This is a genomic window from Anaerocaecibacter muris (assembly GCF_943192945.1).
GTDB classification, from domain to species: Bacteria; Bacillota; Clostridia; order Christensenellales; family Pumilibacteraceae; genus Anaerocaecibacter; species Anaerocaecibacter muris.
On record NZ_CALPCE010000001.1, the window covers coordinates 115,343 to 173,013 of the forward strand.

Sequence of the window (57,671 nt, forward strand, 5' to 3'; positions counted from 1 at the left end):
TTTACGGCGCATGCGGAGGAACAAATGAACAGAATTATATCGTCGGAAAGCGTTACCGAAGGACACCCCGATAAAGTTTGCGATTACATTGCGGACGCTATTCTCGACGCCGCGCTCGAAAAGGACGAAAACAGCCGAATCGCTTGCGAGGTTTGCTGTGCGACGGGGCTTGCCGTCGTGCTCGGCGAGTTCGATACTCAAACCGATTTTATCGACGTACAAAAGATAGCGCGCGCGACCATTGCCGAGGTCGGCTATACCGACCCCGCGTTGGGCTTCGACGCGCGGACGTGCGCCGTGCTCAACTGCATTAACGGACAGTCGCCCGATATTTCGCGCGGGGTGTTGAGTTCGCTCGAATCGCGCAGCGGCGAAACGTCGAGCGAGTACGACCGCACGGGCGCGGGCGATCAGGGTATGATGTTCGGGTATGCCTGTTCGGAAACGGACGAGCTTATGCCCATGCCGATAACGCTGTCGCACGCGCTTACCAAACGGCTTGCCGAAGTGCGCAAGAGCGGGGAGCTTGATTTTTTGCGTCCCGACGGCAAAGCCATGGTGTCGCTCGCTTACGAGAACGGCGTGCCTGTCGGCGTTAAGACGGTTGTCGTGTCCGCGCAACACGCGCCCGACGCGACCGAAAAACAGATACGCGACGGCATTATCGACTGCGTCGTCAAGCGCGTTATTCCCGATAAACTTTTGCGCGGCGCGGATATACTTATCAACCCGACGGGCAGGTTTGTCGTCGGCGGTCCCGCGGGCGACACGGGCGTTACGGGGCGCAAGATAATAGTAGATACTTACGGCGGCGCAATCCCGCACGGCGGCGGCGCGTTTTCGGGCAAGGACGCGTCCAAGGTGGATAGATCGGCTTCGTACTATGCTCGGTACGTTTGCAAAAACGTCGTTGCGGCGGGGCTTGCGGATAAAGCGTTGTTGCAGGTCGGTTACGCAATCGGCAAGGCTCGACCGGTGTCGCTGTATATCGACACGTTCGGCACGGGCGACGATAAAAAAATACTCGATGCGGTGCAAAAGGTGTTTGACTTCCGACCTGCCGCCATATCGGACAAACTCGGACTTAAAAAACCTATATATAAGCGCACGACCAATTACGGGCATTTCGGCAAAGCCGACTTGCCGTGGGAACAGGTTGACAGTGCGGACAAACTAAAATCGGTGATGTGATTTGGAACGGCTTGTCGGCTCGGTAGAGGAAATCAAGTTCCGCAACGACGAAAACGGTTGGACCGCGCTTGTACTCGACAGCGACGGTGATCCCGTTACCGTTTGCGGCACGCTCCCGCCCGTCACACCGGGCGACTGTTTGGAGCTTGACGGTGAATTTATAATTCATCCGCGGTTCGGCGCGCAGTTTAAAGCGACGCGCGCGTCGGTCGCGCAACCGCATACCGTTTACGGCATAATAAGGTTTTTGGGATCGGGACTTATCGAGGGCGTGGGCGAAAAGACAGCCGCGCGCATAGTCGATAAGTTCGGCGACAAAGCGATAGAGATTATCGAGCGCGAGCCGGACAAACTCGCGCAGGTCAAGGGTATAAGCGTTGCGAAAGCGCGCAAGATTTCCGAACAGTTCGACGCGCTCCGCAATCAGCGCGAAGCGATAATGTTTTTGACGGGGTACGGCATTTCGGTCAATCTTGCGTTAAAGCTGTACAATGTGTACGGCGCGGCGACTGTTGCAACCGTCAAGACCAATCCTTATATCTTAATCGAGGACGTCGGCGGCGTGGGTTTTTTGACCGCCGATAAAATAGCGCAGTCCATGGGCATTGCCGCGTTGAGCGAGTTTCGCATGCGCGCGGGACTTTTGCACGCGCTTAAAACTTCGTGCGAAAAAGAGGGCAACACCTATCTCACGCGCGAACGACTGTTCGACGATGCGAAAAAACTGCTCTGCGAATACGACGACGATCTGCTTGACAAGGCGCTCGACGCGTTGCTTGTCGCGCGCAAGGTCGTTATTCCGTTCGAGAGCGCGGTCATGACCGAGGGCATTTATCGCACGGAAAAAGCGGTCGCGGTAAAGATGGTGCGGCGCGTGGACGGCGCGGGCGCGGTGCTTCCCGATGTGGGGGCGATAATAGACAGGTTTGAAAATTCCAACGCCATCACCTTGCACGAAGCGCAACGCGACGCGGTTATAAAAGCCGTTGCGAGCGGCGCGTCCGTCATTACGGGCGGACCGGGGACGGGCAAAACGACCATCATAAACTGCATACTTTTCGTGCTCGACGCGCTCAATCTTTCGGCGACGTTGCTCGCGCCTACGGGCAGAGCGGCAAAGCGCATAACGGAGGGGTGCGGCAGGGAGGCTTCCACTATCCACCGCGCCGTTTTGGGGCTGGACGAGGGCGCAAAGTTCGCTACAAACGCCGTCGTTGTGGACGAGTTCTCCATGGTCGATATTTTTCTGTTTAAAATGTTGCTCGACAAGATGGACGATTCCACCAAACTGATAGTCGTCGGCGACGCCGATCAGTTGCCGTCGGTGGGCGCGGGAAACGTCTTGCGCGACCTTATAGACAGCGGGCTTGTGCCCGTAACGCGATTGTCGTTTATTTACCGTCAAGCGGAGACCAGTCGCATTGCGGTGAGCGCGCACGAAATAAACGCGGGGCGCATGCCCGAACTCGGCGCGCGCGATGGCGACTTTTTTTTCTTCCGCATGCGCACGCCGCAGGAAATAGCCGACATGACGGTGGAGCTTGCTACCACGCGCGTGACGGGATTTTGCGGTATAGAGCCGAGCCGTATTCAGGTAATAGCCGCGCTCAAAAACGGAGTGTGCGGCGTGCACAGTCTTAATGCCCGACTTCAAGCCGCGCTTAACGGCAACGCGCAAAAAAAATCGGTTGTCGGCGATATTACGTTCGCAACGGGCGACAGGGTAATGCACACCGTAAACAATTACGACATAGAGTGGTCGCGCGGCGGCGTGACGGGCAACGGCGTGTTCAACGGCGATATAGGCATTGTGTCGCATATATTTGAAACGGGCGAAATCGAAGTGGAGTTCGAGGACGGTCGGCGCGTGACGTATGCGGGCGACACAAAACGACAGTTAATACTGTCCTATGCCGTAACGGTGCACAAAAGCCAAGGTTGCGAGTTCGATTGCATTGTAATGCCCATTGTCGCGGGGTCGCCCGTAATTATGACGCGCAATCTTTTGTATACGGCAATCACTCGCGCCAAAAAGATGGCGGTGCTTGTGGGCGACGAGTACAACGTAAAACGCATGGTGGACAACAATTACGTTGCGGAAAGGTTTTCCGCGCTTAAAATATTTATCGACGACGCCAAGTCGGGCATGCTCAAACTTTACGGCGACGATTAAAGTCGGCGACGGGTTGCGGTTTGCTTGCAAAGCGCGGTTGCCGCGCGACGCATTATAAAAAATAACGCTCTTATCGGCGAGGAATTATGACTAACGAACAACAGCATTACGACAGGAAAAAACTTATAATACTGCGCGCGGCGCTTATAGCGATCGGCGCGGCACTGGGCGGCACTGCGCTCTGGCAGTATTTTGTTTACTATCCCGACGTGGTCAAGCGCGAATTTCGGATAGTTATAACCGTCGTGTCGTCGGCGGTGCTTGCGCTTATACTCGGACTGTCGGCAAAGCCGTTTTACAGACTGGGCGCGAGCGTTGCGGACAGCGTGCGCGCATTGCTGTCCGAGCTCGGCGCGAAGGGCGTTGCGGCCGTCGTTTTGGGGCTTATCGCGGCGGGCGCGGCGGCATACCTGACCGACGTTATTATACGCGACTTTTTGGATATTTGGGCGGTGCGTCTGCTCGCGGACGTGCTTGTGTATTTGCTTTTTGCCGCGCTCGGCTGTTACGGATTTACGCGCTGGCTCGTAGCCGATGAGGACGAAGCCGTGCCGCCGCCGCCCGATGCGGGCTATCTTTTGGCTGCGGACTGCTTCGGCGACGACAGAGTATTGACCGCGGCGGACGCGCTGATAAACGTCAAGGTGTGCGAGGGCGCGTATAAGGCAACTTGTTTGTTCGGCGATTCGGACGCCGTCAAACGGCTCGACAGCGTTGTAAGAAGCGGGTCGGCAAAGGTGTTGCGTTTCGGCAAGGATTTTGCGGATAGAGCGGAGTTCGTCGCGCTCGAAAAGCGGCTCGCGCAATCGAAGCGGCTTAAATACGTTTCGACCGAAAGCGACGCGGACGTCAAGTTGGACGCGTTCGCATTGCCCGTCGTGTCGGCGGCGGGATATGATAAAGCCCAAACCGCAGGCGAGGGCGGCGCGGACGATGAGTTAGGCTGCGAATAATTTGCATAAATTTCGGCGCGCGGCGCGATTGACGGCGCAGGCGGGCGAATTATAATTGACAAATTACTCGGATTGCTATATAATTTCGGTATACTGACTAATGCGGAGCGAGGCTTGGGTATAAGAGGCAAATACGAAAGCAAACTGCACAACATTGCGCTGTCGTGCGACGCGTTTACGACGGGCTATCTTGTCATGTGCCTGTTGTTTTTCGCGCCCTATGCCGCAACGTTCGGCGGTAAGCTCGTTATGTGGTTTTTGCCGATAGCCGCGCTTGTTCCGTTTGTAATAATGCCGCTTGTCTATATGCTTGTTCACCGCGCGGACTTTTTACTGTTCGGGCGGTATCATCTTATTATGCCGACCTCGGCGTTTATTTCCGCATTGTTTTTCGTCGTCGCGTTTTGCGCGCGGGGCAGGGGCGCGGCGGACGATTGTCTTATATTTTTCGGCGTGCTCGTTTTTGCCGCGTCGATATTGATTTATCGATATTGCGCGTTTTCGGTGCGCGCGCGGCTGGGCAACGGTTCGCTTGGATTTTCGCCGCTGTCCGCATGTTTTTCGGCGGCGGGATCGGTGTCGGCAATCGCCGCATATTACGGATTTTTGTATTACGACCCGTCTACGGCGTTTTTAAACACCGCATACGTGTTGAGCGCGGCGTGCGTTGTGCTTGCGCTCGCGCAATACCTTACGACATATTACGGCATACCGCGATTGGGCGGCAAGCGCGTGCAATCCGCTAAAAACGTGTTCCGCGCGCTGTTTTCGGGCTTGGACAAACGCGCGTATTTATCGGCGTTGTTCTTTCTCGCGGCGTTTGCTACAATCGCCGCGCTAACCGTTTATTTCGCGTCGGCGGTCATTTTTGACATGTACAAAGCGGCGACTTGCGCGACGGTATTTGTCGCGTGCTATGCCGTCGGCATGCTCGCTTGCGAGCGGTACGTAAAGCACCGCAGTAAGGGCTTGTCGATTGCGGAACTGCTTTGCGCAACAGTCGCGGCGGGCTTGCTTATAGCCGTCGCGTTTATCGATTTTTCGCGCGCGACCGAAGCGTGCGTCATGATTGCCGCGGGCGTAACGGGCATAGGCGGCGCAATGGCTGTACGACAGACCCGACTTCGGTTTATTACAATCAAACCGCGCATTACGAGCGGCGTTATATTCGTGCTGTACGGACTGACTGCGTTTGCGGCGGTTGCCGTCGCGTTTTTGGTTGCGGCGGTCGTGACCGAGATACTGTACGCCGCGCCGTCTGTTACGGCGTTCGTGTACGGATTTGCCGCGGCGGGCGTGTTCGCCGTAGTCGCGTTCGCGCTGGCGGGAAAAAAGCGAGTAAACGCAGCGGACGCGCAAGGTCTGTCTTACGAGTACAATGCCGCGGACGCATGCTCGACGGAGCAACGCGGCGACGCGGACTTTTCGGATTCCGCGCAATCAAATTTGTCAAACGGCGCAATCAGCGCATCGGATAAGGAGTAATTATGAAAACGGACATCGAAATCGCTTACGAAGCGCAACCCCTGCCCATCGAAGAGATCGCGGCAAAACTCGGTATCAAGGACATTTACCGTTACGGAAATCTTGTCGCAAAGGTCAATCCCGTCGATAAGCCCAAGGCGAAGATAATTCTTGTCACCGCGATTAACCCCACGCCCGCGGGCGAGGGCAAATCCACCGTGTCGATAGGACTTGCAGACGGGCTTAACAAGATAGGCAAAAAGACGGCGCTCGCACTGCGCGAACCGTCGCTCGGTCCCGTTTTCGGCATGAAAGGCGGCGCGACGGGCGGCGGCATGGCGCAAATCCTGCCCATGGACGACATCAACCTGCACTTTACGGGCGACCTGCACGCAATAACCGCCGCGAACAACCTGTTGTGCGCAATGATAGACAACAGCCTGTATTTCGGCAACCCGCTCAAAATCGCAAAGGTAACTTTTAACCGTTGCATGGACTGCAACGACAGAGCTTTGCGCAATATCGTCGTAAACGCCGGTTCGGGCGCGCGCGACGACGGGTTCAACATCACAGCCGCAAGCGAAGTCATGGCGACGCTTTGTCTTGCCGCCGACTTCGACGACCTCAAAGTGCGGCTCGGCAGAATTATTATCGGTTACGATTACGACGGCAAGCCCGTTACCGCGAGCGACCTCGAAGCTAACGAGGCGATGGCGGTATTGCTCAAAGACGCGGCGAAACCCAATCTTGTGCAAACGCTCGAAGGAACGCCCGCGTTCGTTCACGGCGGACCGTTCGCCAATATCGCGCACGGCTGTAACTCTGTTATTGCGACCAAGACGGCTGCGAGCTATGCCGATTACGTCGTTACCGAGGCGGGCTTCGGCGCTGACCTCGGCGCGGAAAAGTTTTACGATATTAAGTGCCGCACGTCGGGCATTGTTCCGTCGGCGACCGTGCTTGTCGCGACAATACGCGCGCTCAAATACGGCGGCGGAGGCGACCTCGCGAGCGGCATGGGTAACCTGTTAAAGCATATCGAAAACATCAAAAACGTGTTCGGACAAAGAACTGTCGTCGCCATAAACAGATTTACCGACGACACGGCGGAGGAAATAGAACAGGTCAAAGCGGCATGTGCGGCGTGCGGTGCGACGGCTGTTTTGTGCGAGTGCTGGGCAAAAGGCGGCGCGGGCGCGACCGACCTTGCCGAAGCGGTTGCAAAAGCCGCCGAGGGCAAAGCGACGCTCGGCTTTACTTACGACGATAAAGATACCGTCGTGGAAAAAGTGGAAAAGGTCGCTACCAAGATTTACGGCGCAAAGTCGGTCGTTTGGACAGCCAAAGCCAAAAAGAACCTCGAAAAAATGTTGCCGCTCGGCGTGGACAAACTGCCCGTGTGCGTTGCGAAAACACAGTACTCTTTATCCGACGATCCCAAAAAATTGGGCAGACCCGAAGGTTTTACGGTGACGGTGCGCGACGTGCAGTATCGCGCGGGCGCGGGCTTTGTCGTAGCCGTTGCGGGCGATATACTGCTCATGCCGGGGCTTCCCAAAAAACCGAACGCCGTCGGCATGCGGATTAAAGACGGAAAAATAAGCGGATTGTTTTAATTATTCGCAATGCGCAAAATCGGATTGGAATTATAATTTTCGGTAGGCAAAAACGCTATCGGCGAGTCCGAACGGCATTGCGGAAAAAGGAGTTGTCATGGACGATCTCGAAAGAAAAGCCCCCTCTAACTTCATAGAGGATATTATAGTAAACGACCTCGAAAGCGGCAAGGTGAAAAACGTGGTTATGCGTTTTCCGCCCGAGCCAAACGGCAGACTGCACATAGGTCACGCAAAAGCGGCGTGCTTCAACTTTTCCACCGCGGCAAAATACGGCGGGAAGTGCAATCTTCGGTTTGACGACACCAACCCCGTCAAAGAGGACGCGGACTTTTGCGATCAGATTTTGTACGATATAAACTGGCTCGGCTTTACGCCCGCGGGTGTGTTTTACGCGTCCGATTACTTCGAGTATATGCGCGACTGCGCCGTTACTCTGATTAAAAAGGGTTTGGCGTATGTGGACGAAAGCACGCCCGACGAAATTCGCGCAATGCGCGGCACGCTCACGGAAGCGGGGAAAAACTCGCCGTTCCGCAATCGCTCGGTCAAAGAGAATTTGTTGCTGTTCGACAAAATGCAGAGCGGCGGCGTGCCCGACGGCGGTATGGTGCTTCGCGCCAAAATAGATATGGCTTCGCCCAATATGAACATGCGCGACCCCGTCGTTTACAGGGTGTTGCACACGCCGCACCACCGCACGGGCGACAAGTGGTGCGTGTATCCTATGTACGACTTTGCGCATCCGCTCGAAGACGCGTTGGAAGGCATTACGCACTCTTGCTGTTCGTTGGAATTCGAGGATCACCGTCCGCTTTACGACTGGTTCGTCGATAACTGCGACACCGAACACAAGCCGCGCCAAATCGAGTTCGCGCGGTTGAACATTACCGATACGGTAATGAGTAAAAGATATTTGAAACAGCTTGTGGACATCGGCGCGGTGGACGGCTGGGACGACCCGCGCATGCCCACGTTGTCGGGACTTCGCCGTCGCGGCGTGCCCGCGCACGCAATAGTCGCGTTCTGCAACGAAGTGGGGCTGGCAAAGGCTGTCGGTACCGTGGACGCGGCGCAGCTTTACGACTGTATACGCGACGAGCTTAACGCGCGCGCCAAGCGGTACATGGTTACGCCCGATCCCGTCGAGCTCGATATAGTCAATCTTCCCGCCGATTATTCGGAGGAAATAGAAGTCACGGAGGGCGGGGAATACAACGTTCCGCACCCCACGCCCATAGACCCGCCGACCAAGACGTCGCCCGTCGTCACGCGCAAAGTGCGCCTGTCGCCGCGGCTTTACGTCAATCGCGACGACTTTATGGTCGAACCGCCCAAGGGCTATCACAGGCTTGTGCCTAACGGTTTGGCGCGGCTTAAAAATTCGTTTATCGTGCGTTGCGTGGGTTATGAAACGGACGACAGCGGCAAGGTTACGAAAATACTTTGCGAAAAGACGGACGAGGTCAAGGCGAAAGGCGTTATTCAGTGGGTGGACAGGGATACAGCCGCGGATATTAAGATACGCTATCTTACGCCCGTTGTTCCCGACGGCGACGGCTCTATCGAGGAGCGCATTGACAAAAATTCGCTGTCCGTCGGCACCGCGAAAGCGGAAGCGGCGGTCAAGGATTTGCCTGTCGGCGAGGGCGTGCAGTTTTTCCGTATAGGGTATTTTGCGCGCGACGCAAAGTTCCCCGACGAATTCAATCGCGTCGTCGAGTTAAAGAGCAGTTACAAAGCATAGCTTGAAACACGGGCATTAAAGGAGAAGCGGAATGATGAAAATACTTGTTACGGGCGGAAGCGGATTTATAGGCAAAGCGTTTATCAAGCGTTGTCGCAAGCAGTTCGACATTGTCGCGCCCACGCACGAACAAATGGACTTAACCGACGCGCGGTCGGTTCAAAGGCAGTTCGCGGCGCAAAAATTCGACGCGGTCTTGCATCTCGCGGGGCTGTCGGAACGCGGTAAGCACGAAACGCTCGAAGCGGACAACCTAATAATGTTCAAAAATATCCAGTACATGGCTATCGCTCACGGCGTTAAAAAACTGATAACCGTGGGCGAGGGCGTCGAGTTCGACCGCAGTCGTCCGATAATCGATTATACGGAGAGCATGTTCGGCAAGTACATACCGACCGACGGTTACGGGCTGGGCAGATACCTTATCAACCTGCTCGCGAGCAAGGACAAAATAACTACCGTCCTGCGCATTTTCAACGTGTACGGCGCGGGCGGCGGACTGACCCGTCCCATAAACAAAATAGTCGCGGCGGGCGCGCGCGGCAAAAAGCAAATCACCATCGATCGCGACAAAGTAGTCAGCGGAATTTCGGTGGACGACGCGGTTAAAGTCATTGCCGAATTTTTGCGCGGCGACTATCCGCGCGGCGATTACAATCTTGTCGCGCCCGATAAAATGAGCTATGTGGAAATAGCCAAGGTAGTGCGGCGGCTTGTGCGCAAGGACGGCGGAAATATCGATATAATCGTAAAAAATACGACGCAGGACAACGAATACAGCGCGAGCAATCAAAAGTTGGCAAACACTTTGCCCGTGCGCATTACGTCCATGCAAAACGGCGTAAAAAAGCTGTACGAAGAACTTAAATAGTATAACGGTTTGCCGTGTCGCGCGCGTTGTCGCGCGGTTGTAAATAAAAAAACTGAAAGCGGCGCGCAGTAAGATGTAGCGCGGCGCGCATTGCATAAAGGAGTTTTATATGAAACTTACGAGCGACGAGCTTCGCAAAAAATGGATTAACTTTTTTAAAGAACGCGGACACACACCTATATCGTCCGCGTCGCTCATACCCGAAAACGATCCGACGGTGCTGTTTACGACGGCGGGCATGCACCCGCTTGTGCCGTATCTTTTGGGTCAGCCGCACCCCGCGGGCAAGCGGCTGTGCGACACGCAAAAGTGCGTGCGCACGGGCGACATTGACGAAGTGGGCGACGCGTCGCACTGCACGTTTTTTGAAATGCTCGGGAATTGGAGCTTGGGCGATTATTTCAAAGACGAAATGGTGCCTTGGAGCTACGAGTTTTTGACCGAGCAGTTGGGGCTTGACCCCGCGCGGCTTGCGGTCACGGTGTTCGAGGGCGACAGCGATTGTCCGCGCGACGAGCAGACTGCGGCGCTTTGGGAAAAGTGCGGCATTAAAAAAGAGAATATATTTTACCTCGGCAAAAAACACAACTGGTGGGGACCCGCGGGGCAGACCGGTCCGTGCGGATCGGACACGGAAATGTTTTACGACACCGGTAAGCCCAAATGCTGCGCCGAGTGTTCGCCCGCGTGCGATTGCGGCAAGTACGTCGAGATCTGGAACGACGTGTTTATGCAGTTCAATAAGAACGCCGACGGCAGTTTTTCGCCGCTCAAACAGAAGAACGTCGATACGGGCATGGGCTTGGAACGCGCGCTCATGAACGTGCAGGGCTTAAAATCCGTATACGATACGGACGTGTTTGTGCCCATAGTTAAAAAGATAGAGCAGCTCTCCGGCAAGTCCGTTACGGACGAAAACTCGGTGCGCGCTATACGCGTTGTCGCCGATCATATTCGCACATCCACATTTATCATAGGCGACGAGCGCGGCGTAACTCCGTCCAACGTCGATCAGGGTTATATACTGCGCAGGCTTCTTCGCAGAGCGATACGGTTCGGCGCGGGGTTGGGCTTAAAGAGCGGGGATTATTCCGCGATTGCCGGCGTGGTTGTCGATATTTACGCCGAAGCGTATCCCGAACTCGCCGCCGCGCGCGAAAAGATCATGCACGAAATCGACGAGGAGCAGGCGCGGTTCGAGCGCACTCTCGAAAACGGAATGAAAGAGTTTGACAAGCTGTGCAAATATTTGCAGACCGACATAATTGCGGGCAAATCGGCGTTCAGACTTTACGACACTTACGGTTTCCCTTTGGAAATGACGGTAGAGCTTGCCAAAGAGCGCGGGTTCAAGGTAGATGTAGACGGGTTTAACGCGCGGTTCGAGGAGCACCGCAATCTGTCGCACGCGGGCGCGGAACAGCGGTTTAAAGGCGGGCTTGCCGATACGGGCGAACTCACTGCGCGGCTACACACCGCAACTCACCTCATGCACAAGGCGTTAAAAGACGTGCTTAACGACCCGACAGTCAATCAGCGCGGATCGAATATTACGCCCGAGCGCCTGCGTTTCGATTTTTCGTTCGGCAGAGCAATGACGGCGGAGGAAGTAAAAGCGGTAGAGGACAAAGTCAACGCGGCGATTAAAGCGGACGTGCCCGTGACGTGCGAGGAAATGACGGTTGACGAGGCAAAAGCGCAAGGCGCGGTCGGATTGTTTGCAAGCAAGTACGGCGAAAAAGTCAAAGTCTACACTATGGGCGAATACAGCAAGGAAATTTGCGGCGGACCGCACGCCAACCGCACGGGCGAACTGGGGCATTTTAAAATAGTAAAAGAACAGTCGAGCAGTGCGGGCGTGCGCAGAATTAAAGCGGTTTTGGAATAAGCAAAAAACAATAAACGGTTTGGCATAACGCATACGCGATTGAATTTTATAATCCTATAAACACAGGTGTTTTATGAACCACAACGAAATAGAAAGCAAATGGCAGGGCGTGTGGAACGCCGACGGTATAAATACGTTCAATCCCGAAGCGGACGGCGAAAAGCGGTACGTTTTGGAAATGTTGCCTTATCCGTCGGGTGCAAAGTTGCACATGGGGCATTGGTACAATTACGGCGTTGCCGATTCGTATGCGCGGTATTTGCGCATGAACGGGTATAACGTGTTTCAGCCGATGGGGTTCGACGCGTTCGGTCTGCCCGCGGAAAATTACGCGATAAAGACGGGCGTTCACCCCAAAGCCTCCACCGACGCTAATATCGCCACTATGGAACGTCAGTTGCGCGACATGGGCACTATGGTAGATTGGTCGCACGAGTTCCGCACCTGCGCGCCCGATTATTACAAGTGGACGCAATGGTTGTTTTTACAGCTTTATAAAAACGGACTCGCTTACCAAAAGAAAGCGCCCGTCAATTTCTGTCCGTCCTGTCAGACCGTAATAGCCAACGAGCAGGTCGTGGACGGCAAGTGCGAGCGGTGCAAGACCGAAGTCGTGCGCAAGGAAATGACGCAGTGGTTCTTTAAAATAACCGATTACGCCGAAAAATTATTGCAAGGCATAGATGCGTTGGACTGGCCCGAAAAGACCAAAATCATGCAACGCAACTGGATAGGTAAGTCGGTCGGCGGCGAGGTTGTGTTTGACCTTTGCGTGCCCAAGGGCGATATTAAAAGCGTTACGGTATTCACGACGCGCGCCGACACGCTGTTCGGCGTGAGTTACGTTGTGCTCGCGCCCGAACACCCATACGTGTCCGAACTTGTTTCGCCCGAACAAAAAGCCGCGGTGCAAGCGTATGTCGCGGCGGCGGCTAAACAGAGCGAGATAGAACGCACGTCCACGTCCAAGGACAAGACGGGCGTGTTTTTGGGTTGCTATTGCTTAAACCCGGTAAACGGCGAAAAAGTGCCGCTGTACGTTGCCGATTACTGCCTATCCACTTACGGCACGGGCGCGGTTATGGGCGTTGCGGCGCACGATACGCGCGATTATGCGTTTGCCGTTAAAAACGGTATGCCCGTCAAGCGCGTTATAAAAGGCGAAAACGGTAACGACGATTTGCCGTTTACCGATTACGGGATTATGATTAACAGCGGTAAATTCGACGGCATGTCGAGCGCGCAAGGCAAACTCGCCGTACTCGACGCGCTTGCCGAAACCGGTCACGGCGGGCGGAAAATAAATTACCGCATGCGTGATTGGTCTGTGTCGCGCCAACGTTACTGGGGCGCGCCCATACCTATTATATACTGCGAACATTGCGGCGCGGTGCCCGTTCCCGAAAAAGACTTGCCCGTAACGCTCCCGCAGGACGTCAACTTCACGCCCGACGGCAAGTCGCCGCTTACAAAGTGCAAAGAATTTATCGAAACGGTTTGCCCGATTTGCGGCAAGCCCGCGCGCAGGGAATCGGACACACTCGACACGTTTGTATGTTCGTCATGGTACTATTTGCGTTATCCCGACGCGCATAACGACAAGGCGGCGTTCGATAAAAATACGGTCAATAAAATGTTGCCCGTCGATTGTTATGTCGGCGGCGCGGAACACGCATGCACGCACTTGCTGTATTCGCGGTTTATTACAAAGGTCTTGCACGACCTCGGCTATCTCGATTTCGACGAGCCGTTTACGCGGCTTGTGCATCAGGGCGTAATTCTCGGTCCGGACGGCTATCGCATGAGCAAGACGCGCGGCAACGTTATTTCCGCCGACCCGTTAATCGAAAAGTACGGATCGGACGCGCTTCGACTGTATCTTATGTTCGGGTTCGATTACGTCGAGGGCGGACCGTGGTCGGACGGCGGTATAGCGTCGTGCGCCAAGTTCATGGACAGGATAGAACGGCTTGTCGTGGAGGTCAAGGACGAAAATGTCGACCCCGCGCCCGCCGCGCTCGATTACGAGCTTAACTATTGCATTAAGCAGGTCGCGGAGGATTTGCCCGCGTTCCGCTTTAACACCGCGGTCGCGCGGCTTATGGAACTTGTAAACGCAATGTACAAATACCGTGCGGACGGCGACTATAAACCCGCGTATTTAAAACATGCGCTTATCGCGCTTGTCAAACTTATGGCGCCGCTCGCGCCGCATTTTTGCGAGGAGTTAAACCAACTGCTTGGCGGCACGCGGTCGGTGTTCCTCGAAAAATATCCCGTTTGCGACGAGAGCAAACTTGTGCGCGCGACAACCGAATACGCCGTGCAGGTCAACTCCAAAATCAGATGCAAGATTGTATTGCCGCAAGGCTTGGAACGCGACAGGGCGGCGGAACTCGCGCTCGGCAACGCCGACGTTACGGCGGCGCTCGGCGGCGCGACGCCCAAAAAAGTTATAGTTATTCCCGAACGGCTGATCAACATACTGATTTAGCGCGCCGCGTAAAGTTGCGGCGGTTCGCGTCCGCAGTGTCTTTATATTATCGACAGTAACATATTTTGCTCGGTTTGTGTCAAATTTGTGTTAAACTACTTGACATTAGGGGGGTGGGGGTATATTATAATATAGACGGTGCGGACAAGGGAGTAGATATGGCAGTTTGGATTGTGGCGTTAATAGCGATAGCGGCGGCGTTTGTGACGTTGTCGGGTTTCGTGTTGCCGCGACTGCTGTTTTACACCAAGTACGACGTAAACGGGTCGAGCGACCGAGGTATCAAAAAAGTGGACGACGAAGGAAGCGTCGTTTTCGAGCCGTCGCCCGAAGTGAAAAAGTTTATAAGCGGGTACGCGCTGTCCGTGCGCGACGGCAAGCGCGTGCTTGTTTGCAAGCTCGCCCAAAAATTAGCGTACATAGATTACGACGTTATCGTTTTCGATAAAGACGATAAAGTTTTGCGCGTGTTCAATATTAAAGAGAACGTTACGGACGGCGAGTATACGCGGGTCGTGGAACTGCCCGACGTTACCGAATACGTTTCGCTTATGATAAACGAAGCGGACGGGCAAACGTTTAAGCATAAAGTCGTAAAAAACGTTTCGGCGGGACGGGTGTGCGCGTTTATCGCATGCACGGCGGCGTTGATAGCGGCGGCGGTTTTCGGCATTAAAATTTGTTGTGCGTACCTGTTTGCGGGTTTGTTCCGCGAAAGTTTTATCGTGCTCGGCAAAAGCAATACGGTCACTGCGATAATCGCGGCGATAGCTGTTGTAATAGATATTATATTTACGGTAATTGCGTTTGCCGTCAGGCGCGCGACGACAAAGGGCGGGAAGTATGGCGGACGTTAAGGTTTTACATAAAAAATCGTGTTCTGTTCCGTCGTCGGACAAACTTGTATACGTCAAGCAGTTTATGATTGTCGAGGAGGACGGGCGCAAGTATCTTGTGCCGAGGTTTGTCAATTCCCGTGCGGAACAAGTCACTGCGGTGCGCGTGTGCATTACGCAGTACGCCGCTGACGGTGCGGAATTGTCACGTTCCGAAACGAGGTTGCGCGCTAACGGCGCGGCGGGCAAACCGTTTGTAGCCGACGGAAAAATACCGTTGTCCGACGACGCGGAAGATTGCAAAATAAAAGTGCTTGCCGCGGAGTACGGCAAGTATATGTACAAGCCCGACGGCAACACCGTCGCAATCGATTACAACGCGCATGCGGACGAACTTGACGATACGGACGGCGCGACGCGCGCGGCGTTAGCCGCAAAAGCGGGCAAGTCGGGCATAACGATAACGCGCCGCACGGCTAAAATGCCCGTGCTTGTTATTTTTGCGCTTATCGTCGCGCTTGCGCTCGCGGCGGGCGCGGTGTTTGCGCACCTTAAATATTTTGTAGCGCACGAAAAAACGTTTTTGTATTCGGGCGTAGAGTATGCGTTCGAGGACGACGACAAATCGAACGGCAGTAATATTTACGTCGTAGGTTTTCACGGCGGCAGATCACGCATTGTTATTCCGGACGCGATAGAGGGGCACAAGGTTATTGCGATTGCCGATAGCGCGTTTGCGGGCAACAAGAGTCTTACGAGCATAGGCTTTAAGTCGGAAATTCCCGTCGGCGCGAGCGCGTTTGAAAACTGTGTCAACCTGCGCGAAGTCGAGTTCGACAAGATTACGAGCATAGGCGCGGGCGCGTTCAAAAACTGCGTAAAGCTGGAAAACGTCGTAATAAACAATAATATTTCGCTCGTTCCGAAGGACGCGTTTAACGGCTGTGCCGCGCTTACTACCGTCATCGTTACCGACGGCGAAACCGACATAGAAATCGGGTCGCGCGCATTTGCAAACTGCAAGAGTTTGAAAAACGTTGAGTTTTTGCGCAATATCGATTATTCGTATAATCGCGGACAGCGCGATTGGTTTACGGGATCGACGGTGCAACGACTACGCATAAACAATTACGAACTCAATCCTTACGGAATCAACGCTATATCTTTGATGTTCGGTAAGAGCGGCGCAAACACGCTGTCGGACGTCTTGCTAAAAGAGCTTGTTATAGACAACCTCGATCGCATACCTGTCGAATTTTGCGCTAATTTGCCGCTCACGGCGTTTGAAGTAAAGAACATAAACTCTACCGAGATAAACAGCCGCGCGTTTTTAAACTGCAAATATTTGAGCAAATTCGCATTTCCCAAAGCTATTACAGCCGTTTACGACAGCGCGTTTTACAACACCGCAATCACCGCGTTTAACGGCAGCGCGCTAACCGCGATAGGAAACGACGCGTTCGGTAGATGCGTCGACCTTAAAACTTTTACGACTGCGGGCAACACTCTTTTACAGGAAGTGGGCGAGCGGGCGTTTGCGGGGTGCGAGTCGCTTGTTTCGTTTACAGTGCCGAGCGGAGTAACCGAGTTTTCGTTGTTAATGTTTGAAAACTGCACGTCGCTCGCGGAAATCAAATACGCGCGCGGAACGTCAATCGGCAAGATTCACAACGGCGCGTTTTACGGTTGCACGGCGTTGGAAAAATTCGATCTTCCCGACGGCGGTCTTACGACAATCGGCGATCAAGCGTTTGCAAACTGTTCCGCGCTCCAACGCTTTGACGTTACCGAGGCGGTGGCGTATATCGGCGATTTTGCGTTTAGCGGTTGCAAGTCGTTTACTTCGTTTACCGTGCCGGACAGCGTTTATTCGTTCGGCAACGGCGCGCTTCGCGGTTGCGACTCGCTTACCGAATTGACCGTGCCGTTTTTGGGCAATTCGCGCGGATACGAGTCGTATATCGCTTATACGTTCGGCGCGACAAACAGATTTTCGGACGGTAAGAATTACTTGCCGTCGTCGCTCGCTACCGTAAACGTTACGGGCGGAAACGTTATAGACAGCTATGCTTTTAACGGCTGTTCGGATATAATCGAAATCAATCTGCCGCAAACAATCGATACAATAGGCGCAAATGCGTTTGCCGCGTGCGCGTCGCTTAAAGAATCGAATATTCCGGTCGGCGTTACAACAATAGGCGAGCGCGCGTTTAACGGTTGTTCGGCATTGACCGAACTTATAGTGCCGCGCGGCGTTACGAGCATTGGCTTGGATGCGTTCGGCGGGTGTACCGCGCTTAAAAAGTTGATCGTGCCGTTTGTCGGCGGAACTGCCGACGCGTATAGCTATTTGGAATACGTGTTCGGCAAGCAGGATATCTGGACGGACGGAAACGTTTACGTTCCGTCGTCGCTCGAAAGCGTCGAGGTTACAGCCGCGACGAGGTTGGGCAGTTATGCGTTTGCGAACTGCGCGGGCGTTCGCGAAATCAGCTTGCCCGACAGTCTTTTGAATATAGGTTCGCATGCGTTTGCCGACTGTGACGCCTTGATTTCGCTAACGGTTCCGAACAGCGTTACTCAATTAGACAGAGGCGCGTTTTACGGCACGTCGTTTGAGGAGTTGACGTTGCCGTTTGTCGGTCGGGCGCGCGCAGAGTACGCCGACGACGGCGACGAGACAAAGAGATTATCGTATTTGTTTAACGGCGACAATTATTTTATTCCGCAACGGCTTAAAAAGATAACTCTGACCGACACCGAATATATCGCAGACAATGCTTTTTCGGGTTTTGGATATATCGAACAAATAGCGCTCGATTGTGCCGTCGAGCATATTTCCGCAAATGCGTTTAACGATTGTTACAGACTGTTCGAGGTGTTTAATTACGGCAGTCGGCTTAATATTGTAAAAGGATCGGATGATAACGGCGGTATTGCGCGTTACGCGTTGAAAGTACATACGGACAGAACGGAAGAACCGTTGCCGCAGTACAAGTCCGACCATTACAGATTTGTCCGCGACGACGACGGTAATACGTACATGCTCGATTGCGATAGAGAAGAAAATTTGGTGTTGCCGAGCGTTGTTAACATTGACGGCATAACGATTAACAGCTATTCGGTGTGGCAATACCTGTTCTATCTTGATTGCGTTATACGGAGCGTTTTTATTCCGGCGAGCGTTACGTATTTGGGCGAATCCGCATTTAATAATTGTTATAATTTGGAATCGGTCGAGTTCGAGGCATCGTCGCCGATTACCGAAATAAAAGAAAATACTTTTATGTACTGTCGATTCTTGCACGAACTTATTTTGCCGCAACGTCTTAACAAGATAGGCGCGTGGGCGTTCGGTTCATGTTCTCGGCTCAAAAAAGTGACGGTGCCGCGCACTGTCGGGGTTATAGACGATAACGCGTTCTTCGACTGTAAACGACTTTTCGAGGTGTACAACCGCAGTTCGCTCAATATCGTTGCGGGAAGTGCGACGCACGGCGGAATAGCGGCTAACGCTTACGCTGTGTATCGCGACGAGTCGCAGAGTATAGAAAGCGTTACGATAAACGGCGTTCAGTACATGAAGTTGTGCGACGGCGGTATAGATTGGTGGGCGGTCGATTATTACGGCACGGACGGCGTATTGGAAATTGTGCCGTTCACGCACGACGGCACGACGGTAGGGCGCATTGGCATTTACGAAAGCGCGTTTGTCGAATATTATAACGTGGAAAAAGTTACGGTAAGCAATGCGGTCGCGCGCATAAATAACGAGTTTTCCGCTTGCTTTAATTTGCGCGAATTCAAACTGACGGGAGGCGGCGCGAACGCAAAAGTCGAGATTGCCGACGAAGCGTTTGCTTACTTATCGCTCAATGTGTTTACAGCCGACGCGCCGGTTTCGTCTATCGGCAGACATGCGTTCAGAACGGACAATATGTCGCGCGCAAACTTTGCGGCGCGAGTGGACAGAGTGTGCGCGGAAGCGTTTTTCAGCGAAACCGATTCGGGTAGCATGTCTGCTCAATTTGCGGAAGTAGGCATTTTCGAGTCCAACGCCTTTACTTCTGCAAACATCGAATCGCTTAACGTTGCGGGCAGTACGGAAACAATAAACCAAAACGCATTTAACGGTCTGGACTTGAAAACAGCCGCGTTTAACGACGTGGGAACAATCGGCACGTATGCTTTTTCCGATTGTTACAATCTCGAAACCGTTACGTTCGGCAATGTGAATACGATAGACGAATACGCGTTTAAAAATTCGAGAATGAAAAGCGCGAATTTCGGAACGGTCGGAACGATCGGCGCAAACGCGTTTGCGCGGTGCGGCGCGCTAAATACCGTTTCTTTGGCGCAAGGCGACAATCTTGTTATCGGCAATAATGCGTTTGACACGAGCGGACTATCTTCGTTTGTTTACGGCGGAAGGATAAGTTCCATAGGCGATTATGCGTTTAATAGATGTTCGAATCTGACCAAAGTCGAGTTAGGCGCAGTAAGCGTTATAGGCGCAAACGCTTTTACGGACTGTTCGTCGCTCATGTCCGTCGCATTTACGGGAAACGTCGATGATATAGGCGAGAGCGCGTTTGCAAACACGCCCGTTAATACGCTCGATTTCGGCGGAAATATAGGGCGTATTCGATCGTATGCTTTTAACCGTACAAGCGTTCAATCATTGGTCTTTGCAAACGACGTCGGCACGATAGACGGTTATGCTTTTCAATATTGCGTTGCGCTTAAACGCGTGGAGTTTAAAGGCGCGCTCGCGTCGCTCGGCGACGGAGTTTTTTCCGGCTGCAATGGGTTAAATTCCGTTGTTTTGCCGCGCGGACTGCGCGTGATTGCGCCGCATACGTTTGACGGTTGCTCGTCGATCGAAGAGATTATCGTGCCGCAAGACGTTGTCGAGATCGGCAACTTGGCGTTCGCCAACTGTTATAATTTGCACAGAGTGGAATTGCCCGCGTCTTTAAGTCGCGTCGTTTCGGGTGCGTTTAGCGGTAGCGATTATATATTCGCGGTGTACAATCAAAGCGCGCTTGAATTGTCTGGCGATATGTTCGGCGACGTGCTTGTCGTTTCTTCTGACAGAAGTAAAACGCTTTTGACGTATCATACCGAAAACGAATTTGCTTTTGTCAAGGCGGACGGAACGTGGTACTTGTACAACGTAATGTACACCTCCGATGTTACGACGATATTGCCCGATTATTTTATTGCGGACGGCGAAAGAATAGAGCGTTACAAAGTGCGCGGCGGCGCGACCGGATTGGCAGGAAGAAACTTGCTCGTTAGCAAGAGCGTAACGGGCTTGCGCCGCAACGCCTTGCGCGAGAACATATCGATAGTGTACTATGACGGAACGGCGCAACAGTGGCGCAATCTCGACGGGTCGAGTTACGTTACGGCGTCCGTGCTGTTCAGATCGGACTGTATACACGAGGGGAGCGCAGACGGGCTGTGGCGGTATAGCGACTATAACACCCCGACAACCGCATATACGACTTTTGCGGATAGCGCGTGGACGGTCGTAAAACAATCGACGTGCAAAGAGAACGGCTTGCGCGAAGCCGATTGTCCGCATTGTAAAAAGAAGATAACGGAAACCATCGCAAAATCGGCGCACGTTTTCGATAAAGACGGGAAGTGCACCGTGTGCGGTAAGATGCGCACCGTAGTAACTTCGGACAACGTTTCGAGTATCGGCGCGATTAAAAACGACAGCGGAAATCCGTTTGAGGTTTCCGCCGACGGCGTTATAAAATCCACTAACAAAAATGACGGTTCATCCTCGACGTTTACTTTGACGGCGGACGGCGCAATGGATGTGGCGTTTGATATTCGCGTGTCGTCGGAGGATTCATACGATAAATTCAAGGTTGCGTTAAACGGCAGGGAGTTGTACTCGATTTCGGGCAACAACGCGCAAACAGGCATAACGCTGTCGCTTAAAGTAGGCGACAAGATTACGTTTACTTATTCAAAAGACGGTAGCGGCAGTAGCGGCGACGATTGCGGCTATATTATTAACCTTGCCCTCATCTACGCGGAGGATTAACGGCACGATGATTAACAACGCTCAAATTATACGGAATATGACGGAAGACCAAAAGATCGCGCTTGTGGCGGACTTCAACGCCGCGGCGGGCGAGGCTTATACCGCGCTCGGACTTCCAAAGACGGAAAGCGCGACCGCGGACGACATTAACCGCGTTTACGGCGGCGCGACCGCTTATCCCGATTTATCGCGCCTTGCCGAATCGTGGAACGTAAAGCTCGCCGAAAACGTCGTAACCGATTTGTTAAAGCGCAACGGCACGGAAAAATTTTCGTTGGTGCGCACGCCGAGCGTTGCCGTAAAACTCAATCCGTATTCTTCGGGCTTGTCCGAAGACCCGTATTTAAACTCCAAGTTTGCGGGCGCGTTTGCGACCGCGATAGAAAACTGCGGAGGCGCGGCGTGCGTCGGCGGACTGGGTTTGAATAATATCGACGTCGAATATCTTGACCGAGCGCCTAACGCCGCGCTGTTGAGCAATGTTGTTGCTCGCCCGTTTTTTTCGGTTGTTAATAACCGCGCGCCGAGCGCGTTGAGTATATCTTATTCGCGCGTAAAGGGCGAATATAAGGACGTGAATACCGCTGTCGCCGCGCGCATGCTCAATATGAACGCGCTCAAATATGCGATTGCCGAAAACGTTTACGAGGAAGCTATGCGGTCGGGGCTATCCCAATCCAAACTGCTGTTTGCGGGCGCGTCGGCTTCCGCTATCCGCGCGGCTTTAAAAAACTACTCGCGAATGAAAGAGGACGTTGAGCGCGGCTCGGTCACTCTCGGCGAGCTTGAAAAAGCCGTTGCCGCAGGCACGGCGATAAGCGACGAAATGCTGTACATGGCTGTCGATAAGGTTATCGATTTTATCGGCGCGATCGTGCGCGTCCGCGACGTTTACGGAAATTCCGCGGCGGACGGTGACGGCGAGGGAGAAAACGCGCCCGCGCCCCGTCCGGAGGACAGCGGCAAACAGTTTTCGCTATTGGCTTCGCAGGAATCCATCGTGCTGTTGAAAAACGACGGCGCGCTTCCCGTGACTAATGCGGTAAAGGTTGCGACGTTCGGGCAAATCGCGCGCGAATATGCCGATTTCGACGGCGCGGTTGCAAGGCTGTGCAATCAGCGCGGCTGTTCGTATTCGGGGCATGCCGACGGCTATGCGCTTGACGCGGACAGAAGCGACGAGCTGTTGGAAAACGTCGCGGCGCTTGCGCGCTCTGCGGACGTGGTTGTGGCGTTTGTCGGGTTGGGCGCGCGGCGCGAAGCGCGGTTGGCGGAAACAAAAAGCGTAAAGCTCCCCGCAAACCAGCGCGCGTTGATTGCCGAGCTTGAAAAGTCGGGCAAAACGCTTATCGTCGCGGCGGCGGGCGGCGTGCTTCCCGACGTTTCGACTTGCGGCGCGCCAAACGCGTTATTGTACGCTCCGCTCGGCGGTTGCCGCGGCGCGGAAGCGTTGTTCAATATTATTTTCGGCGTGGTAAGCCCGTCGGGTAAACTCGCGTTTACCGCTTACGCCAATACCGACGAAACTTTTGCGCGGCAAAAATCGGAGGTCGCGGCGGGACGGTACAAAATAGGCGAGTTCGTCGGATACAGGCGGTACGCGACCGAGGGCACGAACGTAGGATATCCGTTCGGGCACGGGCTGTCGTATGCGGACTTTGCGTATTCCAATCTTAAAATAAACGACGGCAGCGTCGAAGTCACGGTGCGCAACAACAGCGCGCGCGCGGGCTTCGAGGTGGCGCAAATGTACGTGGGCAAACGCGATTCGGCTATAGTAAGGCCGTTGCGCGAGCTTAAAGGCTTTGCCAAAGTTATGATTGCGCCCAACGCCGCAGTGCAAATAACGTTCCCCATAAACGCCGCAATGCTCGAAACTTTTGACGTTGCGGACGGGACGCGCAAGACCGAGGGCGGGGTTTACGACGTTTATATAGGTTCGTCGTCCACAGATATTCGGCTCAAAGGCGAAATAACCATCGCGGGTGCGACGTTGCAATCGCGCGGCGACATGCTGTCCGACTATCTGCCCGCGATTTCAAATATAGCTTCGGGCGAGTATAAACTCAATACGGTGGCAAAATCCGCGCCCGAAAACGGCGGCGGGTTTAAGTCCGCAAGAGCGGGCGACAGCTTTTCTTACGAGCGGTTGTTCGAGGACGAGTTCGGCACGGACGAGGACGAAGAAGTTTATTCGGACGGCGACGGGGACGACGATATATCGGTCTACCTCGACGACGGCGTTACGATTAAAACGATTGCGGACGGGCTTATTTCGTTCGCATCGAGCAAGGGTTGTAAAATCGACGCGGACAGCGCGCGCGAGCTTATAGGCGCAATGACCGCGACGCGCGCTGTGCTTTTGGACTGCGACGAAAATACGTTCGAGCGCGTTGCGGAAGTCGTTTGCGGGTACTTCGGTTGCCCCGTGTTTAAGGACGATATTTCGGACTGCGAGGACGGCGACGCGCTATTCCGCGGCGGCGCGGAAGTCGGCGTTGTCGCGGCGGCTAAATATGCGGCGGGTCGGCGCGAAGCGGCGACGTTTGTCGCGTTGGACGGGGTCGTTCCGTCGCGGCTGGGAACGGTGTTCGCGCCGTTTATACGCTATTCCACCGCGCCCGACAGTACGGCCGTAACGTTCGGCGCGGCGCGGCGAACGCTCGACGTTCCGCCCAACATGTGGTTTTTGATGCGGCTTGCCGACGGCAGAAAACAATTCCCGGCATACGTAGCGGACATGGCGAGCGTGATTTCGCCCAAGGCGGAAACAGTGCGGGCGACAGAAGATAGCGACGCAGTTGCGCCTAATTACTATCAGTTTATCGCGGCGGCGGAAAGCGCGGAGCGCGAGTACGAAATAGACGAGGCGTTGTGGAAAAAAGCAGACAAGCTCGAAAATTACGTCGCGGCGCGCGCGCAGTTTGCGATAGGCAATAAGCTGTGCGTGCAAATGGAAAAGATAATAGCCTCGGCTATGGCTTGCGGCGCGGAGCCGACGGACGCGCTCGATTGCGCGGTCGCGGTCAAACTTATTCCGCTTTGCATTTCCGTACTCGACGGCGTGTTGACTGCGGACGACGATGATTTTGCGGTCACTGTCGATAACATTTTCGGCGAGGACGTTATGCCGCGTTGCAAGTTCGCCGTAAAACGGACAAAGGCGTAATGGAGGGAGTTATGGCGAGCGGCTTCGGTTGCGCAACTGAATACTTAAACAGCATGGGCGACGTGTGGGATTATCTATCGTCGGGCTACGCCTTGCTCATTTACGCCCTGATTATTATCGTGTTGGTGGGGCTTTTGATCGCCTCGGTGCTGATAGCCGACAACAAGTCCAAAATAATAATCGACAAAAACCCCAACGCGCCGCAAGAGCGCGACGCGCTTGACGGCAAGGATAAGCCCGACGATTCGGACAAAAAATCAAAAGACGAGCGTGCGGCAAAACTTAAAAAAAGCAAAAATTCCGCGCCCGAAAAAGCAAATAACGGGGAGCGGTTTCCGACGCTAATAAAGATAGACCGCGAAAAAGAGAAGTACGAACGAAGCGACTACGACGAAAGTATAACGCTTAAAACTCTGTGCGAAAACTTGCGGAACTACGCGGCGAACCAAAAACTGTATTACGACATAGAGGATATACGACGGTTTATAGCGGGATTGAGCGTGTCGCATATCATGATACTGCAAGGCATGTCCGGCACTGGAAAAACGTCGCTGGCGTATGTGTTCGGGAAGTATTTGGATAACCCGTCAACAGTAATACCGGTACAGCCGATGTGGAAAGAACGCACGGACTTACTGGGCTATTACAACGAGTTTACCAAACAGTTCAACGAAACGCCGTTGCTTGAAAAGATGTACGAAGCTAACTACGGGAAGGATATATACGTAACGGTGTTGGACGAAATGAATATAGCGCGAGTGGAGTATTACTTCGCGGAGTTTCTGTCAATGCTGGAAATACCGGACGCGGAAAAGCGGTATTTGACGGTAGTGTCGAGCCAATGGGAGAAAGACCCGAAACTGTTGAAAGAGGGCATGATAAAACTACCGGACAACATGTGGTTCATAGGTACGGCAAACAACGACGACAGCACGTTTGCAATATCCGACAAAGTGTATGACCGAGCAATGGTAATGAACTTGGACAACAAAGCGGAGCCGTTTATAGCGGCGAAAGAACGGACGGTGCATATAACAGCGGAACGGTTTAACGCAATGGCGACAGCGGCGCGAAAAGAATACCGCATGACAAAGCGAAACGAACGGCGACTGGAAATGCTGGATAAGTACATGATAGAGCATTTTCACGTGACGTTCGGCAACCGAATAATGACGCAGATACGAAAATATATTCCCGTGTATGTAGCGTGCGGCGGGGATGAATTGAACGCGCTTGACGACATACTGTCAAAAAAGGTGTTGAGGAAGATAGAAACGCAAAACCCGATATATGTAAAGAACGCGGCGGAAGGTTTTTGCCGCTACCTCGACGACCTGTTCGGCGACGACAAAATGCCGCTGTGCAAACAGCTTATGCGCAGGTTTGAAAAAAATATTTAACAGTCATTTGCCGATACCCGTTTATTTCGTCGGGTTACCGCAAAAGACAGTAGCCGTATTACAAAAGGAGATTCGTTTAATTCATGAGCTATCTTGACACACTCTATCGCGCGTTTGCGGATTTTCGCAGGAATACTGCGGACGACCGCGAATGTGCCGCGCACCGCCGCGACGTTGCCAAGATCGACGCAGAAAAAGACTGCGTCGAGGTTACGCGCGTAGTTTGCGATATAGAGAACGACTGGATAGACGCGATAGAGGACGGGCTTGCTTTTGTGGAAAAGGCGCTCGCCGAGGAGCGACAGTTCATACGCGCCGACGGCGAAATAGTGCCGATAGAAAAGGTCAAGCGCGTGTCGCGCGATTCGGTGGAGCACCTATCGCGGCACAGCAATCTTATAACAAAAAAGAGCACAGGCGACAATCTTATCCCCGAACAGCTTTACACGGTCGAACGGCTTAACGACTATGCGGTGTACGAAAACAGGTTTTTGTACATGCTTTTGACCTATCTTAACGAGTTTATCGGCATGCGGTATATGCGCATACTCGACTTGACAAATACTTATCAAGGCAGTTTGGATCTTGAAAAAACAGTGGAAACGCGGCACAAGCAAATCAAGTACAAATTGAGCCTTGACGAAAAGTTGCGCGACGATCCGATCATGCGCGAACTTAATCCAAATAAGGACGTGATCGAGCGCATAGGCATGTTGCTTAAAACGGTTAATCATTACATGTCCACGCCGCTCATGGAAGAAGTATCCAAAGCCGCGCTGTTAAAACCGCCCATAACCAAGACCAACGTCCTTAAAATGGACAAAAACTTTAAGGGCGCTGTCGCGCTTTACGAATATATTTCGTCGTATGACAAAGACGGGTACACCGTCGAAACGGTCAAAAAGAAGATGCGGTTTTCCGAGCTTGTCGCGGACGAGTTTGCCGAGGCTTACGCGCTGTCCGCGTTCTTGACGTATCAGTACGGCATGGGCATTAAAGACATGCTCAAATCGCGATACGACGAGGAGGAAATGCGGCGCAAGGCGATTGCCGAGCAGGAACACCTTGACAAACTGCGCAAACTTCGCCGCAGGATAGTCGAGTCGGGCGAAAGTCCCGAGGAATATATGCTGTTGCTCGAAAAGCAGTTGCGCGTGTTCGAGGGCATACATCAAAAACTGTCCGACGCGCTCGACGAGGTCGATAGGCTCAACGGCGAAATAGAAAACCTGCACGGCGAAATAACCGCGCTTACGCAAAAGACGGACGAGCTTAACGCGGAAATCGCGCGGTTGGAACGCAAGTACATAGACGATATGGCGGAACTTCGCGCCGAGCATGAGCGCGAGCTGTCGGAACTTAACGACAGCCACCGCGAACAAGTGCAAGCGTTGTTGCAGTCGCACGCGGAAGAAATTGCCGAGCTTAACGACAACTGGCAAGCGCAAATCGACTACATAGCGCAACAGCACAAAAACGAGCTTGACGAACTGCGCGAAAAATACGAACGCGAGGCGACCGAGCTTAAAGCGGCGCACGCGGCGGAGCTGGAAAATATCGAGGCGGAGCATGCCGCGCAAATACAACAAAAGACCGAGGCAATAGCCGAGCTTACCGCGCGGAACGCACGGCAAGCCAAAACGCACGCCGAGGAGCTTGCCGCGCTCGACGGCAGATATAAACGCGAGATGGAAACGCTTAACGCGGAAATGGAAAAAAAGGAGCAAGCCGTTCTCGACGTAAAAGCGGAAAACAGGTTGCTCTCCGACCTCAAAACTTTGTCGGACGGACGGCTTAACGCGTTGCGCCACGAATACGGCTTGACGGACGAGGCGGATGACTTTACGACCGAAGCCGCGTTTAACGAGCTCGAACATCAATATAATTCGTTCAGGCGGTTTTTCAAAGGCGAGTGGAAAAAAACCAAAAAGAAAATTCGCGCCGAGCTATTGCACGCTTATAGCATTGCGGACGGGGTGCTCGGCGAGGACGGCGCGACCGCGAATAACGTTTCGGGCGTGTACTCTATTGTCAACGTCAAAAAGTCGGAAGCGACCGACGCGGGCGCAGATTTTTCGAGTATAAAAGATAAAGTCGGCAATAATGCGGACAGCGTCGAGAACGTCGGCGAGGATAGCGCGCAAGGCGCGACCGAGCGGCAAAACGCGACGGAAGAACGTGTCGGCGACAAAAAGCCGAGCGCGCAAAAAAACGCGCAACGCAAATCGACTGCTTCTGCGCGCACTGTAAAACGTCCCGCGCAGGCGGAAAAACAGGTCGAGCAAGACGGTAAGACAGCGTATAGCGAAGTGCCTATACGCGCTACGGTTGCGGAGAATTCTATGCCCGACGCGAACGGCAAGGAGGACGGCGGTACGGACAATGCGTAAAGCAAAGCGAATAAAATACGCCGTCTGTATTACGACGTTCGTCATAGTGAGCGCGCTATTGTTAGCGGCGCTCGGCACGTACATAGGCGGAGAGCGCGCGTTCGATTTTGCGCTTGTGCGCTCCGAAACGATGTACGTGTGCGTTACGCTCGCGGTTATTTTGCCGCTTTTGATAGTCGCGTTTATTTTTGTCAACCTGCGGCGCAAAACGCACATAACGCGTATTAGCGACACGTCCGCGCCCGAAGTTCAAGCGGGCGACGTATCGGACGAGCCTACGCCCGAAAAAGCAAATAACGGGGAGCGGTTTCCGACGCTAATAAAGATAGACCGCGAAAAAGAGAAGTACGAACGAAGCGACTACGACGAAAGTATAACGCTTAAAACCCTGTGCGAAAACTTGCGGAACTACGCGGCGAACCAAAAACTGTATTACGACATAGAGGATATACGACGGTTCATAGCGGGATTGAGCGTGTCGCATATCATGATACTGCAAGGCATGTCCGGCACGGGAAAAACGTCGCTGGCGTATGTGTTCGGGAAGTATTTGGATAACCCGTCAACAGTAATACCGGTACAGCCGATGTGGAAAGAACGGACGGACTTACTGGGCTATTACAACGAGTTTACCAAACAGTTCAACGAAACGCCGTTGCTTGAAAAGATGTACGAAGCAAACTACGGGAAGGATATATACGTAACGGTGTTGGACGAAATGAATATAGCGCGAGTGGAGTATTACTTCGCGGAGTTTCTGTCAATGCTGGAAATACCGGACGCGGAAAAGCGGTATTTGACGGTAGTGTCGAGCCAATGGGAGAAAGACCCGAAACTGTTGAAAGAGGGCATGATAAAACTGCCGGACAACATGTGGTTCATAGGTACGGCAAACAACGACGACAGCACGTTTGCAATATCCGACAAAGTGTACGACCGAGCAATGGTAATGAACTTGGACAACAAAGCGGAGCCGTTTATAGCGGCGAAAGAACGGACGGTGCATATAACAGCGGAACGGTTTAACGCAATGGCGACAGCGGCGCGAAAAGAATACCGCATGACAAAGCGGAACGAACGGCGACTGGAAATGCTGGATAAGTACATGATAGAGCATTTTCACGTGACGTTCGGCAACCGAATAATGACGCAGATACGAAAATATATCCCCGTGTATGTCGCGTGCGGCGGGGAGGAACTTAACGCATTGGACGACATACTGTCAAAAAAGGTGTTGAGGAAGATAGAAACGCAAAACCCGATATATGTAAAGAACGCGGCGGAAGGTTTTTGCCGCTACCTCGACGACCTGTTCGGCGACGACAAAATGCCGCTGTGCAAACAGCTTATGCGCAGGTTTGAAAAAAATATTTAACAGAATTGCCGCAGTGCGGCGAGTAAACCGCAACGCTTTGCAAACGAAATTCGCAAACAAAAACCTTAAAAGGAGGTAACCGTGAATAAAAGCAAAACAGTAAAAAAATCGAAATCGGTATATATTATCGGATCGATAACTATCGGCATTATCGCGCTTCTCGCGGTGTACCTCATACTCATAGCGACTGGCGTAATATCCGCCGAGCCCATACGCATAACCGTGTCGACAGAATCCGCCGTATCGGAATACGACGGCGAAAAATTGACCGCCGACGGTTGGGAACTTTCGGACGGCAAACTCAAAGACGGGCACACGCTTAAAGTGACGGTCACGGGCGGGCAAACGGAAGCGGGCGCAAGCAAAAACACCGCCGTCGCAACCGTGCTCGACGAAAAGGGTTACGACGTTACGGACAGCTATAAAATCACTTTCGATGCGGGCACGCTCGAAGTCACACCGCGCATGATTGTCGTGCGGTCGGCAAGCGCGGAAAAAATATACGACGGCACGCCGCTCACTGCGGACAGCTGTTCGCTTGCGGAAGGCGAATTGCTTGCGGGGCACGAAATTAAATACACCGTAAACGGCACGCTGACGGGATCGGGAAAAACAAACAACACTTTTGTCGCGACGGTGACGGACGGCGCTCGCGACGTGTCGCACAACTACAATATAAATTACCTGTACGGCACGCTGTACGTGCACGGCGAAAAGCTGGAAATTTTGACGCACACGGCGCAAAAGACTTACGACGGCGCCGCGCTCACTTGCGATAAATGGACGCTGTCGAGCGGCGTTTTGCGCAACGGCGATAAGTTATCCGTTACTGTGCTCGGCAGTCAGACCGAAGTCGGCACATCGCAAAACATAGCTTCGTGCGTGGTTACAAACGCGTCGGGCGAAAACGTGACCGACTATTACGAGCCTGTGTTCACTTACGGCACGCTCACCGTCGAGCCTATAATCATACTTATAGAAACTCGACCCGCGTACAAAGTTTACGACGGCACGCCGCTCGCGAGTGACGGCTGGCGTGTAGTAACCGACGATACGCTCGCTACCGACGATTGGAACGCGTCGGGCGACAGCGTTACGGTCGGCGAATACACGGTTACGGCAAACGTCGTCGGCAGTCGCACGGACGTCGGAATATCGGACAACAATGTTTCGGGCGTGTCGGTCATGTCGAACGGGCAGGTTGCCGACTGGGTGGAAGTGCGCTACAAGTTGGGCTTGCTCAACGTTACGGCGCGCAATCTTACAGTCAAGTCGGGCACGGCGAGCAAACCGTTTGACGGCACGCCGCTCACTTGCGACGAATACGAAGTGGTGTCAATGACAAAAGTTGCGGACGGTCAAACTCTGACTGTTATAATTTCGGGCACTGCTACTTTTGTCGGAACGGTTGCCAACACCATTGCGGAAGTGATTATAAAAGACCAAAACGGCGAGGACGTTACGCGTAACTACAACATTAAATTGCAAGAGGGGCAACTTGCTATACTCGGCGATGACGGAGGCACAGGCGGTAACGAGGGCGGCGACGGTTCGGGTGATTTAGGCGACGACGGGAGTTTGGGCGGCGACGAACAGGACGAGCCGAAGCTCGCGCTTAAACTGCGTTCCGATCGCGACGGCGAGGTCTATTTGCGGTACAAGAGTTTCGGTGCGTACAACGGCGGCGGGTTTGACGAAGCCGCGGAGTACGGCGGTACGGGGTTAGGCGACGGACTGGGTATGAACTATTTGACGGGCGCGGCGCTCGCTGTGGCGGGGTACGAATACTATCGCGCAGAGCTCGAACTTGTAAACACGTCGCAATATTTCTTGCCGTACTATTTGAGCGTCGAACAGCTTGGCAGTACGCCGCAGGCGAGCGACGTTGTGTATACGGGCAATCAGTCCGTATATGCGGCATACTATTATGCGTATAACTACATAGCGGACGGGGGCGCGGCGACGGAGGGCGTTGCGCTCGGATCGTTGTCGGCGGCGGAACTTGCTTACCGCGCGTTTGCGTATGCCGAGTATTGCGGGCTGCCCGATTTTACGCGCGAATACGTCGATAAACTGATTGCCGATAACGGTTTTGCGGATTTGCCGCTTGCCCAAAAAATTTCCGCGGTGGCGAACTATGTGCGCAATGCGGCGAAGTACAATAAAAAATACGACGTTGCACTCGACGCCGAAGCGGACGTAGCGGTCGCGTTTTTGGATAGATATAAAGAGGGCGTTTGTCGGCATTACGCGGCGGCGGCGACGGTTATATTTCGCGCGCTCGGTATTCCGTCGCGGTATGTCATAGGCTACACGGCGCAAGCCAAAAACGGCGAGTGGGTGGAAGTCACTACGGACAAAGCGCACGCGTGGACGGAAGTGTATATCGACGGTGCGGGCTGGGTGTTTATAGAGGTCACGGGCGGCGGCGCGGGCTTCGACGGCACGGGCGGATCGGGTTCTACCGGAATAGGCAATCCCGACAGCGATAAAAAACTCAATATAAAACCGTTCGACGTGTATTTGAACGTCGCCGATTTCGACGGTTCGCCACTTACATATACGCTCGACAGATTGCAGGGCTTGTCCGATTTGGAAGCCGCGGGCTGTCGTTATGAGTTTGCGGTCGAGGGATCGCAAAGCAAGGTCGGCATAGGCGAGAGCAAAATAACCGAATTTAAACTGATTGACGGGTACGGCAACGACGTTACCGACGAATACAATATAACGCTGTCAACAGGCAAACTTCACATTTACGTGCAGGAGATCACGGTGCGCACGGAGTCGCTCGAAAAGGTTTACGACGGCGGTGCGTTGCGATCGGCGGAGGGCGAAGGCTATTCGTGCGCGGGCACTATGCTCGACGGGCACAGCATTGCTTCGGTCGTCATGACGGGTAGCCGTAAAAACGTCGGGCGCAGTTCCAACACGTTTGAAATAACCGTGATCGACGCGAGCGGCGCGGACGTGACGTATATGTACAAAGTTAATGCGGAGTTGGGCGTTTTGCGCGTTACTGCGCGCACTATAACCGTCACGGCGGATTCCGCAGTGGGATATTTTAACGAACTTAACGGCGCGGCGCTTGTTTGCGGCGAATATACCGTAACGGGCGAGGACGGCGGACTTGCCGACGGCGACGAAGCGACGGTCACTATCAGAGGCGAGCAAAGCGTTATAGGCAGGAGCGAGAACACCGTGGAAAAGGTGGTAATCAACAATGCCGACGGCGAGGACGTTACGTCCAATTACGTTATTAAATGCGTAAGCGGAACGCTTACCGTAGTGCCGCGCCGTCCCGCAAATACCGCGGAGGAGGTTGTAAACTATGCTGTACGCGGAATATAACAAAAAAATGAAAAAGGTCGCGGCGTTCGTAAACGTTTTGCGACGGTTCAAAATACTTATAATAGTAATCGTCGCGCTGTTGCTTGCAACCGTTGCGGCGTTGCTCGGCACGCGCGGCATTGTTTACGACAGCGTCAAATGTCCGCCGCAAATAGTGTACGGCGAATCCGTCGAGTATAAGGCGGGCGCGTTCCTCGGCAATGTCGTTTACGAATACCGCGAGGACGGTAGCGACGTTTGGACGCGCGAAATGCCTAGGCGCGCGGGTAAATACGTTGTTCGCGCCGTGTCCGAGCGCACGTTCGGCGCAATGAGTTACGGCAAAACTTACGCGTTTGAAATTCTGCCCAAGCCTTTGGACTTGAACGTCGCGGCGACGGTCGTGTACGGCGAAAAACCGCAGGTGACGGCGGAACTCGTTTACGGCGACAGCATAAGTATAGGACGGTTCGAGTACGCGGATATTTCGCAAACCTCGACGTTAGTCAACGTCGCCGCAGATTCCGTCGTCATTACCGACGAAAACGGCGAGGACGTGACAAGTTCGTATGCGCTAAACGCCGTAAAAAGCAATATAGCGTTTACCGCGCGCGCAATAGAAATTACGGTCGAGGGCGTAACTGAAGAGTACGACGGCAAACCGCTCACGTCGAGCGCGTGGGAGCTGACCGACGGCACGCTTGCTGACGGCGACAGCATTGTGCCTGTTTTTGACAAGTCGCAGACAGACATCGGCGAAACCGAAAACACGCCGCAAATCAACGTTACGCACAAGGTTTTAAACGGCGACGGCATAGACGTTTCCGCTAACTATGCTATTACCCAAAACATAGGCAAGCTCACCGTCAAAAAGCGCACGGTAGTAATTACGACCGCCGACGGCACGCACGAATACGACGGCGCAAAGTTTTCCGAATACGGCTACACGGTGTCCGACGAAACGCCGATTGCGGAGGGCGAGCGACTGGAAATAGCGCTCGCGGCGTCGCTTACCGACGTGGATAAAGCAGAGAATTTGATGGTGTTTAAGGCTTTTGCGGCGGACGGGCGCGAAGTTACCCACAACTATGCTTTTGTGGTCAGCGCAGGAACTATAGAGGTTACGCCGCGCATTATCAACGTGCGGGCGGCAAACGGAACGCATGTATACGACGGTAATAAGTACGTAAACAAGAATTACACCGTAACGGGGCAAACCACCGTACTCGGTCACAAACTCGTCGTTTCGTCCTGTTCGGAAATAACAAACGTCGGCACGGAAATCAACGTGCTCGGTTTTGACGTGGTTGCCGCCGACGGCAAAACAGACGTCGGGAAAAACTATAACGTCGTTTGCGAAAGCGGTACGCTCGAAGTTACGCCCAAAACCGTAACCGTTGTTACCGCTACCGACAACGGCATAATATACGACGGGAAAGATCATTTTAACGACAGCTTTACAAGCGACGGGCTTGTCGGCGATCACAGTCTTAAAGTAGTTTCGCACACCGTCGTGAACGACGTCGTTTTCGGCGACGACGGGAGCGTTATAGGCACGCCGAATTCGCTCGGGTTCGAGGTTGTCGGCACGCTCGAATCAAATTACAGTCTGGAAATAACGCGCGGCGTTCTTACCGTAAACAAGCGCGCCGTCACAATAGAAACTCCCTCGGAATCGCACGTTTATGACGGTACGGAAAAGCATACCGCCGATCCGTTTGTCGTACAAACGTCGCCCAATCCGATTGCCGACGGGCAGAGTATTTTTGTCGTAAAGCGCGCGGGACTGACTGACGTAAATTCGTGCGACAACGCAATTGAATTTGAAATAGTTGTAAACGCGGTGTGGGACAAGATACAACAAGGCATTTACACCTATGACGAATTAGTCGAGCTGTACAAAGAGTTTCAACAAGGAATAATCGAGTATGACAAAATCGACGAAATAATAAAGACAAAAAATTACGATATTACGATTGACGTCGGCACGCTCACCGTTACCAAGCGTCCCGTGACTTTTACTGCGGGCGACTGCGAAAAAGAGTACGACGGCGCGCCGCTTGTTAATACCGCTGCCGATAACTTTACCGCCGACAGAGGCGAGAACGTCGGTTTGGCGAACGGGCAAAAAGCGGACGCGACATTTGTCGGCAGTCTTACGGACGCGGGCGAACAGAAGATCAACGAAATATCTTCGGTCGTTATTTACAAGACGGACGACGCGACAAAAACGCCGCTTAACGACAATTATGATATTACGCTTGTCAAAGGCAGTTTAAAAGTAACGCCGCGAAAAGTTTACGTCACGACCGAATCGGACGAGTGGGTTTATGACGGCGGAGTACATTCCAACAAGGAATTTTCCGTTACGCGCCTGCTTACGGAACTCGGGCACAGTCTTAAAGTCAAAACGTTTACCGAGGTTTCGGAGGTCAAACGCGGCGCGAATAATGCGGTTTTGACCGAGCCGAACGAACTTACTTTCGACGTGGTCGGCACGCTTGCGAGCAATTACGAAATACTGTACGCCAAGGACGGCAAAGGCGCGCTTAAAATAAAGCCCCGACCGATTATCGTCAAGACCGCGACAAATACCAAGGTTTACGACGGCAAAGAGTTTATCGACAGGCGGTTCGATATTGTTTTGGGCACGCTTGTCGGCGGGCAAAGCGCGCGCGTGCTCAATTACAATACCGTTTTGATAAAAAACATCGGGTCGGTTATCAACGTCATGGACGTGATTATCGAAAACGCAACCAAACAAAACGTTACGCACAATTACGACATAACTTATCAAAACGGCACGCTTACCGTAACGGCGCGCGAAGTGACCGTCAAGACAAACGCCAACAGTTGGGTTTATAACGACGTCGAGCGTTTCGACAAAGGTTATACCGTGACGAGCGCGCTCGATTTTGTCGCTGGTCAGACCGTTACGGTCGCCGAATACGAAACGATTACCGACGTCGGCAAAAAAGAAAACGTGCTTAAACTCACCGTTGCCGACGAACAGGGAAAGAACGTAACAAGCAATTACAAACTGACTTACGTGTATCAAGACATAGAGGTAACGGCGCGTCCCGTCACCGTAAAAGCCAAGGACATAACGCGCGTGTACAACGGTAAAGTCGTTGCGGGCGACGTGTACGAACTTACGGCAGGGTCGCTTGCGGACGGACACAGCGGCGCGGCTACTCTCAATGCGGAATATATAAACGTCGGAAAGTACAGTTCCGTCACCGTTGTTAAGCTCGATATTTTCGACGGAAAGAAGACGGAAAAAACGTCTAACTACGCTATAACATACAGCGGCGTTGCGGCAACGCTCACCATTACGGCGCGCCCTATAACGCTCTCGTCGTTCGGCACGGAGGATGACGAACGCTTTTATTGCGACACGTACTGGTATTACGACGGCACGCCGAAGTCGTTTAAAGCGTTTGGATTTTTGTATGAGCGCGACGACGACGGCAATCCTCATCCGGACAAAGGTTTAATTTTTGAATACGACGCGGAAATAGGCGCATATACGGCGTTGCATAATTTGGTGGGCGACAGCGACAGCTGGTCTACTATAACGGACGCGGGCGAGTGCGAAAACAGGTTTACGGCGAAAATAACGGACAAAGCGGGCAAAGACGTTACGGCTAATTACCAAATAACGTATGAGTACGGCACGCTTATCGTTCTGCCTCGACCCGTTAAGATTGTAACCGCGTCGGAAGAATTTGTGTATAACGGCGATCCGCAGTACAACGAAACGTGGAGCGAAAAATCCGATTCGCTCGGCTTTGTGTTCGACCATACGTTAAAAGTAACTACGCATACGGAGATAACGAACGTAGCCGAAGGTACGGTCGATAATGTATTGACGTTCGATATAATTAACGCAGAGAACGGCGAAGTTAAAGCCAAATCGCAAAACTATGACATAACGGTCGAATACGGCGAGCTTGTTGTTTTGCCGCGTCAGCTCGACGTTGTTACAAACAGCAACGAATGGACTTACGACGGCAATGCGCATCACGACGACGGTTGGGATTACGCCGAAAATTCGTTAAAGCCCGTCAAGGATCATCGATTGATTGTAGCGGGATATATCGAAGTCAAGGACGTTATGCGCGACGAACTCGGCAACGTCGTAGGCAAAGAGAACGTATTGCAGTTTGAGATTACGGGCGCGGACGCGAGCAATTATCAAATAAACGCCGTTAACGGCACGCTTACGATACTTCCCGTCGATATTGTCGTCAGGACGGAAGATCTTGAAAAGATTTACGACGATACGCCGCTTAACGGCGGCGCGGCGGAGGTAAGCGGCTTTTTATTCGGGCATAGAGTGCTGTTAAAAAACCTCGAAGTTGCGATAACCGACGTTGCGCAAAGCGGCACTGTCAACCTTGCGGAAGTGGATTGCATTAAAGACGCGCAAGACAACGACGTGACCGACAATTACGATATTACGTATATTCTCGGAAAACTCACAATTCAGCCGCGCTACATCAAGATACTGACCGCAACCGACGAATGGATATACGACGGCGAGGAACACTACAACGACGGGTGCGAAGTAACGGACGGTTCGTTGGTTGACGGGCATAACTTGATTGTTACCCAACATACCGTCATTAAGAACGTCGGAAAAAAGGATAACGAGCTTGTCGTATCCGTGCGCAAAGGCGAGTTTGTAAAAACGCCCAATTACGCTATCGAATTCGAGAAAGGCACTTTGACCGTCGTTAAAAAAAGCGGCGGCGGATCGGGCGACGGTGACGGCGACGGTGACGGACCTATAATCAGGCTTTATTCGGAAACAGACGGGGCGGTGTACTTGCGGCAAATGAGTTACGGCGACTATACGGGCAAGGTAGGCGCAAATAGATTCGATGAATATAACTGGGGCGACGCGCCCGTTTACAGCGGTCAAAAAATCAACTATAACGGAAAAGATTACGGCTTAAACTACCTAACGAGCATAGCGTTGCAAAACAGCGGGCTGACCGCGGATAGCATCGAAATAGAACTGCTTGTTGACTATACGTATTCGCTTCCGTATTACCTCGCTCTTGCCGATTTGGAGCGGCAGACGAGCGACGGCGAATATTCGTCGAGCGTTACGCGGTACAGCGCGCAATTCTATCGTTACGACTATTTGTCGGACGGCGGGGCGATATTGTCGTCGTCAAATATAGGGATTTACGACCGCGTCGAAGCCGATTACCGCAAGTTTGTTTACGAGCATTATACGTCTGTGCCGCAAGCTACGCTCGATTATATGCTGGGCGTTATCCAAAAACAGCGGTTCAGAAAGGACGATCCCGACGTTATAACAAAGGTGTCGAAGTACGTGCGCACCGCCGCGAGGTACGATTTGGATTACGACGTCGCGCTCGACGCGGAAGACGACGTTGCTGTCGCGTTCCTCGAAAAGTACAAAACGGGCGTGTGTAGGCATTACGCAACCGCGGCGACCGTGCTGTATCGCGCTCTCGGTTTCCCCGCGCGTTACACCGTCGGGTTTAAAGGCGCGACAAAGGCGGGGCAGTGGACGGAAATATCCGACGGGCACGGCTGGACGGAGGTGTATATCGACGGAATCGGCTGGGTTGCTGTGGAAGTCACGGGCAGCGGTCAAGGCGGTTCGGGCGGCGACGGCGACGGCGACGGCGACGGCGACGGTAACGGCGGAGGCGGTGAAGGCGGCGATTCGGATAAAGAAAAACTATCGATTCGTCCAGTCGAAGTCAGCAGGGAATATAACGGGCTTGCGTTGCTTGCCAAAAACGAGGTAGAGGACGCAGGCGTCGATTATGCGTTTAAAAAACTGATCGAACTCGGTTACACCTATATAGTCGAGGTAGAGGGTAGCCGCGTCGAAGTGGGGCGTTCGGAGAGCGTCATAAAAGCGTTTAGACTGTTCGACCCGTCGGGCGAGGACGTAACGGGCAAGTATAATATAGTTTTCGAAAAAGGCGTTATTTGGGTCACCCAAAAGCCCGTGCACGTCAACTTGCCCGTCCTTAACAGGGCATACGACGGCACGCCGCTTCGGTTCGAGGAGCTGTTGCCCGATATTTACGGTTATTACTGGGACGAGTTGCCGCAGGGCGTTGCCGACGTTGTTATCGACATGGGCGAGTACGAGGGCTTTACGGACGTCGGCAAGATAACGGCGGGCGAGCTGTCGCGGCTGTTTGAGGACATGGGTTGGTGCCATGTTTACGCCGCCGACGGTACGGACGTGACGCAGTCGTATACGGTCGTGTTCGATTCGGGCGGACTGGAAATTACGCAGCGCGAAATAAATATAGTGACCGGTAGCGCCGACAAGATTTTCGACGGCACGCCGCTGACCTGCCACGAAATACTTATGCCGATAGGCGGCGCGGGGCTTGTGGACGGTCACGAAATACAAATAGAGTTTACGGGCGCGATTACCGATATTGGCGTTGCCAACAACAGCGTTAAAAGCGTTAAGATAACAAACGGCGACGGAATTGCCGTGACCGCAAACTATAAAATTTCAGTAACTTACGGCAAGCTGGAAATAAAGCCGTAAGCGGTTTACAAACAACTACCCGTTGCGCTCGGCGGTAATGTCGCGGCGCGGCGGGTTTTGTTTTGCTTTGTATTATAGTTGCGGGCGCGGCGTGACTGTATAAATACGTTAAAACATAAGATGCCGTACGGCGGCGCGACTCGATTTATTGTCGAAAACGGCATATAAATCCGACAATGTTTTGCATATCGCAATATATTGCGACATATCATTAAACGATACCAATTAAGGAGTGTGATATGCGAAAAAAGATAACGGCTTTACTGATTGCGGCGGCGATGGCTCTGTCGCTTTGCGCGTGCTCCGCGCCCGAAAAGGAGCAGAGGACAAAATACGATATTAAAGCGACTTTGTCCGACGATTACGTGTTGACGGCTTCCGTGACGTGCGAATACGTCAACAACACCGACGTGCCGCTCGGCGAGCTTTGGTTCCACTTATATCCCAACGCCTACCGTGCGGGCGCGAAGTTTGCGCCCGTTCCGCAAAATCGCGTGACCGAAGCGTACCCCGACGGGCGCAGTTACAGCAAGCTCGATATTACGAGCGTGTCCGTTAAAGGCAATCCCGTCGAAATTACAATCACGGGCGAGGACGAAAATATCCTGTCGGTTGCGCTCGGCTCCAAGCTCGACCCGACCGAAAAGACTTCGGTCAATATCGAATACACCGTTAAACTGCCCAAGGTGCGCCACCGCTTCGGCTATACCGACAAGTCGGTAAACCTTGCAAACTTCTATCCGATAGCGTGCATGTACCGCGGCGGTTCGTTTGTCGCCGATCCGTACTACTCGACGGGCGATCCGTTTTTCAGCGATTGCGCCGATTATTCGGTGACGCTCACCGTTCCGAGCAAGTACGAGTGCGCGTTCACGGGCGAGGTTAAGTCCAAGACCGACGGCGAGAACGGCACGGCGACTTACGAGGTGAAAGCCGATAACGTGCGCGATTTTGCGGCGGTGCTCGGCGGCTATCAAAAAATGAGCGGGGTTTCCGGCGAAACGATTGTAAACTACATGTATTACAACGACTCCGATCCCGAGCGCGCGCTCAACACCGCGATTGAAGCGGTCAAGATTTTCGGCAATATGTTCGGCGCGTATCCGTACAAGGAATACACCGTTGTGCAAACGGGATTCTTGCAGGGCGGTATGGAATATCCCTGCCTGTCCATGATTTCCGACGCGTACACGGGCGACGCCAAACTCGACATAATAGTGCACGAAACGGCGCACCAATGGTGGTACGGAGTGGTCGGCAACGACGAAGTCAAAAACGCGTGGCTGGACGAAGGTCTTGCCGAATACTCGACGATGATGTTTTACGAGCATGCCGAAGGCTACGCCTACACCTTTGACGGCAAGCGCGGCGACGCGTTGAGCGCATACGTGCTGTATTGCGAAACGTACAAAAACAACGGCTTGGGCGATACGTCTATGAACCGTCCCGTAAACGAATACGAGGGCGAAACCGAATATTCGTACATGACTTACGTCAAAGGCGCGCTCATGCTCGACGATATACGCAACACCGTCGGAACGACCGCGTTCTTATCCGGACTTAAACGTTATTACGCCGACAACAAGTATAAGATTGCCGAGCCGCAAAACCTTGTCGGCGCGATGGAACGCAGTTCTAAACGCAGTCTTAACGAGTTGTTCGATTCGTGGCTCAACGGCAACGTCAAGCTGTTTTCGTCCAACTGACAAATAAAAAATCGCCCCTCTCGGTCGTACATATAGGCGATCGAGAGGGCGCAATATACAAAGTTATGCACTTATGCACAAAGTTATGAACAATAGCTGTGCGTATAATTGTAGAAAAAGGTGGAAGTATGGCGTTTGTCACAATAAGAAAGAGGACTGTGGTCATAGTGCTGTCGGCGGTGCTCGCGCTTGTTACTGTTTTCGCGACGGCTGCGACGGTTATCGCCTCGACTCGCGCGACGGGGAACATTACGATAGTAATCGACGCAGGGCACGGCGGCGCGGACGGCGGAGTTACGGGAATAACCACGGGCACAAAAGAGAGCGACATAAACTTATCCATAGCCAAGTATCTGATGAAATATCTTCAAGACGGCGGGTATAACGTCGTAATGACGCGGTCGGATTCGGCGGCGGTGTGCGGCGGGATTAAGTACAACAAACGCGAGGATATGCGAGTGCGGAGGGATATAGTCAAAGCGGCTAAACCCGACCTCGTTATCAGCGTGCATTGCAATGCATATCCGGTGTCGTCTGTAAAGGGCGCGCAAGCGTTTTTTGCGGGCAATTCGGAGGGCGAGCGGTACGCTTTGACCGTGCAGAACTATTTTAACGACGTGCTCAACGACAAGCCGCGTAAAGCCGCGGTGGGCGATTACTATATACTTAATTGCAGCGAGTATCCTTCGGTGCTCTGCGAGTGCGGGTTTTTGTCAAACTCCAAAGAAGAAAACCTGCTAATCACGGCGAGCTATCAAGAGAAAGTGGCGTACACTATTTATTCGGCGGTCAATTCGGTATTCGGCGAAAAAACTTAATCGTACTTTAATGCTCGCTTAATTTAATTTTCACTAAAATACTTGCAATCGCGTCGCATATATGCTAAAATTGAAACAGCGGAGGAATTACATATATGCAATTTCTATCAATGTCAAACGGTTTAATAGCGGTATGCGCGGTTGTTCCGATAGTCGCGCTTGCGCTAATCTATTTTATTTGGTACTTTGTGACGAAGAACGGTCTTATATCGTTGGTCAACGACGTGGACGAATCGTTTTCCGCCATGGATATTCACATGAAAAAACGTTACGACCTGATTCCCAATCTTGTCGAAACGTGCAAGGGCTACACCAAGCACGAACACGAAACGCTTGCCCGCGTGACCGAAGCGCGCAACAATGCTATGCGCGCCGCGCCCGCCGACAAGCCCGAAGCGGAAAAGGAATTGACGTCGTCGCTTCGCGTGCTATTTAACAAAGTTCACGAAGCGTATCCCGAACTCAAAGCTAACGGACAATTCAACAATTTGTCCTCGCAGCTCGAACAAGCCGAGCACGAAATAGCGCAAAGCAGAAAATATTACAACGCGAAAATCAAACTACTCAACAACAGAATACAAAAATTCCCTTCGTGTTTTGTTGCAAAGCGCATGGGCTTGGAACGTAAACCGTTCTATGAACTTGACGATATTACGGAACGCCAAACGCCCAAAGTCAGTTTTTAATTTATGCAATCAAGTAAAAAATCCGCCGTCGCGGTATGCGTACTCGCCGCCGCGGCGGTAATATTTTTTCTATCGATAATAATCGTTGCTTCGATTGTTCCCGACGCGTCGCAAAACGATGTTGCGCCCGATTACGGCTTGCGTTACAACTATATGCAAGCGGACGTCGAGTGGAAAAACGACAGGTCGTGTCACGTGTCGCAAAAACTGGAAGCGGAGTTTTTGGACTACTCGCCCTCTCACGGCATTTTCATGGACATACCCGTCAACTCGGGCGAAAAAGTGCGCAACCTAAAAGTAAAAGCGACGAGCGCGTCGCGTCGCGGCGATATTCCATATTCGTTAAAACACGAAAGCGGGTTTTCGCTTGTAAGAATAGTAGTAGGCGACCCCGATAAAACGTTCAGCCGCGGCGATGCGTTGACATGCGCGATAGAATACGACTATATAACGCCCGTACACCCCGACGGCGCGGATATTCTGGATATAAATCCCATAGGTTACGGCTGGGCGAGTTCGATAGAGTCTGCGACCGTTACAGTGACGTTTCCCGTCGCGCCGCAGTCCGCAGGTAGCGAATACGGCGTGTGGGTGAGCGAAAACAAACTGCCCGCAGATAGAATTACGGTGAGTAACGACGGACGCACTTTTACCGTGGACGCGGGCGCGCTCGAACCGTTTAACGGCGTGCGCGTAAAATACCGCATGCCGAGCGGCACGCTTACAAACTATTCGGACAGCGAACCTATCTTGACCATTGTGTTGGGTTGCGCACTTGTTGCGATAGCGGTCTTGCTGATGCTTACGGTCGGACGCGATAAACCGTTGTCGCCGATTGTTGATTTTTATCCGCCGAGAATACAGTGTGCGGACGGACGGAAACGGAGCATGTTGCCCGTGCAAATGGGCAAAATCATTGACGGAAAATGCTCGAATAACGACGTTACGTCGTTGATATTTTATTGGGCAAACAACGGGTATCTTGCAATAGACGAACGCGACGACGATATATATTTGGAAAAACTGTGCGATGTCGACGCGGTTACGGCATACGAAAAAGCTATGTTCGACAAGATGTTTTCCCACGCGACGACGGACAAAGACGGCAAAAAGGTTGTTGCGATCGGCAGTCTGTCGGGCAAGTTCGCAGGTACTGTAAACGCGACTAAAACCGCCGTAAACAGCGAATACAAAGGCAAGCTGTACAAACGCGGATTTAATTTACTTTCCGCGACGTTTACGGCGCTGTGCTTAATTTACGGTTTGGGATTTGCCGTGTTTACTTCGTTGCGGATAGGCAGTTGCTTTTTTCACTGGTTGGGGCTGATAACGGTAATCCCCGCATTGATAGCGACGGGCTTGGGCGCGACGCTCAATTCGCAGTACGTCAAGCTGTCAGTCGCAAGGCGCAGAATACTGCTCGCAGTGCTGTTTGCGGCGACGTTGCTCGCTTCCGTCGGCGTCATGTTCCTCGTTCCGCCCGACGTAATGAGCGTGGCGGAACGGATTGTGTGCGCGTTGTGCCTCGGCGCGGGGTCGGCTGTTTCGCCGTTTTTGCGGGTGCGGACGCAGTTTTACAACAGTCAACTTAACGAAATTATCGGGTTCAGAAACTTTTTGCGCGACGCGGAAAAAGATAGGCTGGAAACAATGCTCAAAGACAACCCGCAGTATTATTACGACATTTTGCCTTACGCCAACGTTTTGGGCGTGTCCGAAATTTGGGCGGATAAGTTTAAAGATCTCACAATGGATCCGCCCGAGTATTACAGGGGCAGAGGTATTTCTATGTTCGATATTTTCCTGCTGTCGCGCATTTCAACTAACGTGGGCAGGTCGCTGACGTATGTGCCGAGCAAAAGTAGCGGCAGAAGTTTTTCGGGCAAGGGCTTTGGCGGCGGCGGAGGTTTCGGCGGATTCGGCGGCGGAGGCGGAGGACGCTGGTAGCGTACAAAGGACTGTTATGGCAATAAGATATGTAACGGCAGGCGAGTCGCACGGCGTTGCGCTCGTCGGAATATTGGAAAACGTGCCCGCGGGGTTAGACATCGACTTCGATTTTGTCAATGCGGAACTTAATCGGCGCATGGGCGGATACGGTCGAAGCTCGCGCATGGCGACGGAAAACGACCGCGCGATGTTTTTGTCGGGCGTGATTTCGGGGCGGACGATAGGCAGTCCTATCGCCGTGCAAATACAAAACGCCGACTGTCGGTTTGACTGCGAAAGCGCGTGCGGTTGCGAGGAAGTGACCGCGGTGCGACCCGGGCATGCGGATTTATCGGGCGCGGTCAAGTACGGATTTGACGGCGCGCGCAACGTGCTGGAACGCGCGTCGGCGCGTAGTACGGCAATGACGGTCGCGCTCGGCGCGGTTGCAAAGCTGTATTTGAAGCGGCTGGGTATACAAGTTTGCAGTCACACTCTTGCGATAGGCGGAGTGATAGCCAAAGTAACCGACTATTCGCATATTAACGCGCGAGCGGACAAAGACCGCGTGCGCTGTTTGAACAGCGTCGCGAGCGAAAAAATGATAGAAAAGATAGACGGCGCGCGCAATAGCGGCGATACGCTGGGCGGTGTTGCCGAAATAATCGTGCTCGGGTGCAAGTCGGGCATAGGCAGTTACGTTTCGGCGGACAAGCGGTTGGACGGACTTATTATGCGCGCGGTCGGGTGCGTTCCGTCCGTCAAGGCTGTGGAAATAGGCGACGGGATAGCGGGTAGCGCGCTGTTCGGATCTTTGTTTCACGACGAAATTTATACATCGGACAGCGGCGCGCCGTGCAGAAAAACCAACCGCGCGGGCGGCATAGAGGGCGGCATGACCAACGGCGAACCGATTGTCGTGCGCGCGTACTTTAAACCGATCCCCACGCTTCGCAACGGACTGAACACTGTGGATATTTCGAGCGGACTTGCCGCAAAGTCGGCGCGCGAACGAAGCGACGTTTGCGCCGTTCCGTCGGGCGGCGTGGTGTGCGAAGCGGCTGTCGCGCTTGCGCTCGCCGAAGCGATTTCTGACATGCTCGGCGGCGACAGTATGGAAGAAGTCGTTAAGCGGTACAACGACAAAGCGAGCGCGGTATGAGTAATATACATTACGGAAAAGACCTGTCAAGCGACATAATAAACGCGCTGTCGCTGTGCTCTGCGATAGTGACGGACGAAAACGTCGTGCGGCTGTATCCGCAGTTTACGCGCGACGCGATTGTCATTCCTGCGGGCGAAAGCTCCAAAACTCCCGAAACGGTTTTGAACATACTCTCCGAACTGTCGGCGCGCGGACTGTCGCGGCGCGACAGAATAGCCGCGGTAGGCGGCGGAGTCGTGGGCGACGTTGCGGGGCTTGCCGCGGCGTTGTACATGCGCGGCATAGAGTGGGTGAGCGTTCCCACGACGTTGCTTGCAATGGCGGACGCGGGGCTGGGCGGAAAGACCGCCGTAAACTTTTCGGGCATTAAAAATCTGATAGGCGCGTTTCATGCGCCGAGCGAAGTTATCGTGTCGTATGACTTTATCAAGACGCTGTCGGCGCGCGACAGGTTGTGCGGAATCGGTGAGGTTATTAAAACCTGTCTGCTCACAAAACGCGCTTATGCCGTGTTAAGAAGCAATATCGACGGGCTTGCGGAGTTTGACGGCGACGCGGTGTGTCCGCTTATCGAGCAGTGTATCGAAATCAAAAACGCCGTTGTGACAGCAGACCCCCGAGAGAAAGGCTTGCGCAAAATTCTTAACGTCGGACACACGGTCGGGCATGCGCTCGAAAGCGCGGACGGCTATAAATTGAGCCACGGCGAATATGTGTTAAAGGGTATGGCGGCGGAGTGCGCCATGTGTAAAGACTTGATAGACGGCGATTATTACGCGGAGCTTATCGCTGTTTTCAAGCGGTTCGTCACGCCGCCGCGCACGTCGGCGAACGCGGTTTTCGACCGCGCCGTTAAGGACAAAAAGAACGCCGACGGCAAAATAAATATCATGCTTCCCGTTGCAGCGGGAGAAGCGCTTGACGTGAGTATGGAACGCGCGGACTTTTCGGCACGGTACGACCGCGCATTAAAGGAGCTTAAAAGAGCATGGGCGGAGTAGTCGTTCCCAAACTAACCGAATACCGCAAAACCGTTGATTGCGCGCCCGATAAAAGCGTGTCGGTGCGGGCCGTCATATTCAACGGTTATGCGACTGGAAGCGCGACCGTCAAAAACATTTCACGGTGCGCCGACGTAATGTCCGCCGCACAGTGTATGCGCGAGCTCGGCGCGAGCGTCCGATTCGACGGCGACAGCGCGCACATTACGGGCGCGGCTTTTCGCGGAGCAAAGTTGAATTGCGGCAATTCCGCGACGACGGCGCGGCTGTTGATAGGGCTGTTGTCGGGGCTTAACGGCGTGTTCGAGTTGGACGGCGATACGTCGTTGCGCGCTCGCCCCATGCGCAGAGTGACGGATCCTTTGCGCGAAATGGGCGCGGAAATTACGGACACGGACGGACAGTTGCCGATAAAAATTATCGGCGCGCCTTTAAAAGGCGGCGAGTTCGATTTGACCGTGCCGTCCGCGCAGGTAAAAAGCGCGCTATTGCTTGCGGGGATTAATGCGAGCGGCACGGTGCGCGTCACCGAAAAAGCAAAGACGCGCGACCACACCGAAATAATGTTGCGCGAAATGAACGGGCGAATTTCCTCCGACGGCAATACCGTAACGGTTGCGCCGAGCGTGATTTACGCGCGCGATATGACGGTTGTCGGCGACGCGTCCGCCGCGGTTTATCTCGTTTGCCTCGCGCTCGGCATAAAGGGCGGCGCATGCACGGTTAAAAACGTCGGGCTCAATCCCACGCGAACGGCTGTTTTCGACGTTTTGCGAGCGAGCGGCGCAAATATAAAAACGGACAACGTGCGAGGCGGGGCAGAGCCTTGCGGCGATATTACGGCGGAATACGGCGGACTGCGCCCAATTACGGTAAGCGCGGACGTCGCGCCGTTGGTTATTGACGAAATCCCCGCGCTTTGCGCGCTCGCTTGCGCGATTGACGGAGTAAGCGAATTTGCGGGCGTGGGAGAATTGCGCGTCAAGGAAACGGACAGAATTAAAACTACGGTAGCAGCGCTTAAAAGTCTGGGCGCGGACATAAGCGCGACTGCGGATAAAATTACAGTGCGCGGCGGCAAGCGGCTGTTGTTCGGCGAAGTGGACACGCGGGGCGATCACAGGATAGCAATGGCGGCTTCGGTTGCGGGCGCAATCGGCGCGGGCGCGTATATTGCGGACGGCGAGTGCGTAGCCGTAAGCTATCCCGATTTTTTCAAAGAGGTGATAGGTGTTTAAACTTGCATTGCTCGGCAGAGATATAAGCTATACTCAATCCCCGTCGGTGCACTCGGCTATCGCGCTTGCGACGGGCGAACGAATACAGTTCGACATTGCCGACGTACAGTATGACATGCTCGGCGACGCGGTGCAAAAACTGCTCGACGGATACGACGGTTTTTTTGTGACCAAGCCGTACAAAACTGACGTTAAAAAGTATATCGCTTGCGACGCTTACGGTGCGATAAACGTCGTAAGGTGCATGGATCGCGCGACGTTCAACACCGACGGCGCGGGGTTTATACGCGCGCTCGATATAAACTTTTCCGAGTGGCGCGGCGACGTAAACGGCGCGCTTATACTCGGCGCGGGCGGCGCGGCGTATTCGGTTGCGCGCGAACTGTGCGCGCTCGGTAAGCGCGTTTACGTTTTAAACCGCACGCTCAAACATGCGTTAAAACTTTGCACGCAGTGTCGCGGCGCGGAGTTGTACGTCAACCAGCCTGCGGAACTTATAGTCAACTGCACGAGTTTGGGCTTTAACGGCGAGGACGTTTTGCGCGAGCTGTGCGTGTTGCCCGATTTCAAATACGCGTTCGACCTTGTGTACGGCGCGGGCAACACTCCGTTTTTGTACAGGTGCGGCGCGGACGGCGCGCGCACGGCGGACGGCAAAGACATGCTTATTTTGCAGGCGATAGAGGGCGATAAAATTCTTTTGGGGCGCGACTGGGACGTTATGTCGGTGTTCTCGAAAGTGCGGGAAATTTTGGAAAACCAAGGAGCTTAAACATGAAAATTTTGGTTGTCAACGGCGTAAACATCAATATGACGGGCATGCGCGAAAGCATTTACGGTACGGAAACTTTGGACGAAATAAACGCGCGGCTCAAAGCATTTGTTCAAAACAAGGGCTGTGTAATAGATTTTTTCCAATCCAATTCGGAAGGGGAAATCGTGGACAGATTACAGCGCGGCGACTTTGACGGACTTATAATAAACGCGGGCGCGTACTCGCATTACTCTTATGCGATAGCCGACGCATTAAAATACGTCAAGGCAAAAAAGATAGAGGTGCATATATCAAACATCTTGGCGCGCGAGCCGTTTCGCCGCACGAGCGTGACTTCCGAAAGTTGCGACGGGTGCGTTACGGGCATGGGCGCGGACGGATATTTGCTTGCGGCGGAGTATCTTACATGGCAGAAATAATAGGGCGAAAGATTGCGTTGATAGGCGCGATGGGTAGCGGAAAAAGCACGCTTGCACGCGCGTATGCGGCGCGGTTCGGCGGAACGGTTTGCGATACCGACGAACTGTTTTCGCGGCGTTACGGCGAAATAAACGCATATTTCGAGGCGCACGGGGAGCGCGCGTTCAGAATTGCGGAGGACGAACTGCTTGCGGAAGCGGCGCAATCGGAAGCGACTGTAATCGCTTGCGGCGGCGGCGCGGTGTTGAACAAACGCGGCATGAACGCGCTTCGGGCGCACTGCGACATTGTGTATTTGACCGCGCCCGAAAATATTTTGTTAGAGCGCATTGCGCCGAGCGCGCGCCCGCTCAAAGACGGGGCGCAACGACTTATTGTCGAGCGTGCGCCGCTGTACAAGCGTTATGCCGACTATACCGTCTATGCGGATAATTCTGTTGACGGCGCGGTCGAAGCGTTGGCGGCGACGTTGCGGTCGCCGCGACCCAACAGATACGACGTTGTGTTGTGCGACGCGGACGATACTGTATTGGACTATCAAGCCGCAATGACGCACAGCTTGACTGTCGCGGCGCGCGCCGCGGGAATAAAAAGTTCGGACGACGTATTGTTTGCAAAGTACAAGATTGTTTCGGACGAAATTTGGGGCAGGCTGGAAAAGGGCGAAATAACGCACGCCCAACTAAACGATTTGCGGTTTAAGCTGTTGAGCGACCTTTTACATGAAAAAATCGACGCGCCCAAAATGAATGATATTTATTTTGCGGAAATGAAAAAAACGCGTTATACGGTAGACGGCGCGAAAGAGTTTTTGGCGGAGTTGCGCAACCGCGGCGTTAAGACGTACATAGCGACCAACGCGTTCGAGAGTATCGCGCGCGAGCGGTTAAAGGCTGTGGGCGGGTTGACCGACGGCGCGTTCATATCCGAAACGGTGGGGTTCGACAAGCCCAATCCCAAATACTTTGAACATATACATGCGGCAATAGGCGAGCCGAACAAGGACAGAATATTGATGTTCGGCGACGGAGTTACTTCGGACATTGCGGGCGGCAAGGCGTTCGGCATAGATACGTGTTTGTTTGACAGGCGTGGCAACAAAACGTCCGATGCGGATTTTACTGTGCGGAGCTTTGCCGAACTTCTCGATATACTGTGACAATTGCCGCGCTTTTGGCGCGAAACGTGAAAAATATGTAATTTGCGCCGTTAAATTGACGAAAACGCGCGCAAAGCATTTGTCAAACGCGACAAAAAGCGTTATAATATTCGAGAGCCTTATTGGGAGGACTTATGAACGATTACGGCAAATTGAAGAGCGGCACGGATATTCGCGGACGCGCGATTGCGTCGGAGGGTAAGCCCGCCGTACTGACAGAGCAAGCCGTATCCGATATTGCGAGCGCGTTTGCGCTTTGGATATCGCGGCGCATAGGAAAAACGCGTTGCAAAATCGCGGTAGGCAGGGACAGTCGCCTTACGGGCGAAGCGTTTACCCGTACCGTTATTGCCGCGCTTAAATATTCCGGTTTGGAAATATTCGATTGCGGGCTGTTTTCCACGCCTGCGGCTTTCCTTACCACGCAGTTCCCGTCGATGTCGGCGGACGGCGCGATTATGATAACGGCGAGCCACCACCCCAAAGATATTAACGGTCTTAAATTTTTCACGCCCGACGGCGGAGTCAATTCCTCGGAATTGAACGAAATAATAGAGCTTGCCAACGCGGGCGAAAAACTATCGACTATTTCGGTGTCGACTATTGTGCGCCGCGATTTTATGCGGTTGTACTGCGACGCCATGACCGACGCTATACGCAAGGGCACGGGTTTGTTTTTGCCGCTTAAAGGCATGAATATAGTAGTGGACGCGGGACACGGCGCGGGCGGATTTTTTGCCAAGCGCGTGCTTGAACCGCTCGGCGCGGACACTTCCGCTTCGCAATTTTTGGAGCCGGACGGAACGTTCCCCGCGCATCCGCCCAATCCCGAAAATGCGGAGGCCATGCAGTCGCTTAAATCGCGAGTGACGGAGTCGGGCGCGGATCTCGGCATAATATTCGACGCGGACGTCGATAGGTGCGCCGTAGTAACGTCGGACGGCACGGAAGTAAACAGGTGCAGACTTATCGCGCTTGCCGCTGCCATGATATTGCCCGAACATCGGGGCGCGACGATTGTAACCGATTCGGTCACGACGGAGGGGTTGCGACGGTTTATAGAGAGCAGGGGCGGAGTGCAAAAGCGGTTCCGTCGCGGCTACCGCAATGTCATTGACGAAGCGAAACGGCTGTGCGATAGCGGTGTCGATGCGCCGCTCGCAATCGAGAGCAGCGGACACGTCGCGTTTGCCGAACATTACTTCTTGGACGACGGCGCGTATTTTATCGCCAAAATTCTTATCACGTTTGCCAACCTCAAAAAACAGGGCAAGGACTTGACCGATCTTATCGCAGATCTTTCGTCGCCGCTCGAAGAAGCGGACATACGTCTTAATTTCACTTGCGAAAACTGGCGCGAGCTTGCCGACAAAATAATGCCGCGGCTCAACGGTTTGGCGGAGCGGCTTTTGCGGCTTTCCGAGGATAATTACGAGGGCGTGCGCGCTTACGTATCGCATGCCGACGGATATTTTATAGTGCGCACGAGCGTGCACGATCCCGTTTTACCTATATATATAGAGTCCGACAAGGTCGGCGGAGCGCGCTCAATCGCGCGGTTCCTGTATTCGTTCCTCAACGGGTTTACGGGTATAGACTGCTCGCCGCTTGCGGAGTTTATCGGCGAGGACGAAATTGCGGAAAACGTCGAGGGCTACGACGTCGCGCCGTAACGCCCGCGCGTTGCGCAACGGACATAAACTTATCAACCACCTTAAAAGGAGTACATAAATGACTAACGAAGAACTTACCGTATCGACTTTAAGAATGTTATCGACGGAAGCTATCGAAAAGGCGAAGAGCGGACACCCCGGTATTTGCCTCGGCGCCGCGCCTATCGGCTTTACTCTGTTTGCAAAGCACTTGAAGCATAACCCCAAAGACCCTGCGTTTTTCGACAGGGACAGGTTTGTTCTTTCTGCCGGACACGGATCGGCGTTGTTGTATTCGCTGTTCCACGTTTTCGGCTACGGTCTTACCAAAGAGGACTTAATGCGGTTTCGTCAGCATACGTCCAAGACCCCCGGTCATCCCGAATACGGCGTGACGGCCGGCGTGGAAGTTTCCACGGGTCCGCTCGGACAGGGCGTTGCGAACGCCGTCGGGTTTGCGCTTGCCGAACGCGTGCTCGCGCGCAGATTCAATAAACCCGATTGCACGATTGTCGATCATTACACTTATGCGCTGTGCGGCGACGGGTGTATGATGGAGGGTATCGAGAACGAAGCGGCGTCGTTTGCGGGCACGCAAAAACTCGATAAACTTATCGTGTTGTACGACAGCAACCGCATAACGATAGAGGGAAGTACCGACCTTGCGTTCACGGAGGACGTCGGCAAACGTCACGAGGCGCTCGGCTGGCAGGTTCTTCGCGTAAACGACGGCGAGAGCATAGACCAGATTTCCGCGGCGATAACGCTTGCCAAAGCGGAAAAACAAAAGCCGTCGCTTATTATCATCAATACGACTATCGGATACGGGTCGCCGCTTGCGGGCACGTGCAAGTGCCACGGCGCGCCGCTCGGTGCGGACAATATTAAAGCGCTTCGCAAGGCGCTCGGCTACAAAACGCCTGCGTTCGACGTTGCGCCGCAAGTCACGGATTATATAGCGGAGCTTGCGCCCGCGTTTGCCAAGTACGAGTCCGACTGGAACAAAGCGGTTAAGACGTACAAAACCAAATATCCCGAGGATTACGAGGAGTTTCAGCGTTGGCGCAAAGGCAATATCGATTTTGCCGAGCTCGATTGCATTTACGACAAGCCGCAAAAGGACGAGGCGACGCGTGCGTCGTCGCAACGCATACTTAACGCCATTGCGGAAAAGAACCCGTTTGTAGTGGGCGGGTCGGCAGACCTTGCCACGTCCAACATGGTCGTAATCAACGACGGCGGCGATATGTCCGCCGAGGAAGGTGGACGCAATATTCACTTCGGCATACGCGAACACGCTATGGGCGCGATATGCAACGGCATGTATTTGCACGGTGGACTGTTGCCGTTCTGCGCGACGTTTACCGTTTTTGCCGATTATATGAAATCGGCGATACGCATGAGCGCGCTTATGAATATTCCCGTTGTGTACATACTTTCGCACGATTCTATCGGCGTTGGCGAGGACGGACCGACGCATCAGCCGATAGAACAGTTGGAAATGTTGCGTTCTATTCCCAATATAAAAGTATTCCGCCCTGCGGATTCCAAGGAAACCGCCGCGGCTTACGAGTCCGCATGGACGGGCAAGAGTCCCACTGCGATAGTGCTGTCCCGCCAATCGCTCAAACAGCTCGACTGCACGGGTACCGACGCGCTTTACGGCGGATATATCGCCGCCGACAGCGATAAGGAAACGCCCGACGTTATACTTATTTCCAACGGTTCGGAACTTGCGCTCGCACTCGACGCGAAAAAGCGGCTTGCCGCGGACAAGATCGACGCGCGAGTCGTGAGCATGCCGTGCAAAGAATTGTTTGATATTCAGACCGTCAAATACCGCGAATCCATACTGCCGAGCAACGTGCGCGCACGTGTGGCGGTAGAGGCGGGGCGTTCCGTCGGTTGGTATAAATATGTAGGCTTGGACGGCGAGTGCTGTTGTATAGACACGTTCGGCATGTCCGCGCCCGCAAACATCATGTTTGAAATTTGCGGATTTAATACCGACACCGTGATTAAGCTCGCTAAAAAGACCATTAAAAACTGTGCGAAAGCGGAAGCTCTTATAGGCGCGGCGAAAGAAAATGACCAGTAAATTTTTTGCGTTTCTCGACAGAATGAAACTGATCGACAGGTGGGCGCTTATGCGCAACACGTCGGTCGAGGACGTCGCGCAACACACTATGCAAGTCGCAATGATAGCGCATGCGCTATGCGTTATCGAAAACACTCTGTGCGGCGGTAAGCTCGACGCGAATAAAGCGGCGGTGCTTGCGCTGTATCACGAAAGCGCGGAGGTCGTGACAGGCGACTTGCCCACGCCCGTCAAGTATTACGACGACGATATAAACAGAGCGTACAAAAATATCGAACACCGCGCCGAGCAAAAGTTGATAAACACTTTGCCCGAAGAACTTAAAGCGGCGTTCGCGCCGTGCGTAACGCCCGAAAAGTCGAGCGCGGAATACGTGTTTGTAAAGCGTGCGGACAAGATGAGCGCGCTCATTAAATGCGTCGAGGAATTATCGGTCGGCAATAAGGAGTTTGAAAAAGCATACGAGGCGACTGCGGAGAGTTTAAAGTCCGTGCCCGAAAAATCCGTCGCGTACTTTTTAGACACGTTTATCCCCGCGTATTCCATGAGTTTGGACAGCTTGCTCGATTGAAATCGCTTTATCGAAGTGACTTTTATAGCAAGTAACGGCAATTAAAATCAAAGTAACGAGGTTATTCCGTTAAGTAACGGGATAACCTCTTTATTTTGTAGGTTTTTGTGTTATGATGTAGGTGAGTTCGAGATAAAGGAGGTTTGTATGCGGTTTAACGAAAAATTAAAGGAACTGCTTGGAGTGGGGGATCTTATCGCTTTGGGTATGATTTGACTGTTTTTGAGGCTAAAACCGTAAACGAGGTGTAGAGAAATGACTGAATGAACAAAAAGATCGCAAAGCAAAACCGTGTTGACGAAACACGGTTTTTAGTTTACAAATTATTATTTTTCCGTTCGGCTGTCGCCTGTAAAGAACAGTGCGACAGTGCCCGGTCCAGAGTGACTGCCTATAACAAAGCCGAGCGGCATTATTTTTACGAGAAGCCCGAATTTTTCGGTTATCGCGTCGGCTACGAACTTTGCGTCGTCAAAACAATCGCCGTGGGTGATGTAAATGGTTTCGCTCTCTTTGTTGTAGCGTTCGGAAATTTTATCGATTAACGCAACGAGCGATTTTTTGCGCCCGACGACTTTTTTAATAGGCACGAGCCGACCGAGTTCGTCAACGTGTAAAACGGGTTTTATGTTGAGCAGGTTGCCGAAAAACGCCGAGCCTTTGCTCAAACGCCCGCCGCGCGCCAAGTATTTTAAATCGTCAACTACAAAGTAGTGTATTACGCGGTCGCGTATTTCGTCGGCGTACTTGCACGCTTCGTCAAACGTTAAGCCGCTTTTGCATTTTTCCGCGACGAGCGTAACGAACAAGCCTTCGCCGCCCGACGCGCATTTGGAATCGACGACGTAAACTTTATTCGTGTTTGCCGCATTAAGTTCTTCGGCGACGCGTTTAAAGTTTTCGTAAGTGCCCGAAAGCACGCTCGCAAACGATAAATAAAGCACGTCTTTGCCTTGCGCAAGCAGGTCGGTCAAAAACTCGCGCGCGGTTTGTTCGTTTATCATGGACGTGCTTGTGCGCGCGCCGTTGCGCATAGCGTCGTAAAACTCATGAAATTCGAGCTGATTGGCGTCGTCCTTGCCGTAACCTATGTCGTTGACGAAATACATCATGTCCAGCGATTGAACTTGCATTTCGCGCAACAGTGTTTTGGGCAGGTCGCACGTACTGTCGGTAGCAATAACGTAATCCATAAAATACCTCTTTAATAAATTTTTAGGGGCGGGTTGCGCCGACGGTTTAATCCATAAGCGTTATTGCAAGAAAGCGGGGGACAGATCAACGCCGGCGTTTTGTTCGAGTTCGAGCACGAACAACGCGCGGACATAGCCGCGGTCGAACGTCGTGGAGTGGACGTAAAACTGTTTGCCGTAATAGTATCGGGCAAGACTGTAATACTTGGAGTTGGTGTGTAGCGCGACTGCTTTTGCGCCGTTATCTTTGGCGTAAGTAATAGCGGCGTCCAACAGAGCGGATCCGAAGCCCGTATTGGATATTTGCGGGCTTACGCCGAACCTATAAACGTACCACAGTTCGTTGGACAGCTTTTTGATGCGTATTGCGCCGACGAGCGATCCAAACCGCTCGACGACGAATACCGCGTTTTCCCGTATGTCGTGCAACGTGGATTCTATGGTCTCCTTTAACGCTTTAACTTCGTACTTGACATGCAAGTCCTCTTGATACAGCGAAAAAGATTCTTTGGTTATTTTAAGCACGCTGTCCGTGTCTTCGTCCGTGGCGCGCCGTATGGCAAGATACATTGTTTTCTCCGTTTAAAGAGTAGGGTGCGGCGGCTCGGCAACATACAGCCGAACGCCGACTGTTACGGCACGGTTATTTTTTGCCCATCAACAGGCACATAACGGCTTTTTGCACGTGCAGGCGGTTTTCTGCTTCTTGAAAAATTATGGAGTGCGTGGAGTCTATAACGTCCTCCGTGACTTCCTCGCCGCGGTGCGCAGGCAGGCAGTGCATAAACACCGCGTCTTTTTTAGCCATGCCCAAAACTTTTGCGTTGACCTGATAGGGCATAAGCGCCTTTTCTTTTGCGGGGTCTTTGGCTTGTCCCATAGAAAAGAACACGTCGGTATACAGCGCGTCTGCGTCGGTCGCGGCTTCCTCAACGTTGTCGGTGACTGTGACATTGCCGAATTTTTGCGCCGCTTCCGTAATTTCGGGATTGGGCTGGAAACCTTTGGGCGCGCAAATACAAACGTTCATGCCCGTTTTTGCGCCTGCGAGCATAAGCGAGTGCGCCATATTGTTGCCGTCGCCGAAGTAGGCGAGTTTTACGCCGTTAAGCTGACCGTAGGTTTCGTATAAGGTGAAAATGTCCGCAAGCGCTTGGCAGGGGTGAAAATCGTCGGTAAGCCCGTTTATGACCGAAAAACTTCCGTACTTGGCAAGTTCTTCTACGTCCGACTGTTTGAACGTGCGTATCATAACGCCGTCAATGCCGTACCGCGAAAGCACGCAAGCGGTGTCGTGTATGGTTTCGCCTCTGCCGAGCTGAATATCGTTGCTCGATAAAAACAAAGAGTTTCCGCCCAGTTGTTTAATACCCATTTCAAACGACACGCGCGTGCGCGTGGACGATTTGGTGAATATCATGGCGAGGGTTTTGTTCTTTAAAAGTTCGTGTTTTTTGCCGCGATGAAACGCGGTTTTGAGCGAGTTGGATAAATGCAAAATTTCGTATATGTCTGCGGCGGAATAATCCAAAAGGTTGAGCAGGTGTTTGTGCTCGATTCTGCCCTTGGGCTTGTAGGATGAAACGTCCATAATGCTCCTCGTATATGTAGATGTTGATAGGAATTAGCAAAATTAAAATTGCCGCGAAACATCGGCAATTAACGACTTTTTAAGTCTTATGTTATCATTATAACATTTAAAACAGAATAAGGCAACCGAAATAGCAAACAAAACCCGCGCTT

At 53.1% G+C, this 57,671-nt stretch carries 33 protein-coding genes; 30 read left to right on the forward strand and 3 right to left on the reverse strand.

Translation table 11 applies throughout. The features are described 5' to 3' along the window. Positions 1–24: 24 nt before the first annotated feature. The 30 genes from metK to yfbR all read left to right on the forward strand — a co-directional run bounded on the left by metK (position 25) and on the right by yfbR (position 54,735). On the forward strand, positions 25–1,191 hold the full coding sequence (gene metK, locus NFR57_RS00455; protein ID WP_251181867.1) for a methionine adenosyltransferase: 1,167 nt from the start codon (positions 25–27) through the stop codon (positions 1,189–1,191). Between the two features lies 1 nt (position 1,192). Next, positions 1,193–3,364: an SF1B family DNA helicase RecD2 gene (recD2, locus tag NFR57_RS00460; protein WP_251181868.1), complete on the forward strand. Its 2,172-nt coding sequence runs from the start codon at positions 1,193–1,195 to the stop codon at positions 3,362–3,364. An 86-nt stretch (positions 3,365–3,450) separates the two neighbouring features. Further along, on the forward strand, positions 3,451–4,317 hold the full coding sequence (locus NFR57_RS00465; protein ID WP_251181869.1) for a hypothetical protein: 867 nt from the start codon (positions 3,451–3,453) through the stop codon (positions 4,315–4,317). Positions 4,318–4,431: 114 nt separating this feature from the next. Next, positions 4,432–5,802: a hypothetical protein gene (locus NFR57_RS00470; RefSeq protein WP_251181870.1), complete on the forward strand. Its 1,371-nt coding sequence runs from the start codon at positions 4,432–4,434 to the stop codon at positions 5,800–5,802. 2 nt (positions 5,803–5,804) lie between these two features. Beyond that, positions 5,805–7,397, forward strand: coding sequence for a formate--tetrahydrofolate ligase (locus NFR57_RS00475; RefSeq protein WP_251181871.1), 1,593 nt, complete (start codon positions 5,805–5,807; stop codon positions 7,395–7,397). 97 nt (positions 7,398–7,494) lie between these two features. Continuing rightward, positions 7,495–9,144, forward strand: coding sequence for a glutamine--tRNA ligase (glnS, locus tag NFR57_RS00480; RefSeq protein ID WP_251181872.1), 1,650 nt, complete (start codon positions 7,495–7,497; stop codon positions 9,142–9,144). 31 nt (positions 9,145–9,175) lie between these two features. Next, positions 9,176–10,015 carry an NAD-dependent epimerase/dehydratase family protein gene (locus NFR57_RS00485; protein ID WP_251181873.1) on the forward strand — a complete coding sequence of 280 codons (840 nt, stop codon included), beginning with the start codon at positions 9,176–9,178 and terminating at the stop codon, positions 10,013–10,015. Positions 10,016–10,124: 109 nt separating this feature from the next. Beyond that, a complete protein-coding gene (locus NFR57_RS00490; protein WP_251181874.1) occupies positions 10,125–11,903 on the forward strand; it encodes an alanine--tRNA ligase in 1,779 nt (592 codons plus the stop codon). A gap of 73 nt (positions 11,904–11,976) precedes the next feature. Next, positions 11,977–14,397: a leucine--tRNA ligase gene (gene leuS / locus NFR57_RS00495; RefSeq protein WP_251181875.1), complete on the forward strand. Its 2,421-nt coding sequence runs from the start codon at positions 11,977–11,979 to the stop codon at positions 14,395–14,397. Positions 14,398–14,555: 158 nt separating this feature from the next. Further along, entirely contained in the window at positions 14,556–15,254 is a 699-nt protein-coding gene (locus NFR57_RS00500; RefSeq protein ID WP_251181876.1) for a hypothetical protein, read from the forward strand. Then, positions 15,241–21,297: a leucine-rich repeat protein gene (locus NFR57_RS00505; RefSeq protein ID WP_251181877.1), complete on the forward strand. Its 6,057-nt coding sequence runs from the start codon at positions 15,241–15,243 to the stop codon at positions 21,295–21,297. Before NFR57_RS00500 ends, NFR57_RS00505 begins: the two co-directional genes overlap by 14 nt. A 7-nt stretch (positions 21,298–21,304) precedes the next feature. Then, positions 21,305–24,466, forward strand: coding sequence for a glycoside hydrolase family 3 C-terminal domain-containing protein (locus NFR57_RS00510; RefSeq protein WP_251181878.1), 3,162 nt, complete (start codon positions 21,305–21,307; stop codon positions 24,464–24,466). Further along, positions 24,466–25,866 carry an AAA family ATPase gene (locus NFR57_RS00515; RefSeq protein ID WP_251181879.1) on the forward strand — a complete coding sequence of 467 codons (1,401 nt, stop codon included), beginning with the start codon at positions 24,466–24,468 and terminating at the stop codon, positions 25,864–25,866. Before NFR57_RS00510 ends, NFR57_RS00515 begins: the two co-directional genes overlap by 1 nt. 83 nt (positions 25,867–25,949) lie before the next feature. After that, positions 25,950–28,256: a DUF2357 domain-containing protein gene (locus tag NFR57_RS00520; protein WP_251181880.1), complete on the forward strand. Its 2,307-nt coding sequence runs from the start codon at positions 25,950–25,952 to the stop codon at positions 28,254–28,256. Continuing rightward, positions 28,249–29,631 carry an AAA family ATPase gene (locus NFR57_RS00525; protein ID WP_251181881.1) on the forward strand — a complete coding sequence of 461 codons (1,383 nt, stop codon included), beginning with the start codon at positions 28,249–28,251 and terminating at the stop codon, positions 29,629–29,631. Before NFR57_RS00520 ends, NFR57_RS00525 begins: the two co-directional genes overlap by 8 nt. Before the next feature lie 81 nt (positions 29,632–29,712). Beyond that, positions 29,713–32,979 carry a transglutaminase-like domain-containing protein gene (locus tag NFR57_RS00530; RefSeq protein WP_251181882.1) on the forward strand — a complete coding sequence of 1,089 codons (3,267 nt, stop codon included), beginning with the start codon at positions 29,713–29,715 and terminating at the stop codon, positions 32,977–32,979. After that, positions 32,960–39,517: a transglutaminase-like domain-containing protein gene (locus tag NFR57_RS00535; RefSeq protein WP_251181883.1), complete on the forward strand. Its 6,558-nt coding sequence runs from the start codon at positions 32,960–32,962 to the stop codon at positions 39,515–39,517. The genes NFR57_RS00530 and NFR57_RS00535 overlap by 20 nt, the downstream gene beginning before the upstream one ends. Positions 39,518–39,756: 239 nt before the next feature. Beyond that, positions 39,757–41,223 carry a M1 family metallopeptidase gene (locus NFR57_RS00540; protein ID WP_251181884.1) on the forward strand — a complete coding sequence of 489 codons (1,467 nt, stop codon included), beginning with the start codon at positions 39,757–39,759 and terminating at the stop codon, positions 41,221–41,223. Between the two features lie 128 nt (positions 41,224–41,351). Then, positions 41,352–42,041 carry an N-acetylmuramoyl-L-alanine amidase gene (locus NFR57_RS00545; RefSeq protein ID WP_251181885.1) on the forward strand — a complete coding sequence of 230 codons (690 nt, stop codon included), beginning with the start codon at positions 41,352–41,354 and terminating at the stop codon, positions 42,039–42,041. Between the two features lie 110 nt (positions 42,042–42,151). Then, the gene (locus NFR57_RS00550; protein ID WP_251181886.1) at positions 42,152–42,727 is read left to right on the forward strand and encodes a LemA family protein; all 576 of its coding nucleotides are present in this window, start codon (positions 42,152–42,154) and stop codon (positions 42,725–42,727) included. 3 nt (positions 42,728–42,730) lie between these two features. Next, entirely contained in the window at positions 42,731–44,674 is a 1,944-nt protein-coding gene (locus NFR57_RS00555; RefSeq protein ID WP_251181887.1) for a DUF2207 family protein, read from the forward strand. A gap of 16 nt (positions 44,675–44,690) precedes the next feature. Further along, complete coding sequence (gene aroC, locus NFR57_RS00560) at positions 44,691–45,818, forward strand: chorismate synthase (RefSeq protein WP_251181888.1); 1,128 nt, start codon at positions 44,691–44,693, stop codon at positions 45,816–45,818. Next, positions 45,815–46,822, forward strand: a complete 1,008-nt coding sequence (locus NFR57_RS00565) for a 3-dehydroquinate synthase (protein WP_251181889.1) — start codon at positions 45,815–45,817, stop codon at positions 46,820–46,822. Before aroC ends, NFR57_RS00565 begins: the two co-directional genes overlap by 4 nt. Further along, complete coding sequence (gene aroA, locus NFR57_RS00570; RefSeq protein WP_251181890.1) at positions 46,810–48,060, forward strand: 3-phosphoshikimate 1-carboxyvinyltransferase; 1,251 nt, start codon at positions 46,810–46,812, stop codon at positions 48,058–48,060. Before NFR57_RS00565 ends, aroA begins: the two co-directional genes overlap by 13 nt. Next, the gene (locus NFR57_RS00575; RefSeq protein WP_251181891.1) at positions 48,053–48,832 is read left to right on the forward strand and encodes a shikimate dehydrogenase family protein; all 780 of its coding nucleotides are present in this window, start codon (positions 48,053–48,055) and stop codon (positions 48,830–48,832) included. The genes aroA and NFR57_RS00575 overlap by 8 nt, the downstream gene beginning before the upstream one ends. A gap of 2 nt (positions 48,833–48,834) precedes the next feature. Further along, positions 48,835–49,254: a type II 3-dehydroquinate dehydratase gene (locus NFR57_RS00580; protein WP_251181892.1), complete on the forward strand. Its 420-nt coding sequence runs from the start codon at positions 48,835–48,837 to the stop codon at positions 49,252–49,254. Then, the gene (locus tag NFR57_RS00585) at positions 49,242–50,414 is read left to right on the forward strand and encodes an HAD-IA family hydrolase (RefSeq protein WP_251181893.1); all 1,173 of its coding nucleotides are present in this window, start codon (positions 49,242–49,244) and stop codon (positions 50,412–50,414) included. The genes NFR57_RS00580 and NFR57_RS00585 overlap by 13 nt, the downstream gene beginning before the upstream one ends. Positions 50,415–50,548: 134 nt before the next feature. Further along, complete coding sequence (locus NFR57_RS00590) at positions 50,549–52,087, forward strand: phosphohexomutase domain-containing protein (RefSeq protein ID WP_251181894.1); 1,539 nt, start codon at positions 50,549–50,551, stop codon at positions 52,085–52,087. 58 nt (positions 52,088–52,145) lie between these two features. Then, entirely contained in the window at positions 52,146–54,164 is a 2,019-nt protein-coding gene (tkt, locus tag NFR57_RS00595; protein ID WP_251181895.1) for a transketolase, read from the forward strand. Continuing rightward, positions 54,154–54,735: a 5'-deoxynucleotidase gene (gene yfbR / locus NFR57_RS00600; protein WP_251181896.1), complete on the forward strand. Its 582-nt coding sequence runs from the start codon at positions 54,154–54,156 to the stop codon at positions 54,733–54,735. Before tkt ends, yfbR begins: the two co-directional genes overlap by 11 nt. 326 nt (positions 54,736–55,061) lie before the next feature. Here the strand turns inward: yfbR and NFR57_RS00605 are convergent, their stop codons facing one another. From NFR57_RS00605 to argF, 3 genes are all read right to left on the reverse strand, one after another. Next, positions 55,062–55,928, reverse strand: coding sequence for a DegV family protein (locus tag NFR57_RS00605; RefSeq protein WP_251181897.1), 867 nt, complete (start codon positions 55,926–55,928; stop codon positions 55,062–55,064). A gap of 60 nt (positions 55,929–55,988) precedes the next feature. Beyond that, on the reverse strand, positions 55,989–56,498 hold the full coding sequence (locus NFR57_RS00610) for a GNAT family N-acetyltransferase (RefSeq protein ID WP_251181898.1): 510 nt from the start codon (positions 56,496–56,498) through the stop codon (positions 55,989–55,991). Positions 56,499–56,571: 73 nt separating this feature from the next. Further along, complete coding sequence (gene argF / locus NFR57_RS00615; RefSeq protein WP_251181899.1) at positions 56,572–57,519, reverse strand: ornithine carbamoyltransferase; 948 nt, start codon at positions 57,517–57,519, stop codon at positions 56,572–56,574. Positions 57,520–57,671: the final 152 nt, after the last annotated feature.

Bases quoted from the DNA above. Each gene is read 5' to 3' on its own strand.
- metK (WP_251181867.1), top strand. From the start codon at position 25: ATGAACAGAATTATATCGTCGGAAAGCGTTACCGAAGGACACCCCGAT.
- NFR57_RS00465 (WP_251181869.1), top strand. From the start codon at position 3,451: ATGACTAACGAACAACAGCATTACGACAGGAAAAAACTTATAATACTG.
- NFR57_RS00475 (WP_251181871.1), top strand. From the start codon at position 5,805: ATGAAAACGGACATCGAAATCGCTTACGAAGCGCAACCCCTGCCCATC.
- glnS (WP_251181872.1), top strand. From the start codon at position 7,495: ATGGACGATCTCGAAAGAAAAGCCCCCTCTAACTTCATAGAGGATATT.
- NFR57_RS00485 (WP_251181873.1), top strand. From the start codon at position 9,176: ATGATGAAAATACTTGTTACGGGCGGAAGCGGATTTATAGGCAAAGCG.
- NFR57_RS00490 (WP_251181874.1), top strand. From the start codon at position 10,125: ATGAAACTTACGAGCGACGAGCTTCGCAAAAAATGGATTAACTTTTTT.
- leuS (WP_251181875.1), top strand. From the start codon at position 11,977: ATGAACCACAACGAAATAGAAAGCAAATGGCAGGGCGTGTGGAACGCC.
- NFR57_RS00500 (WP_251181876.1), top strand. From the start codon at position 14,556: ATGGCAGTTTGGATTGTGGCGTTAATAGCGATAGCGGCGGCGTTTGTG.
- NFR57_RS00505 (WP_251181877.1), top strand. From the start codon at position 15,241: ATGGCGGACGTTAAGGTTTTACATAAAAAATCGTGTTCTGTTCCGTCG.
- NFR57_RS00510 (WP_251181878.1), top strand. From the start codon at position 21,305: ATGATTAACAACGCTCAAATTATACGGAATATGACGGAAGACCAAAAG.
- NFR57_RS00515 (WP_251181879.1), top strand. From the start codon at position 24,466: ATGGAGGGAGTTATGGCGAGCGGCTTCGGTTGCGCAACTGAATACTTA.
- NFR57_RS00520 (WP_251181880.1), top strand. From the start codon at position 25,950: ATGAGCTATCTTGACACACTCTATCGCGCGTTTGCGGATTTTCGCAGG.
- NFR57_RS00525 (WP_251181881.1), top strand. From the start codon at position 28,249: ATGCGTAAAGCAAAGCGAATAAAATACGCCGTCTGTATTACGACGTTC.
- NFR57_RS00535 (WP_251181883.1), top strand. From the start codon at position 32,960: ATGCTGTACGCGGAATATAACAAAAAAATGAAAAAGGTCGCGGCGTTC.
- NFR57_RS00540 (WP_251181884.1), top strand. From the start codon at position 39,757: ATGCGAAAAAAGATAACGGCTTTACTGATTGCGGCGGCGATGGCTCTG.
- NFR57_RS00545 (WP_251181885.1), top strand. From the start codon at position 41,352: ATGGCGTTTGTCACAATAAGAAAGAGGACTGTGGTCATAGTGCTGTCG.
- NFR57_RS00550 (WP_251181886.1), top strand. From the start codon at position 42,152: ATGTCAAACGGTTTAATAGCGGTATGCGCGGTTGTTCCGATAGTCGCG.
- NFR57_RS00555 (WP_251181887.1), top strand. From the start codon at position 42,731: ATGCAATCAAGTAAAAAATCCGCCGTCGCGGTATGCGTACTCGCCGCC.
- aroC (WP_251181888.1), top strand. From the start codon at position 44,691: ATGGCAATAAGATATGTAACGGCAGGCGAGTCGCACGGCGTTGCGCTC.
- NFR57_RS00565 (WP_251181889.1), top strand. From the start codon at position 45,815: ATGAGTAATATACATTACGGAAAAGACCTGTCAAGCGACATAATAAAC.
- aroA (WP_251181890.1), top strand. From the start codon at position 46,810: ATGGGCGGAGTAGTCGTTCCCAAACTAACCGAATACCGCAAAACCGTT.
- NFR57_RS00580 (WP_251181892.1), top strand. From the start codon at position 48,835: ATGAAAATTTTGGTTGTCAACGGCGTAAACATCAATATGACGGGCATG.
- NFR57_RS00585 (WP_251181893.1), top strand. From the start codon at position 49,242: ATGGCAGAAATAATAGGGCGAAAGATTGCGTTGATAGGCGCGATGGGT.
- NFR57_RS00590 (WP_251181894.1), top strand. From the start codon at position 50,549: ATGAACGATTACGGCAAATTGAAGAGCGGCACGGATATTCGCGGACGC.
- tkt (WP_251181895.1), top strand. From the start codon at position 52,146: ATGACTAACGAAGAACTTACCGTATCGACTTTAAGAATGTTATCGACG.
- yfbR (WP_251181896.1), top strand. From the start codon at position 54,154: ATGACCAGTAAATTTTTTGCGTTTCTCGACAGAATGAAACTGATCGAC.
- NFR57_RS00605 (WP_251181897.1), bottom strand. From the start codon at position 55,928: ATGGATTACGTTATTGCTACCGACAGTACGTGCGACCTGCCCAAAACA.
- NFR57_RS00610 (WP_251181898.1), bottom strand. From the start codon at position 56,498: ATGTATCTTGCCATACGGCGCGCCACGGACGAAGACACGGACAGCGTG.
- argF (WP_251181899.1), bottom strand. From the start codon at position 57,519: ATGGACGTTTCATCCTACAAGCCCAAGGGCAGAATCGAGCACAAACAC.